Source organism: Kribbella catacumbae DSM 19601 (assembly GCF_000372465.1).
GTDB classification, from domain to species: Bacteria; Actinomycetota; Actinomycetes; order Propionibacteriales; family Kribbellaceae; genus Kribbella; species Kribbella catacumbae.
In genome coordinates, this window is the sequence record NZ_AQUZ01000027.1 from 57,532 (window position 1) to 114,852 (window position 57,321).

The following is a 57,321-nucleotide window of genomic DNA, read 5'->3' on the forward strand; positions in this document are numbered from 1 at the left end:
TGGGGTCTACTGCGCCGGAATTCGGACTGGTCGCGGCCGAGGTGCTGCGCCGGCGTGGCCGCGTGCGGCGGCGCACCGCGATCGCTGGGCTGCGCGGCGACGAACTCTCCTCAGTGCGGCAGCCCGAAGGTTACGCCGCACACACAACGGTCTCGCGGATCGCAGCAGCCGTCGGAGCTGAGCACATCGTCGACGGGACCGGCATTCTCGGAAGCGCGCGGTACGTCAAGGGTGCAGAAGAGATCTCCCGGTTGGCCGCTAGCGTGCGCGTCGGCGAGGCTTCACTGGAAGCGATGGCGGAAACGGCACGGGAGGGCGTGGTACAGGCTGAGGTCTTCGGGCAGATGCTCCTGGCTCAAGTCCGTGCTGGTGCCGACGTACTACACATCGCCTGGGCGCCTGGGCCGTGGGGAGAGATGCGGCACAGATATGTGACCACACCGCCCGGCGTTCTCGAGCGGGGAACATATGTCGCCACGGAGCTGATGCCCGAGATCCGCGGTTACCAGGCCCAGGTCGCACAGCCTATGGTCGTCGGGCCGCCTACGGCCCGGGCACTCGAAATCTTCGAACGCAACGCAGAGGCCTTCGACGTCGCCCTGGAGGTGATGCGGCCGGGGAAGCGGTGGGGCGATGTCTTCGCCGCCGTGGAGTCGGTAGCAGGTACCGGCGACGGGCACATGCTCACCCTTCTGCACGGCCGCGGTCTGGGCAATGACGGACCGCTGCTCATTCCCAACCGCGACACTTCCCACGTCGCCGAGCTGCCGATCACCGCGAACACGACGTTCATCCTCAAGCCGTTCCTGGAGGTACCTGAGGCCCCCGTGCCATCTCCTCGCACCCACGACGTCACTTGGGGCGATACCGTCGTGGTGACCGACAGCGGCGCTGAGCGGCTGGGAACTCGCCGGCGAGAACTCCTTGTAGTCGGCGACGCGTAGCGCCGCTCCCGTGCCGATGCGCGCACCGCGAGCATCGGCACGGTTCACCCACCCACCTGTCCGCGCCACAGCAGTGCGGGCGGATCAACTGATGGTCGCGAGTACCTGCTTGATCTGGACCAGGCTGGGATTGGTCACCGTAGAGCCGTCCTGGAACTTCACCAGTGGAACCATATGGTTGCCGTTGTTGACCCGGCCGACGAACTCGGCCGCATCCGGGTCTTCTTCGATATCGACCACAGCGTAGGTGATGCCGGCGTCGTCCATCGCTGTCTTGAGACGGCGGCAGTACCCACACCAGGTTGTCGAGTACATGATCACGTCGGTTGCAGCCACGGCGGTGCGCTCCTCGTGCACGAGCTGTCTCACTTTCGGTCGACGAATCGGTTGGATGCGAACAATCGCCGCGCTCCGCGCAACGATCATGGCCCCGTCCAATATATCAACCTAGCTGATATAGGCTGTTTCGTCGACCACCGGACGCAGTTCGCCTACTGTTGTGCAGCAGCCCCTCACGAGGGGCCCGGCTACGTTGCACCGTTGACTTTGTACGAATCAACCGCGTGCAGAAGCTGCTTGAGTTCGCGACGCTGAGCCGACGTGAGCTGTACCATGAGTCGCTCGTCGGCGACTCGTACGGCCGCTTCGGCTCGCTTGAGCAAGGCCTTGCCTTTGGACGTCAGCATGGCCGGCAGACTTCTGCCTGCCGGCACCGTAGCCGGTCGCGCGATCGCGCCCATTTCCTGCAGGTCCCGCACCACCTTGTTCATCGCCTGCGGCGATACCCCTGCATGGCGGGCCAGTTCGGCGTTCGATTGGGACGGAAACATCCACAGATTGCGCAGACACACGAACTCCGGTAACCCGATGCCGAGCGGTTGGAGCTCCGCGGTCACCTGCGGACGCAGCGCCGCCATCACCTGATACAGCAGGAAGCCCAGCGGCTGATCTTCTTCGTCACCCATATCAGGTAGTTTGACACACGTGCTCGGCAGTTCCACCGTGCGGTAGGTCTACGCGTAGCCGGGCCTCGCACGCCTGGCTGGGCCCAGTGACAGCCGTGGCGACAACACCGGCGAGGGTATAGCAGTCGTTGCTGTGGACAACTAGGCGGCGGCCGGGCACCTCGGCCGGCGCGGCGGTAGCTGTCGTTGCCATCGGCTACGAGCGATGATTCCGCCCACTTTGCGCCGCGCGGTACTGCTGTAGCAGTAGTGGCGGAACGGTGAATGGGTCCGGATTGAGTAGCCGGTTGCCGTCGAGCGCAGGACGACACGTGCGGCCGCCGCTGGGACGGTTGAGTCACTTAATCCCTCTGAGATGGAGATCTCCTGTGGCAACGATATTGGCTCGGATTGGTCGGTTCGCCTTCAGGCGCCGTGGTCCGGTGGTCCTGGCATGGCTCGCGATCCTGGCCGGAGCACTCTTCGCCGGGTTGTCAGCTCCCGCAGCTCCTGCTGGCGATTTCTCCGTGCCTGGCGTGGAGTCCCAACGGGCGATGGACAAGATGCAGGAGCGGTTTCCTGGGTTGATCGTCGGCGCTGCTGACGCCAGGGTGGTGTTCGTGGCGCCAGACGGCAAAAAGGTGACTTCGGCACCCTTCAAGGCCGCTGTTGATTCGGCGGTCAAGCAACTGGCCGTTGGCGGCCAGGTGGAGAAGGTCGCCGACCCGTTCCAAGAGGGTGCCGTCAGTAAAGACGGTTCTGCCGTGTACGCGACTATGGACTTCACCGTGCCGGCAAGCGAGGTGACCGCTGAGACTCGTAAGAATATCAACACTGCTGGCGACGTCGCCAGGGACGCCGGCCTGACGGTCGAAGCCGGCGGGTCGGCGATGGAGACATCTACGGGGGGCGGCACTGCCGAGATCATTGCGATCGCGTTGGCCGCAGTGATCTTGGTGATCACCTTCGGATCCCTCGTTGGTGCGGGTCTAACCTTGCTGACCGCGGTGCTTGGCGTCGCGGTGAGCCTGATGTTGACCTTGGCGTTCAGTGAGGCCTTTGGTTTGTCGACGGCCACGGGGACGCTGGCATTGATGCTGGGCCTCGCGGTGGGGATCGATTACGCCCTGTTCGTGGTCTCGCGGTACCGCGAGGAACGGGCGCGGGGCCTGTCTGCGATCGACGCAGTACCCCTTGCAGTCGGCACGGCCGGATCTGCCGTGGCCTTCGCTGGTCTGACGGTTGTCATCGCCCTGGCGGGCCTGTGGGTGGTCGGTATTCCGCTGCTGACCAAGATGGGACTGACAGCGGTTGGCGCGGTAATCATTGCTGTTCTGGTTGCGCTGACGCTGGTGCCGGCGGTCATCGGGTTCGTACCCGACAAGGTGCTGTCTCGAACAGCTCGCCGAAACGCTCGTCAAGCAGCCGACGCCGATGCCCAGCGCGACACCGCAACCGGCGCGGAGGCCGTTGCCGGGCAGGACGAGAACCGGACCGGCAATGCCGGCGGGCGAACCCCGGGTGGTGTGCGCTGGGCACGACTTGTGCTTCGCCGCCCGATCGCAGTACTGACCCTCGGTGTGGTGGCGCTCGCGGCACTCGCGATCCCCGCCCTGTCCCTGAAGTTGGGCATGCCGGGAGAAGAATCCAAGCCGACCACGACCACCGAGCGTCGTGCCTACGACGAGCTTGCCACCGCTTTCGGTCCGGGCTTCAACGGTCCGCTCATGATCGTGGTCGATGCCAGCACCGCTACCGACCCGAAGAAGGCTGCGGCCACGATCGCCCAGAACATTGCTGGGATGGACGGTGTGGTCTCGGTGTCGCCGCCGATGTTCAACGAGGCCGGGAACACGGCACTCTTCGACGCGGTCCCATCGACCAGCCCCACCGACGAGGCGACCAAGGCCCTGGTGCGCAACCTGCGTGACTCGCGTTCCGGGTTCACCGAAGGAACCGGGGCGACGTTCCAGGTGACAGGGACCACCGCGATCAACATCGACCTGGCATCGAAGCTCTCGGGCGCCCTGCTGCCGTACCTGGCCACCGTGGTCGGGCTCGCGGTACTGCTGTTGCTGCTGGTGTTCCGTTCGATTCTGATCCCGATCAAGGCGGCCTTGGGGTTCCTGCTCTCCGTGGTGGCCGCGCTGGGTGCGATGGTCCTGGTCTTCCAGGAGGGCATCGCGGCCAGCCTGCTGGGGGTCGAGCAGACAGGCCCCATCATGAGCGCGGTACCGATCTTCATTATCGGGGTCGTGTTCGGGTTGGCAATGGATTACGAGGTGTTCCTGGTCTCACGGATGCGCGAGGCGTACGTCCACGGTGAGGCTCCGCGGCAGGCGATCGAGACCGGGTTCCGACACAGCGCCCGCGTCGTGGTCGCGGCTGCGCTCATCATGATGGCGGTCTTCGCCGGGTTCATCTTTGAAGTCGACCCCTTCATCAAGATGATCGGCTTCGGCCTCGCAGCGGCGGTCATGCTGGACGCGTTGGTGGTCCGGATGGCCATCGTCCCGGCCGTGCTCGCCCTGCTCGGCCACCGCGCCTGGTGGCTGCCTCGCTGGCTCGACAAGATCCTGCCACGGGTCGACATCGAGGGCGAGAGTCTGAGCCGGGAACCGGCGGGCAAGCATCCCGCACCTGCGAAGGAGCCCGTGTCCGCCTCCGCACCTTAACCCCTTCGAGGTCATTCCGCAGAAGGACGGTCGGCGCACGATAGAGGAGCCGGGCTCGCCTGGATCAGGCGAGCCCGGCCGGGCACGACCGCATCCACCACATCCAGAAAGGAAACCTTTACCGTGTCACGTCGCGCATACGCCCCGTTGGCCGAACTCCGGCTGACCGAACACGTCGCAAAGCTGGCCGAGGACCACCCGCCGATCCCGCTGGACTCAGTGGACTTTGGCGTCCGCCGGCCTCGGGAGTTCGAAGCGCGCTTCGGGCACGTGCTCGACTACATGGCCCGGGTCGAGCTCGAGGTGGACCGCAATGTCCTCGAGCTGATCACGATGATCCCGAACCCGCCCGAGCTCGACCGGCACTTCTACGCCGACGTCTGGCAGCCCCAGGAGATCCAGCACGGACTGATCCTCGATCGGCTGCAGGTCGAATTGGGGCGCAGGCCTGCCGAGACGGATCTCGACTCGATCGGCGCCAAGCTTCGCATCTTGGGTGCGCTGTCCCACATCGGCGCGTTCCAGGACGTCTGCCGGATGCTCTACTACCTGACCGGCATGGCAACCGAGCGGTCGGCCGTACTCGCCTACAACCTGCTCCACCGCGGCACGCTCGAGATGGGCGAGACCGCTATCGCGCACACGGTGATCGGCCAGATCAAGCGGCAGGAGCCCGGCCACTACGCCTACTACCAACTGGCCGCGCGAGCCCTATGGTCCCAACTCGCAGGGTGGCAACGCTGGCTGGTCCGGTTGATGCGCGGCATCTCGTTCGCTCCGGTGGGCGCGAACAACAACAGCCAGAAAGCTGACTTCGGTGACGTGCTTGCCAGCCTCGGGATCGCCTACGACACCAACGACTTCGCCGACCAGATCTGTCGAGTCGAGGTGGAACTGCTGTGGGCGCGTAAACGCGGTCTAAAGGCCCCCGACTACGTCACCCGCGCGCTCCGCGAGGCCGTCGACCTAGCCCGCGAGCGGGCGCACCTGCCGCATTTGCACAGGTAGCGGGCCAGGGCCGGCTACCTGAACAACCTCGGTCGAGGGAGTTGCCATGAATCTGTTCGGGAGATATTCGATGCTGTGCATCCGTGCTGCTGTGCCTGATTGGCGATCGCCCATCAGGTTCTCCCGAACTGGGAGGCAGACACGGCCTGGGGCGTGGACTGGAAGAGGAGTAGTTTGCGCGGCTCATCAAGAGACCAGACCGCTGAGCAACGAGAGTTCAGATCGCGCAGCTCGCCGGCGACCGCGATGCTCGCGGCCAAGTGGAATGTAGCGAGTGCGCACCCGTCGTGAACAGTGACATCTCGCTCGCTGACGTAGATCGCCCGGTAGACCAGGGCACCGCTGCGCAGCTGGGCAAGGTAGGACTCTTTCGAGTCACACGCGCCCGAGCCGTGGATGTACACGCACGCGTCGTCGATGAGCTCGGCGAGTTGGTCGACATCAGCCTCGAGCATCGCTCGTACTCGCCTTGCCTCGAGTGTGAGAATTGCTTCGGTAACGGCGGCTTCGGGGAGCAGCCGAGCCATCGCCTCGTTCACTTGCGATCTCCTCATGCACTAGTGGGTATGCGATGCGCCCTCTGTCAAGCAGAGTGCGTGCCGGTCATCAGGGCTGCGAGGTCCTCTGGGTGGAGGAAGGACGGTGGGGGCGGCGGTCCCCAGGAGAAGAGGCCTTGTGCGCCTTCGAGGTCTTCCGGTGTCCAGAGCTGGTCATCGACGATGCAGTCCATGTCGGAGTAGTACTCGCTGAAGTTGCCTGCGGGATCCTTCAGGTACCAGAAGAAGTTGGAGCCGCCGTAGTGACGGCCGAGCCCCCAGATGTGGCGTTCGGGGTTGTCCTCGAGCATGGCGTACGCGCCTCGACCGACGTCGTCGATGTCGTCGACCTGCCAGGAAGTGTGGTGCAGGAAGGACACCGGCGCGGAAAGTACGAGGATGTTGTGATGATCGGTAGAGCAGCGCAGGAAAGTGCCGGCGCCCTTGATGCGGTCACTGATCCTGAAGCCCAGACCCTGGACGAAGAAGGCCTCGGTGATTGCGTGATCCGTCGAGCCAAGGACGGCGTGGCCTAGCTTTCGAGGCATCACCCGATCATTGCGCAGGACTCCGGGAGCTCGCGCGCCGTTGCGCTCGTAGCGTCCAGGGCCGTTGTACGGCGTGGCGGGTTGGGTGTCCTGCGTGAACCGCGGCGCGATTTCGAGGACCGCGCGGGTGCCCGTGGCCTTCTCGATTGCGCTGATCGAACGCGGGCCCCGATTTACGGCGACGCCGATGAGCTGCAGATTGTGCGCGGCGCGACCGAGGTCGTCGTCGTCATCGACACCTACGTGGAGGTCGACCAGTCGGCGGGTTGGGGCATGGACGATGCGCAGCTGTCGTCCACCGTCGCGAGTAGTGAACCAGAGTCCGTCGTCGGATGAATCGTCGGGAACAAGCCCGAACTCCTGGTAGTAGGCGGCAACCTCGTCCACATTGGGGACGCCCATGGTGATGGAGGTCAAGCGGTGCAGGGCCATCGAGGTTCTCTCCTTCTGAGAGGTGCGGTTCAGGCGATGGGCGGGGCGGCGACGACGAAGCGGTGCCGCAGCTCGCCGATGCCCTCGATGTGACTGGTGAGCACGTCACCGTCGCCGAGCCATCGCTGCGAGTCTCGACCCAATCCGACGCCGGAGGGCGTGCCGGTGAAGATGACGTCCCCAGGCAGCAGCGGAGTGCTGGCCGAGAGGTTGGCGACGAGCGCGGACACGGAGAAGATCAGTTCGCCAGTACGGCTGCGCTGCACCGGCTCCCCGTTGATCTCACATCCCAGCTCGAGGTCATCAGGATCGGCGAACTCGTCCAGGGTCACCAGCCAAGGACCGATGGGGCCGAAACGAGGAAGTGACTTGCCCATGCTGAACTGCGGCGGTGTTGCTGCCATCTGCAGCAGTCGCTCGGAGATGTCCTGTCCCACCGAGTATCCCGCGATGTAGTCGAACGCGGACCCAGCGGGGACATGGTGGGCGTATTGGCCGATTACGGCGACGAGCTCGACCTCCCAGTCAACGTGCCCACCCTGGGGGATCTCGATGACTCCATGAGGTCCGGTGATGCAGCTGGGGAACTTCGTGAACACGGGCGGCGCCGAGGTGGGGGCATCAAAACCGGATTCGGCGGCATGCTCGCTGTAGTTCAGTCCGATCGCGAAAACTTGCCTCGGCGTGGGCGCCGGAGATCCGAGGTCCTCGGCCGAGAACTGGACCCCGTTCTCCCACTCGGCGGTGACAGCCCAACCAGTGAAGGCCGCCCAGTCTTCGTAGACACGCTGTGGGTCAGCACCGAACCGGCCATTGCTACCTTTCTCGACATCGAAGGCCAGTTCGTGTCCGGGATCGCCAGCGATGACAACGAGACGACCTTGCAGGTTGGCTACGCGCATACTGGCGACTCCGGGTTGAGGGTGTAGGTGGAGGGTCAGACGAGCGGCGTGATGTGGTCGTCGCGGTCAAGCAGTGCCTTGCCGTAGACCTCGTAACCGATCACTGGCGTCGCCACCGCATGGCGGGCCGCGACCGCGGAGTCGCGCCAAATGCGCTGCAGCGGGTTGGCGTCGGCGAAACTGCCCGCTCCGTGCGCGGAGAGCAGGATGTCGATTGCCTTGGTGATGTGCTCGACGGTCCAGCCGGTGTCGGCCCGAACGCGGGCGCGGGAGAGGTAGTCCGGGTACTCGCCGCGTGCGGCGGCCTGATCAATGTCGTCGGCCGCGCGGTAGGCGTGCAGGTGGGCGGTGTCGATCATCATGGCGGCTTCGGCCAACTGGAGCTGGAAGGCAACCGAGTCGGCCTGCACCGTGTAGAAGGTGTAGGAGATCGGCTTCCTGGCGGCGTTCTTTCGGACGATGTCCAGAGCCGCGCGGCCCAGGCCAAGCTGCGCCCCGGTCAGGACGAGGGCGAGGAGAGGCACAAACGGCGACCGGTACAAAGTCTCTTCGGAGTGCTCGGTGGCGTATGTACCCTCGATCGACTGTGGCACCGAGATCACGCGATGGTCGGGAACGAAGACGTCCTTGGCGATCAGGCAGTTGCTGCCGGTGGACTTCATGCCAGCGACGAACCATGTCTCTTCGAAGTCGAGGTCGGCACGCGGGACCAGAGCCAAGCCCTGGTCGACGACCTCGCCCACATCGTTGGTGATCGGGATGCCGAGCACCGCCCACGAGGCATGGTATGAGCCCGAGTTCCAGAACCAGCGGCCGGTGATCTGATGCCCGCCATCGACCTTGCGGGTCTCGGCCGACGGGGTGAGGACGCCCGACACCAGCGCGTCGGGGTCCTGGGCCCAAACGTCGTCCTGTGCCTGCTCGGGGAAGGTGCCGGTCAGCCATGCACACACGTTGAGTAGGGCGACAACCCAGGCAGTGCCACCGTCGGCCTCGCCGACGGCTGCCGAGACGTCGAGCATGGTGCGCATCGAGGTCTCGTAACCGCCGTACCGCTTGGGTTGCGCGACCTTGAACAGGCCGGCGTCACGGCAGGCTTGGATGCTCTCCTCGACAACCCGGCGATCCTCTTCGCCCTGCGCCGCGTTCTTGCGGATCATCGGCTGCAGTTCTGCGATGCGGGCGAGCAGCTCGCGCGAGGTGGGGCTGTCCCCAGTGCCATTTGCGCTCGGGTCGGCGGTCACAGCGGTCATGAGTTTGTCTCCTTTGCGACGTCGAGGCGTGATGCCTGATCTGGCAACGGCTGATCACGGGAATGCCTGAGTCGGGTTGTCAGCGGGTGCATGCGGCGATGAGGTCGGCGATGGCCGGACGTGGTCGCTCGGCGAAGCGAGAGTGGGTACCGAAGGTCCGGTTCGCGTAGATCAGTGGCGCCACGTCAGGGCTGCGCTTGGCGGAGCGCACCAGGCCGAGCAGCAGAAGGTGGTCGCCGGCCTCCACGGTTCGGTAGAGGTCGCACTCCACCCAGCTGGGAGCGTCGATCAGTCTCGGAAGTCCGGCCTCCAGATACCAGTCCGCAACGCCGAAGCGGTCGACGTCGCGGCGGGCGAAGACCATCGCAAGCTCGTCTTGAGCATGGCTGAGGATGTTCACCGCGAACCGCCCGGCCTGCTGGATCGGCGTGAGCAGTGAGGAAGCACGGTCCACAGCGAGGCTGACAAGTGGCGGCTCCAGTGACAACGAGGCGAACGAACTCACCGTCATCCCGAAGGGGATGTCATCGAAGATGGTCGTGACCACCGTGACCGGAGCGCACACGCCCGACATCAACTCGCGAAACTGTTGCTGGTCGATCATGGCCACCTCTCGTCTGCACGAAGCCGATATGTCAATTAAGTTGATGGTGCGGGTGGCCACCACTGGCTGTCAAGGGGTTTCCACTATATTGTTTATGTGGAATTCTGAACGCTGTGCTGCTGACGGAAGGGGATGACATGGTCGAGGACAACGGCCTCGACGTACCCGCACTTCGACCCCAGGACTGGCGTCACCCGGCATCTGATGTCAGGCCGGCTCCGCGGCTGTCTCGCGGCGAAGCCACGGCCGCCCAACTCATCGCGATCGCCGAGACGGCCCAGCCCGGCGATCGGCTGGGTTCCAAGGAGGAACTACGGGGTCGGTGCAACGTCTCGGTCGGAACTTTCAACGAGGCTGTGCGGATTGCGCAGTCACGCGGCGTGGTGACGGTGCGTCCGGGGCCTGGTGGTGGCGTCTTCGTCGCAGCTCAGTCCCCGATGGTGCGACTAGGCAACTCGGTACTCGCTTTGGACGCCGGGCAGACGCCGGTCATTGAGGCGGTCCGCATTCGCGACGCCCTCGATCCCCTGCTGATCGAGGATGCGTTGTGGCATGCCTCGCCTGCCGACATCGCCGCGATGCGCGAAATCCTGGCCGACATGGCTGCGGCAGTGGGCCAACAGGACCCAATCGGGTTCATCCGAGCGAACTGGTCTCTGCACGCGCGCATCGCCGCAGTCAGTCCGAACCCGATGCTCCGATCGCTCTACGTGAATCTGCTCGACCAGATCGAATCCCACACCCTCGCGGTACTGCCGACCAGCGAACAGCCGCTGCCCGAGTACATCGCTGCCCGGCATGCTCTCCACGTCGCCATCGTCGACGCACTGGCCGACCACGACCGAGACCGCGCCCTGCGCCTGATCGCCGAACACAACATCACCAATGCGCCCCCGAGCACACTCACCCAGTCTGCATCCCCCATCGAAGACCTCGACGACGAAGCTTTGCGTCAGCAACTCCTCGCTCCCCCGCCGGCCTGACCTGGGCAGCTACCCGACCTGAAGCTCGGTCGACAGTGGGAGGTCTGACACCGACGAGCCGGCTCGGAGGGTGAAGGTGCCGGGCTCGGTGGTCCAGGCGTTGTCCCAATGCTCGAAGGTGCGGTTGTGCAGAGGGACGGTGAGCTGGCTGGTCTCACCTGCATCCAGGCGTACGACGGCGAAGCCGGCCAGCCAGCGGACCGGCCGATCCACTGTGCTTTCGGGGCGTTCGGCGTACACCTGGACGACGTGCTTGCCGGATCGATCACCAGTGTTCTGGACGGTCACCGCGGCAGAGGTCTCGGAGGCACGGAGGTCGGACAGCGACCAGGTGGTGTAACCGAGCCCGTGCCCGAACTCGAACGCCGGTTCGGTCCCGGCGCGGAGCCAAGCGCGATAGCCGATGTGGACGCCTTCGTCGTACCGGACAGTGCCGTCCTGTGGCGTGACGTCGATGACCGGTACGTCGGCTTCCTCGCGCGGCCACGTGGTGGGGAGACGCCCACCGGGCTCGACGATGCCGAGCAGTACGTCGGCCAGTGCATGGCCGTACTCCTGGCCACCGAAGTAGGTGACCAGGAGTGCGGCTACTTCGCCACGCCAGGGCAGCTGGACGGGCGAGCCTGAGTTGACGACCACGACCGTGCGGGGATTGGCCGCGACCACAGCCCGGACCAGATCGTCCTGGCGACCGGGCAGCGCGAGCGTGGTCCGGTCGTGGCCCTCGGATTCGACCTTGGAGTTGGTGCCGACCACCACGACCGCGACCTCCGCGGCCCGCGCGGCCGCGACGGCCTCGTCGATCAGCGCCTGCGGGTTCGACCGGTCCGGCTCGACGCCGACGGTGATACTGAAGGCGTTGCCGAGACCGCCTTCCCAGGTCGGCAGTTCGAGTTCCACGCGGAAGTCGACCGGCCGGCCGGCGATCACGTCGAGCGGAGTCGAGATGGACGGCGGCGACAGCAGTGCGGCGCCGAGGTCCGAGCCGACCGGTACGGCCACGCCCTCACGCAGAAGCTTGCCGTCGGCAAAGATGCGGCCCTGGCCGACCGAGGCGAACCCGAGCAGCATTGACCCTGACTCAGCCGGCGTGTACGTCGTACGGAACTCGAAGACCGACGTGTCGGCGATCGGCGCGCTCCCGCCGAGGTACACCAGCGCGCTGGAGAAGCGGTCCTCGGCGAACAGCTCGGCGCCGTCCTCGGCCAGGAAGCGTGCCCGGGCGCCAGGCCGGCCGGTCGCCGGATTGGTCATCGTCGACAGCGGCAGCTCGGCGACACCTTCTTGGACGACCGCGCCGATCGAGTACGTCACCTCGGCATCAGGTAGAGCCGCACGCAGTCCGTCGAGCGGTGAGACCACGGACGATGGGATGACGGTCGCGCTGCCGCCGCCCTGGGTCCGCGCGTCGCGCGCGTTGTGGCCGATGACCGCGACCCGCTGGAGTGTGGTGGCGGTCCAGGGCAGCTCGTCGGCATTCCGCAACAGGACCGAGCCTTCGGCCGCCGCGGCGCGGGCGAACGCGACGGTATCGAGCTGGGGAATCTGGGCCGGCTTCTCGAACCCTTCGAGCGCGCCGACCCGGGCGGCCAGCGCGAGCAGGCGCAGTACCTTCCGGTCGATCGCCTCCTCCTTGACCTCACCCGACCGCACCGCCTCGACCAACGCGTCCCCCCAAGCCCCGATCGGGCCCGGCATCTCCAGGTCCTGCGAGTGGTTCGCGCTCTGCACGCTGCGTACGGCGGTCCAGTCGCTGACGACGACGCCGTCGAAGCCCCACTCGCTGTTCAGCGGAGTCTCGAGCAACTCGTTCTCCGACGCGGTCGCGCCGTTGATCGAGTTGTACGCACTCATCACCAGCCATGCCTTCGACTCGACGACCGCCTTCTCGAAGGCCAGCAGGTACACCTCGCGTAGCGCGCGCTCACTCACGACGACGTCGGCGGTGAAGCGGTCGGTCTCGAAGTCGTTCGCGACGTAGTGCTTGGGGGTCGCGCCGACGCCGAGTTCCTGTACGCCGGCCACGTAGGCGGCAGCGAGCTCGGCGGTCAGGACCGGGTCCTCGCTGAACGCCTCGAAGTGACGTCCGCCGAGGGGTGATCGGTGCAGGTTGATGGTCGGGCCGAGTACGACGTCGACGCCTTTGCGGCGGGCTTCGAGCGCTGACACCACGCCGTACCGGTGGGCGACGGCGAGATCCCAGGACGACGACAGCGCGGTCGCGGACGGAAGGTTGAGCGATGGATCGCGCTCGTCCCAGACCGGTCCGCGGACGCCGCTCGGGCCGTCGGACAACACCATCGACCGCAGCCCGACAGCAGGAAGCGGGTGAGTCGACCAGAAATCCTGACCGGTGAGGAGCTGAACCTTCTCCTCGAGCGTGAGGCGACCGGCCAAGGCGACGAATTCAGCAGGTGTCGGGCTCATGCGTGTCACTGTACGCGCGAAAACCAAGTGATGCTAGGTTTTGAAATATGGCAAAGAGAGGCCCGTACGCGAAGGGCGTCGCCAAGCGCGAGGAGATCCTGACCAAGGCTCTCGAAGTGATCGCCAGACAGGGCTACCGCAGGACGTCGACGCGTGAGTTGGCGAGTGCCGTCGGGCTGAGCGAGGCGGGCCTGCTGCACTACTTCGGGTCGAAGGAGAAGCTCTTCGAGGAGGTACTGCGAGCGCGCGACGAGGCCGACACGGCGCGACTGAGCGACGAGTCCGATGCGGTCGGCAAACTCGCCGCCATCGTCCGGCACAACGCGGACGTCCCGGGTCTCGTCCAGCTGTACTCGACCTTCTCGGCGGAGGCCGGCGATCCGCAGCATGGCGCGCACGAGTACTTCGTGGAGCGCTATCAGCACCTGCGCGAGGCGCTGGCCGAAGCCATTCAGGATCGGCAGACGGACGGAACGATCAGCACGGCGGCCGACCCGGAGAAGATCGCCACCTTGCTGATCGCCTTGTCCGACGGACTGCAGATCCAGTCACAGTTCCGGCTACTGGACCAGCCAGGGGACCTACTGGACCACCTGATCCAGCTACTGCGGCCCACTTCGCGCACTTGACAGCGCCTCAGCGCTACTTGGACCTGGCGCGCGCTGCTTGGACGAGGCCGTCCGCGAGGGCGAGTGCGTGGAGCCGGCCGGGGCAGGCGTGCGGGCCCGCGCCGAACGGCAACTCGGTCAGGTCGATCTCCACTGTCGCGCCGTCCGCGGCCACTCGCCGGGTCTTGAGCACCGGCGGGCCGGTGCGGTCTGCGAGGGTGTTGGCGACCAGGGCGGCGGTCGCGTCACATGCCTGGACGAGCAGGGCGATTCGGTTGGCCGTCTTCTCGTCATAGGCACCGAGGGTCCGGACAAGGCGGTCGACGGCCTGATCCGCCGCCGGAGTGATCGCGGTGTGCGGCTGGTAGGACTTCGCGATCACGGCGATGTCCTCAGCGACGGTGACGGGCAGTCCGAGCGCTTCGGCCAGCACCTCCACCGGGCCGGTACCGCGTCGGAATGCCAACGCTCGCAGGGCATCCGGGTCGATGGCAGCCAATTCGGTCACGGCGTGCGCACGTCGGCGTTCATGGGTTGCACCGTTGCTGAAGCGAGCGACGGACGCCCGCAGCCAGGCGATGCCGTCAGCGGCGTACGGCGGGGACGGGACGCGGTAGTTCGGGTCGGTCAGCACGGCAACGACAGTACGACGGGATCACTTAGACGCCGACCGAAGCGATCACCTCGAGGAGTCTCTGATCAATTCGATCTGGTGGGTTCGCGTGGCGGCCGAGAGGGTGACGATGGCGCCACCCCTGGGCGCAAGGCCGGGGGGGGCCGGACACCCGCGCATACCCGTCCCCGGCCAGCAAACGCTTCCCTCGGCGTGTCGGGGTATCGGGGCCGGGTCGTGCGTGCACAGCCATCCGCGCGGCAGGCGGCGACGCGCACGCCGTCACCCTGGACGTCACCGACTCGTCCATCGTTCAGGAGGCCGCGAAGCAGGTCGGGGAGCGCTTCGGACATCTTGACGGCCGGGCGGCAAGCACCTGCTCGGAGCCCAGCTGGGCACCCCGCCGCAGTGGCGACGCCACGGCCCAGACTGATGCACTGACCGAAGAATCCCACCATGACGGGCGCGGGTTGCGTCCCCGCGATGTGACTGAACACTGTGTCGGCGGCATGCGCACCCAGCGGATTCGCGGCCTGGCAGCTCATCCGTAGCGGCTGATCCGACGGTGCCGCCGAGTCCCCTGCGGCGACGATGCGGTCATCGTCGATGCTGGTCAACGTCTCGTCGGTGACGAGGCGGCCGAAGGCGTCGGTGCTCAGGCCGCTGCGGGTCAGAGGTCGAAGAGGTCGGCTGCGGTCGCACCCATGACGGCGTCGTGTTCGGCCGGGGTGAGGTCGGCGGCTTCGACGGCTCCCAGCGCGATCGAGGGATCGATCAAGGTTGCGTCGGTGCCGAACATGAGTCGGCCGGGGCCGACCCGGTCGAGGGTCCAGCGGATCCGGCCGGCGTCAGGGGCGGACCAGCAGGGCTCGAACCAGACGCGATCGGAGCGGTCGGCGGCTTCGGGGATCAGCCGCCAGCCGCTGGCCGCCATGTGGCCGGCTATGACGCGGGCGCCGGGGACCGCGGCGGCCACGTCGGCGAGGTCGAGGATGTTCCGGTCCCAGGTGTGTACCAGCGTGGGCAGCCCGAACTCGGTGGTCAGTTCGATGGCGGCCCGCATCGGCGGGCTGTCGATCGGCGTCCGGCTGTACTCGGTATGGATCTTGGCCCCGGTCCATCGCTCCCGTCCGTCTCCGGCCAGGAGCTCCGTCAGATCGTCGCGCGCCTCTTCCAGCCGGCGCGGATCGACCACCAGCATCCCGCGCAACCGCGGGTCCGCGTCCAGCTGCGCCAGCATCGCCCGGTTGCCGCCTGGGGCGTCGTACACGATCGCCTCGATCGCCGACACCAACTGGACGTCGATGCCGAACCGGTCCATCAGGTCGATGTTGACCTCGATGCCACCGACGTCCATCGAGAAGAACCACGGGCCCCAATGGGCATGCACGTCGACGATCATGCGGACTCCAGCAAGCTCTTCACGTTACCGCTCCCGACCAGCTCGATCTCCCCGGCGCTCAGCCTCGACGTGAGCAACCGCCGTACCACCGACCGCGCCTCGTGGAACGGCGTCCGGCACCCCAGCAGCAGCCGCTCGGCACCGACCTCCGCCGCAACGATCTCCAGCGAGTCCGGCCCGGTCAGCATCCGCGTCGACGTCCGGAACCCGGCCTCGTCGCGGGCCAGCACGATGAAGTCACCCAAGTGGTAGAAGTGCGTGTCGAGGAACACCACCTGTGCGCCGAGCCCCCGGAACGGCGTACCGAACTTCCGTACGTCGCCCTCCACGAACACCGTCAACCCCGCGGCCACTACCAGCTTCACCACATGCCCGAAGGTCGGGAACTCCGGCTCCACGCGCTGCAGACTCGGTGCCAGCCGCACCGTTCGCGGCGGTGCGGCCAGCGACAGCAAGCGCTCCAGCTCCCGCTCCGCCCCGAGTGCGTCCCGCAGGTCGAGCACCGGGCACGCCGTCCACCCGTTGCCCGCAGCAACTTCCAGGGCCTCGTCGTTCCCACTGCGTACGTCGAAATGCACGGCCCGCAGGCTGGACACCACACCACCCGACAGCCCGATCGCGGCCACGTCGTCCCGAACCGCGTCGGGCCGGGCCCACCGAGTAGTGGTCACGTCATGCCCGATCAGAACATCGCAGTCAAGCAACACCGGCCCGCTCATCCCTGCACCCCCGCCAAAACGGCGTGGACCTTGCGGACCGCCGCAACCACGTCGTCCACGTCGTCAGCGGTGTAGTTCTCGTTCCAGGGAAGGACAAGGAGCCGCCGGTTGATCAAGTCTTCCGCGGTCGGGCAGAGCCCCACCGGGTACTCAACATCTTCGAGCGGATACCCCGACCGTCCGTAGGTGACCTTGTCACGCAAGACGGGCGCGCTGTACAGGGCGCCGGTCAGGTAGCCACCGTTCGCGGGGATCCCCTCCGCCGTAAGCGCGGCGGCCCACTCCTGCAGGTCACCGGCGACATCGGGGTCAAGGATCAACGGGTACTGCCAGTAGACGTGGTCACCGACATCCGGTGGAACAGTCACACCCGCCAGATCCGACAGCGCCGCAGTAGCCCGCGCAGCCGCCGTACGGCGATCTGCAACCACCCCCGGCAGCCGCGGCAACTGGGCCCTGGCCACCGCACCGACGAGCTCGGACATCCGGTAGTTCACCGCGAGGAACAGATAGGTCCGCTCCGTAGTGTCCCGCGGCCAGCCCTTGTCAGAGAACAGGCGCATCCGGCGCGCGAGCGCAGCGTCGTCCGTGACTGCCAGACCGCCGTCGCCAGCGCTGATGTGCTTGGTCTGCTGCAGGCTGAAGCAGCCGATATGGCCGATCCGCCCAGCCACCGTGTCGCCGACCCTGGCGAGATAGGCCTGGGCACAGTCTTCGATCAGCATCAGCCCGTTGCGGTCACACAACTCCCGCAACTCCCGCACCGGCGCCGGCTTGCCGAACAGATGCACCACGATGACCGCCCGGGTCCGCGGAGTGATCGCGGCTGCCACGGTCGCCGGCGAGAGGTTGCCCGTCTCCTGGTCGACGTCGGCGAACACCGGTACGGCGTTCTGCATCAGAATCGGGATCACCGTGCCCATGTCACTGATCGGCGTGGTGATGATCTCGTCCCCCGGCTCCGGGTCGACCGCCGCCACAGCCAGGTGTAGGGCCGCCGTACCGGAGCTGCAGGCGACCGCGTGATTCGCACCGAGCAAAGCGGCGAACTCGTGCTCCAGCGCGGGCACTTCGGTCCCCCAGGTCGACGACAGCATGCCACTGCGGAGCACACCTTCGACGGCCTTCACCTCCTCGTCGCCGAAACGGCGGCCGGAGCTGTCCATCACGGACGGCAACGGGGCCGTGCGCACCGCCGCACCACCATCACGGGCAAGGCGTGCAGGATCGATGCTCATGACAACCACTCCCTCACGACAGCCAAGTGTCGAGATGCTCAGTGACGAATTCGTCGTCGGTCAGCCACGGGTAGGCCGCGGTCACGCGGTGGATCTCCTCGGCCTGCCCCGGTGACAGGTCCTCGGCCGGGTCAAGGCAGCGACGGTCGGCCACCAGGCCCTGGCGGCGCAAGACCTCCTTGATACCAGGCACGCAGCCGTGGAAGTCGTTGGCCGCATCGAAGATGGCGGCGTTGGCGTCGGTCAACTGCGCCGCCAGCATCAGCAAGGCAGGCAGGTCATCCACTGCTCCGGCGCGCGCGGCCCTGACGCGTTCCAGCAGCTGAACCGCGGGCCGCGTCCAGACCGCCCACTGACCGAGCAGCCCCCCGACCATGTGCTTGCGCACCCGCGAGCCGCCGACGCTGAACTCGAACGGCGTGAGCAGATCAACGAGGATGTTGTCGTCGTTCCCGGTGTAGACCGCGATCTCGTCGCTCCGCCCAGAGCTTCCGACCGATCGCAGTACGTCGAGAGTCGCGTACCGGTCGAACGGTGCGACCTTGATCGCGGCCAGTCTGGGGATCTCCGCGACGCGGGCCCAGTACCGGGCGGACAGCCGGCGGCCGCCCACGGCCGGCTGCAGGTAGAAACCGATCACCGGCAGCACCTCCGCCACCGCTGCGGTCCGCTCGACCAACTCGTCCTCGCTCAGGTGCGCCAGGCCGCCCGGACTCAGCAATGCGTAGTGATACCCGAGCCCGGCAGCGATCTCGGCCTCGCGTACGGCGTCCCGCGTCTCACCACACGCGCCGGCCACCATCACCACCGGCCGCCCGGACTCGTTCCGCACGGTCTCGGCGGCCAAGGCGAGGACCGGCTCCAGCAGGCCGCGATCGCGGATCGCGAACTCGGTGGTGTGGACACCCACGGCCAGCCCGCCGCTCCCCGCGGCCAGGTAGTACCTGGTCAGCGCCCGCTGGTGGCGCTCGTCGATCCGCAGGTCCTGGTCAAGCGCAAGCGGGTGCGCGGGGATCACGCAGCCTTCGCGCAGGAGTCCGGCCACCGGATCCGGTGCCGCAGCAGACGAGAGCATCGCACCGCCCTGAGGAGTCGGCAATAACGGTTAAGACCGTAATTAGCAGAATGAGTGCTGTCAACACGGCGGAGATGCCCTAATCATTCTGGAATGACCCTTGTACAAGTCGTTGACTGACCATCTATCGGCATCTACGGTCATGACCGTAACCCCCTAATCTGGAGGTGGGCGAACGTCCTGGCGGAGAACCGGAAACCTGGCCGTCGCCAGGCGTGGCTGCCCTGTCCGTACTGGCGGCATGCGGTGGCAATGGCGGATCGGTCGCCGCGCCGAAGGACGGCGAGGAGGTCAGCGGCAAGATCACGGTCCGCGCCTATCCACTGTCGAGTGGCGATGACGAGAGTGCGGACAAGAAGTTCTGGGAGTCACAGGTCGCGGCGTTCAAGACGAAGTACCCGCAGGCCGATGTCACCGTCGAGGTCAAGCCGTGGAAAGACCGCGACACCGCACTGACCACCGCGATCGCCGGCGGCACCGCGCCCGACGTGGTCTACATGATTCCCGACGAACTGGCACAGTTCCGCGCCCAGGAGGTGCTGGAACCGCTGAACGACGCGCTGAAGACCGGCGGGTACCGCAAGAGCTCGCTCGACGCGGTCACCTACGACGGGAAGATCTACGGTGCGCCGATCCTGATGTCGGTGATCCCGGGGATCTGCGACGCCAAGGTGCTCAAGGAGGTCGGCGTGGACAAGCCACCGACGACCTGGGCCGAACTGGCCGCGCTCGGCCCGAAGTTCAAGGCCAAGGGCAAGTACGTGACGCACATCATCGCGTCGACCGAGACGACCCTCAACTCCACCTTCTACCCCTGGGTGTGGCAGGCCGGCGGCTCGCCGTTCGACGATGCGGGCAAACCGACTCTGGACAGCCCGGCGATGGTGGCGGCCGCGACGTACCTCGGCGACCTCGCGGCACAGGGTTTCGTCAAGCGCGACGAGGCCGCCGTCAACCTGCTGGCGGAGCAGACCGTGGTCGGCCGCCGCCAGGTCGGGTGTGTCTACTACGCGACCGCGACCGGCATGGCCTCCGTCTGGGGCAAGGACGTCATGATCACCCCACCGTTGAAGGACAAGGCGCAGGCGACCTACGGCACGGTCGGGTCGTTCACCGTCCTCAAGGACTCCGAGAACAAGTCGCTGGCCGCGGCCTGGGTCAACTTCATCACCAGCGACGAGCAGTTGGCCGCGATCGGCAAGTTCTCGAACTATTACCCGCCGAAGGAGGGCGCACCGGCGCCGTTCGCGGCGGGCTCGCCGGAAGCCCAGGCCGAGCCCTACCTGGCGATGGTCAACGTCGGCCCGCGGGTCGCGCATTCCCGCGAGGTCCAGGCCGTGCTGGCCCCCGAACTCCAGGCCGTCGTGCTCGGCAAGAAGACCGCGGAGAAGGCGATCAGAGACGGCGCCAAGGCCGCCGAACCGGTGTTCTGGCACTCGCTGCGGGTCACGCTGGTCTACACCGTCGTCACCGTGCCGGTGCTGGTCGCGCTGGCGGTCGGGATGGCACTGCTGGTCCGGCGCTCGTTTCGCGGCATCCGATTCTTCCGGGCCGCGTTCTTCCTGCCGGTGATCACCTCGCTGGTGCTCGCCGGAGTCGTCTTCATCTGGATCTTCGGCACCGACGGCGCCGCGCCGCGGCTACTCGGCGGGCTCGGCCTGTACGACGGTTCGTGGCTCACCAACGACGTGCTGGCGATCGTCGCCATCGCCGCCGGCTATGCCTCGGCGATCGCGCTGGCGCTGTTCGTCCTGGTGCTGGTCATCACGCTGCTGCAGCGACTCGTCCTTGACCGGGAGGACTGACCGATGGCGACAGTGACTGAACCCGACCTCGACACCGCCGTACAGCCGCAACGATCGCACTCAGCAGGGCAGCAGAGCGACGGCCAGGAGGTCTTCGCAGCTCGAGGCGCGACCCGGATCCTTCGTGGCGTAGTACTGGCCGGCTGCGCGCTGCTGACGCTGTTCCCGTTCTACGCGATGGTGGTGCTGTCGCTCAAACCGAACGGCGGCCTGATCTTTCCCGGAAGCCTGGTGCCGGACCACCTCACCCTGGACAACTTCTCCCGGGTGATCCGGTCGAACCAGATCCTGCGATGGGCGCTGAACACCCTGGTGTACTCCGGAGTCAGCGTGATCCTGGTGCTGCTGCTGTCGTCGATGGCCGGGTACGCCTTCGCGAAGAAGCGGTTCCCCGGCAAGACCGCGATCTTCTGGTCGTTCCTCGGCATGCTGATGGTGCCGTACCACATCACCTTGATCCCGCTGTTCGTGATCGTCGCGAAGGCCGACGGCGTGAACACCTACTGGGGACTGATCGTCCCGACCCTCGCGAACGCCCAGGCGACGTTCCTGATGCGGCAGTTCATCCGCGGCATCCCGGACGAGCTGATCGACGCGGCGAAGGTGGACGGAGCCTCGGAGATCCGCATCTTCGCGCAGATCGTGCTGCCGCTGTGCAAGCCGATCCTGGCAACGCTCGGGCTGTTCGTCTTCCTGTGGCACTGGAACGACTTCCTCTGGCCGCTGGTGGTGGCCCAGTCGCCGGACCTGCAACTGCTGACCACCGGGATCGCGGGACTGATGCAGGACAAGGTGCCGATGAGTGTCGCGATGGCCGGCTCGGTCGTCGCGCTGGCACCGCTCTTCATCGCCTACCTGTTCGCCCAGCGGCACTTCACCGAGGGCGCCACCATGTCCGGCCTGAAAGGCTGAGAGGAACCAAGCTGTGTTCGAAGACGAAGCAGCGCTGGATGCTGCGCTGGCAACGCCGTCCTCTGGGCTGGTCGCCGACCTTGCCCGGCTGGAGGGAGACCTGGTCCTGCTGGGCGCCGGAGGCAAGATGGGACCGAGCCGGTACGTCCGGTGCGCCCGGTCGGCTGTGGCAGACCAACTCGGTCGTCGCGGGGCTGGCCGCCGCAAGCTGTCCGTCCGCGACCTCGCGCTGGAGGCGGGGAAGCGGCTCGACGTGGAACCGGAGTTGACCGGCATGGAGGCGCCGACGGCTTTGCTGAACGATGCGTCCCGGTGCCACGAGTTGTTCGGCCGGCCCGACGCCGGAATCGAGACGCTGCTGGACTGGCAGGCTCACTGGATCCTGCGCGGCGGCGTGCTGTCGGGCAAACCGACCAAGTTCCAGGTCCGCGACGGCAAGTTCTGAAGGGTCGGGGTGCGCCCCGGTCACCTCCCGATCGACCAGGAGCGCGCGGTTCCGTTGCCGTCGGCGCTTTCTTGCGCTAGCAGCGCGAGCCGCGCCGCTGCCAAGGACTCGCTGGTCGAGATCGGGGGTTCCGCTCCGCGAGCGAGGTGCTCGAACGTCAGCTCGGCCGGACGCGATCCGTTCCCGAGTTCGACGGTCGAGGTGGCCTGGTTGTTCGTCGTCAGCGTCAGCTGATGCCTGGCCCACCACAGATCCGCGACGCCTTCGGTGCCGATCAGTCGCAGGTGATAGTCGCCGTGGACTGCCGAGGCCGCAGGGGTCAGCCAATTGGCTTCGAGCAGGATCAGGTGGTCAGGAGTCCGCACCGTCGCGGCTCCGCAGAGGGCGAAATCGGATCGCTCCGGCAGCGATCCAGCCGTCGTACCGCTGATCGTGCCCGACGTCGCCTGCGTGAGCAGCAGCGCCAGATCCAGGTCGTGGGTCAGGAGATCGTTGAGAATTCCGCCGTACGCCCGTCGGTCGAAGAACCAGGCAGGACGGCTGCGAGGGTTGAGTTTGTGGGGACCCGTCGAACTGAGCTCCACCAGCGCTCCGAGGCGACCCGACCTCACGATCTCCAGCGCGGCCACCGTTTCGGGGTAGTACCGCTTCTCGAGAAGCATGGTGACTGATCGCTGATTCGCAGTACTCGCGGCCGAGATCGCCTCGAGCTCCGCGGCTGTCGTACACAGCGGCTTGTCGGCCACGACGTGGCAGCCGAGGTTCAAGGCGTCCACGATGATGCCGCCACGCGTCCCGTAGATCCCCGCCGCCACCACGACGTCAGGCTCGGTGGCCGCGAACAACTCACGGTGATCGGCGAAGACCCGGGCCCCGAACGGATCAGCGCAAGCTCGCGCGAGCTCGGTCGACGGATCGGACACACCCACCAACTCGAAGTCTCGCGACGAGCTCAGCTCACGGGTGACGTACTCGACGTGGGGATGGGCCGCCCCCGCGATCGCGACGCGTCTCATCCTCGCAGTAGATCACGCAACCGGTTGCAGGACAAGCTTCTCAGCGTCGCCGGTTGACCCGGCCGACGCTGGCCCGGACGACCAGATGGGTTCCGATGGAGACCCGCTCGTCACCGGCTGCCGGGTGCCCGTCGATCAGGCGCAGGAGCAGTTCGACGGCGGCCTCGCCGGCCGCGGCCGACCCGCCGGAAATCGTCGTGAGCGGAGGCTGCGTCGTCGCCGCGAGGATGTCGTCGCATCCGACCACGCTGAACTCGCGCGGCACGTCGATGCCGCGAGCGTCCAGGCCGGCCAGCAGCCCTTGGGCGACGACATCGTCGAACGCGATCACCGCCGTCGCGCCTGAGTCCACCAGGGCCGAGACGATATCTCTGGCCGCCTCGTGGCTGGGCCGCCCGAGTTCGAGAACAGTGACAGTCAGTCCGGCCGCGGTACCTGCCGCGACCACCGACTGACGGCGCTGCTGCTCGGACCAGGATTCTCGCGGCCCGGCCACGTAGGCGATGTCCGTGTGCCCGAGGCGTTTCAGGTGCCCGACGGCCTCCGTCACACCGCCCTTGACATCGACGAGAACACGCGCAATTCCAGCGAGATCCCGGTTGATCAGAACGACCGGCTTGGTCGCGGCAATGGCGCGGATCTGATCCTCGGTCATCCTCGAGGACGCCAGCACCAGGCCGTCGATCTGATTGCTCAGCCGAGCCACCAGAGTCGCCTCGCGGACCGCGGACTCGTCGGAGTCTCCCAAGAAGACCGCATAGTCGACAGTGTCGGCACCCGCCTCGATCTTGCGGACCAGCGGCGGAAAGAAGGGATTGCCGATATCGGGAACGATCACGGCCAGGTTCCCGAATCTGCCGGTGGACAGAGCCCTCGCGGCATGGTTCAGGGAGTACCCCATCCGGTGGGCGATCGAATGGATCCGGTCAACCGTCTCGGGCAGCAGCAGATCGGGGCGACTGAACGCTCGCGACGCTGTCGAACGCGACACCCCTGCCGCCGTGGCAACGTCCTGCAGCGTGACGATCCCCGGCTGCCCAGACCTACGACGGGCCATGGCAGGAACCCTACCGCAGGCCATCTTGACGTGCAATCGGTTGCATTCTACCGTGAAAGGCATGACCGGGCTGCCCTGGGTACGCATCTATCCCGACCGTCAGGTTCTTGGCCACGCCGCGGCTCGCGACATCGCGGCAGAACTACGACGGCTGCTGGACGGACAGGACAAGGTCCGGATCCTGTTCGCCTCGGCGCCGAGTCAGTACGAGACACTGACCGCCCTGTGCGCCGAACCTGGGATCGACTGGCGGCGCATCTCGGCGTTCCAGCTGGATGAGTATCTGGGCCTGTCACCGGACGCACCGCAACGGTTCGGACGGTGGCTGCGGCGGACACTGTTCGATCGCGTTCCGGTCGGCGAGGTGAATCTCATGGACAGCACCGACGACATCGACGGACTGCTCGCCGACTACGCCGGCAAGTTGTCCGAGGCACCGATCGACATCGCCTGCCTCGGCCTCGGGGTCAACGGGCACCTCGCGTTCAACGACCCGGCCGTCGCGGACTTTCACGACCCTCTTGCGGTGAAGGTCGTCGATCTCGACGAGGTCAGCCGTCAGCAGCAGGTCGACGACGAGTGCTTCACCACGATCGACGACGTACCGCGACAGGCGGTCACGCTGACGATTCCGACCCTGTTGACCGCGCGCAGGATCTTCTGCGTCGTCCCGGGGTCCCCGAAGGCGAGGGCGGTCCGCGCGGCACTGCTCGACGCTCTGAGCACCGAATCACCGGGAACGATTCTGCGCACGCATCCTGGCTGCGTGCTCTATCTGGACCGCGACTCCGCCCTCGAAGTCCGTCAGGAAATCGCCGGATGAGCCCTGTCGTCACCTTCACCGGAAGGGATCCGCGCACCTCGACCCCGGTCACCGTGAGCGTCCGGGACGGGCTGATCCTCTCCGTCGAAGAAGGCCGGCTGCAGACCGGCGACTGGATCGCCCCCGGTCTCGTCGACCTGCAGGTGAACGGATACGCCGGCTTCGACTTCAACGCCGAGGAGCCAAGCCCGCGAGCCGTCGTCGCCGCGACCCGGCGACTTCTCACCGACGGCGTGACGACGTTCGTACCGACTCTGGTCACCGCATCGCACGCGCGCATCGCCGACCGCCTGGTGGCCCTGGCTCAGGCGCGCACCCTCGACGCCGCGACCGCGAGAGCGATTCCGTACGTCCACCTCGAGGGACCCCACCTCTCGGACCAGGACGGTCCGCGCGGCGTCCACGAGCTGGAATGGGTCAGACCACCATCGCTGGACGAGTTCGACGACTGGCAGTCGGGATCCGGTGGACTGATCGGAATGGTCACGCTGTCGCCTCACTATGACGACTCGGCCGACTACATCGCCGCTCTCACCGCGAGGTCCGTCCAGGTCGCCATCGGGCACACCCACGCGACCGATCAGCAGATCAGGGCGGCCGTCACCGCAGGTGCGAGATTGTCCACGCACCTCGGGAACGGGGCACACACAGTGCTTCCCCGGCACCCCAACTATCTCTGGTCTCAACTCGCCGAGGACGGACTGACGGCAGGGTTCATCGCCGACGGTCACCATCTGCCCGCCGCGGCCCTCAAAGCGATGATCCGGGCCAAGGGGCTTCAGCGCTCCCTGCTTGTCTCCGACGCGGTCTCGCTGGCCGGGTGCCCGGCGGGTGAGTACCGTACGCCGGTCGGAGGACACGTCGTACTCGACGAACAGGGCAGGCTGACTCACGTCGAGTCCGGGCTGCTGGCCGGCGCCGCGCGGGGTCTGGCCTCCGGTGTCGCCTACGCTGCCACCGCCGCTGGACTCGGCCTCGCGGACGCACTCGAACTCGCCACGGTCTCCCCCGGTCGCTTCGTGGGTGGGCGCGGCCGGCTCGTACCAGGAGGGCGAGCCGACCTCATCCTGTTCGGGTGGCAACCCGGAGACACAGACCTCGCGATCTCGACGGCAGTGCAGGGTGGAGTCGAATATCCTTCCCCTACAGGGATGTAGCCACCTGCTCGAGTACCGAGATCGGCTCTAGCATGGCCTCCTCAGTCACTGGGAGTGCTCCGCTCGAGAGCATCGAGAGGAACGCGTCGACCCCGGGACGGAGATAGTCGGCGCCGAGCCGCAACTCTCTCGCGAGAACGCCGCGCCGTCCGACCACGGTGACGTGGAACGGCACCTGTGCCTCCGGTTCGGGCCGCACGAACTCCAACGTGACAGCCGTACCAGCCGCGTCGTAGTGCGCGAGAATCGTGCCCGCGGCACGACGTACCCGAACGGGGCTCGTCCGGCCTGGTGCGAGCCGCTGCGCGACGTCCGCGAGATGGATGCCGTAGAAGAAGATCCCGGCGTACTCGCTCGTCTCGTCAGCCGGCCCAGTCACCGTAACCGTCTGAATCTCGCCCACCTGGGCGGCCGCCTCGCGGACGAGCGTCTCGATCTCAGGAAGCCAGCGCAGCGCCGAGGACGACGTTACCTGCGTCTTCCCGTCGCCGGCCGCGTCGAGGATGGCCCGCGCGTCCTGGACTGTGCACGCCAGCGGCTTGTCGACCCAGACGGGCGTACCGGATTTCAGGAACGGCGTCGCCTGCTCCCGATGCAGCCGGCCGTCTCGAGACGTCACGATCACAGCGTCGACCCTGCCGAGCAGTTCCTCCGGCGTATCCACGACAGTCCCGATCGATCCCAGCTCGGCCAGGCTGTCGCCGATCGACGACAGCCCCGATGAAGTCCTCGTACTGCGCACGATGCGCGATGTCGACCGGGCTCCACCCCTCGACCAGAGGTGAGCCTGCGGCGTCGACGTCCCGATCGAGCGGGTGCCGTTCCACCAGCCGGGACTCGAAGAGTTCGAGGTGATCGTCCACCATCCCGGCCACGCCCTGGTCACCATGCACCGTGATCCGGACCGGCAACCCTGGATAGGCGGCTGTGCTCGCGAGCAGCACTCCGATGGCACCGCTGGCAAACCTGATCGTCGCCGCGGCGACATCCTCGACATCGATGCGTTCGTGGGCGATCGTCGCGGTCTGCGCCGACACCTCGACCGGCTCACCCATCATCCAGAGCAGCAGGTCGAGCGTGTGGATGCCTTGATTCATCAACGCGCCCCCACCATCGACCGACGCGGTGCCACGCCAATCCCCAGAGTCGTAGTACTCCTGCGAACGGAAGAAGACGGACTCCGCGATACCCGACGTGATCCGGCCCAGGTCGCCCCGGCGAATCGAGTGCCTGATCCCGACCGCGGGCGGCTGGAAGCGGCGCTGACTGATGACGGTTACCGTCCGCCCGCTCAGCTTCTCGGCTGCGATGATGCGATCGGCCTCGCTCAGGGTCGTGGCCAGCGGCTTCTCGATGAGAACGTCCTTGCCCGCGTTGAGAGCCTCCACCGCGGCGTCCCCGTGCCGCGCGCTCGGAGTGCACACCGCCACCGCGTCGATGTCCTCCGCGGCATAGGCGGCCACGGCGTCGGTATAGGGGTTGGCGCCGAACAGCGTCGCCAGCGATCGGGCGCGGTCGATGTCGGTATCGACAACCGCAACCAGACTCGCCGAGCCCGGCAGTGACGAGATCAGGCGCGCATGCACCGCCCCGATCGCTCCGGCGCCGATGATCGCGAACCGCACACCTTGTCCCATCTTCACCTCTCGACAGTGAGCAACCGGTTGCATGGGGCCATGGATTGCGCCCGCAGGCGCGGCATTACGGTCCTGGCTGTAATTACGGGACGTTACTCGCGGCCAGATCACGACGTCAACGGGTCGATCAGGGCGGCCAAGATCTAGACGTTACGGCCATGACCGTTATACCTTCCAGAGACCAACGCCGCAGGGAGCCCGCCCATGATTCCGCGCCGTCCGCTCAGTCCTGTCCTCCGTCTCCACGTCTTCTGCCGCGCCGCCGCGGTCCTGGCCGTCACGCTGGGTCTGCTCTGCACTGGCGGCCTGATGGCAACTGCCCGCCCAGATCCGCACGGGAGACCGCCTGGTCCCTTCCCGGCGGTGGCCGGTCCGATCACTCCGGATTCCGCTCGGGTAGCCCCCGCCGACGATCCGGTTCGCGATCTTGGCGCACCGATCAGCTCGCTCACTGTGATGGAGGGGGCGGTCGGCCGGACACCCGGCGGCCGCGACGTCGTGTACGCCGTACCCGCCGGTGAGAACGCCCGTCTCAACGTCGTCGATCTGCACAGCCGCGAGTTGCTGCACGCCATCCCGCTCCAGGGCGCCGCCGGCGCGTGGGCGATCACTGTGGCGAGCGACGGCCGGTTGTACGTCGGCACCTACCCGAACGCGCACCTGTACCGCTACGACCCGGGAACAGCCACCGTCACCGACCTGGGACAGCCGATCCCCGGCGAGTCCTACATCTTTGGCCTCACCGCGGATCAGAACGGCAACGTGTACGCCGGGACGTACCCGACCGCCCATGCGTTCAAGTACGACGCGTCGAACGGCCAGGTGACCGACTACGGCTCACTCGACCCGGTGCAGAAGTACGCACGATCAACCGTGTACGACCCAGACCACAACAAGCTGTTCGTCGGCATCTCCACCCCCAACGCCAGGCTGCTCCGCATCGACGTGGCGACCGGCCAGGTCGAGGACATCACTCCAGCCGGCACGACGGCCAAGGACTTCATCGACCTCGACTACGTCGGCGGGCGCATCTTCGCCAACGCCAGTAGTCGCCTGGTCGTGGTCGACCCCGTCACCGGTGAGCAACTCAAGTTCACCGACGCGACCACCGGCAGCTTGGTGATGGACTACCCGATCGCCGCACGCGGCGTGTCCCCGGCCGGTCCCGGTGGGGTGTACTTCACCAACAACACGCTGGCCTTCATGCACTACGACCTGGACACCAACACAGTCGGCCCGACAGGGCACCAGTTCACCCGGAGCGCCTCGATCGGGTCCGGCTGGGTCACCGAGAACGGCAGCCAGGTGCTGTACGGCCTGGCCGGCAACTACTCCGGCGGGACGTTCCGGTACGACCCGCAGGCCGGCACTCTCACGTCGTGGACCTCCCCGTTCCAGTACGTCCCGGTGGCGCTCATGCACGCTCTCGCGGACCCCTCGAACGGGAAGGTGTTCGTCAACGCCTTCCTCAACGGGTCGACCTCGGTCTACGACCCGGCGACCGCCAAGGCCACGGCCACAACCCGCCAGGGACAGGTCGAGGACTGGGCCTGGGACAACACCGGCAAGATGTATGTCGGGATCTACCCGTACGGCCGGTTGTCGCTGTGGGACCCGAAGGCCCCGGAGTCCCCAACGAACCCGAAGGAGCTCTTCGCCCTCGTCGACAGCCACCACCAGAACAGGCCCGTCTCCGTAGTACCTGCCGGCGACAAGGTCTACGTCGGCACCACACCGGCGTACGGCGAGTACGGCGGGGCTCTCACGGTGTACGACGTCCCGACCGGCGCCTTCACCGTCTACCGCGACCTGGTGGCCGACCAGACCATCTCCTCCCTGCTGCCAGTCAGCACCGGGCTGTGGGCCGGCTCGGCCATCGAAGGCGGTCAAGGTACCGAGCCCATCGCTACCGAGGCGCACCTGATCAAGGTCGACCCGTCAACCGGCGCTGTGCTCATTGACGTCGTACCCGTGCCCGGTGCAGCCAGCATCAACCAGTTGAGCATCGGACCCGACGGCAACTTGTGGGGTCTGGCGGACGGCATCGTGTTCGTCGCCAACCCGACCACCGGGGCGGTACTGCGCCAGATCCCCGTCCACAGCGGCAGGACCGGCGCCAACGACGGGGCCCTGTCGTGGCGCGACGGCTACCTGTACGGCGTCTCGTCCGGCCGGCTGTTCGTCGTGGACAGCCTCGGCGGTGTGTCGACCATGCTGCGCGACCACGGCCTCAACCGGCTCACCCAGACCCCGGACGGCACGTACTACACGCTGCTCCGACCGGACGGCTGGACGAACCCGACCAACCTGGCGTCATACAGCCCACCGGTCGACCCCTGTCCCCGGTCGGATCTCCGGACGACGGTGTGGACCGGGAACATCAACAGCCACGTCGTCAACCGGAATACGACCTACGGCTGCACGCTGACCGACGTACTGCCGGATGCCGAAGCGGACTGGCCGAGCCACAGCGCCTACGTCCGTGCGGTCGACAAGAAGGCCAAAGAACTGGAGGCCGCCGGAACGGTGGACCGCTGGGAGGCCATCCTCATCCGCCTCGCCGCCGCCCGCTCCGACGTCGGCCGGTAATCACCAGTTGCCAGTGACTGTGGTGCCTGACTTGGTGACGTAGTAGGTCAGTTTGGTGCCGCTCCAGTAGTGGAACGTGAGCGTCACCCGTGAGCTGTCGTTGATGGCGGCGAAGAAGTCCGGGGTCAGGGTGGTGGCTCCGGTCGCGTAGTTGGGGGCGAACGCGCGGTCGAACTCCTTGAAGGATGTCCAGTCGTGCGGGCCCGCGTTGGAGCCGTCGGCGTACTTGGCCTCCATCGTGGCCAGCAGGTCGCCGCGGAAGGTTGTCGGGATCGCGAAGGAACTCGTCGTCCCCGTGGCGTTGCTCAGCACCGGTGAGTCGGAGGTGATGAGGTTGATCCGCCACGGCACACCTCGGGAGAAGCGGGCCGACAGCACCGCGTTCGTGCCGTACTCCCGTGATCCGCTCAGCCTTGTCAGCGTCGGAGTGGTCAGGGTGAGCTGGTCGCCCTGGACGGTGTAGTCGGTACCACGTACCAGCTCGGTGGCGCCATGGCGCAGCCCCCTGAACGACGTCCCGTTGAGATTCAGGGTGATCGTCTTGGCGGTGATGGCACTCGACCGGGCGTTGAAGACCTGGTCCGTGGACGCCGTGCCGGAGCGGGTCGTCCAGCTCGACTTGAGCTGCGCGAAGAGCTCCGGGTCGCTCCACTGGACCGAGGTGCGGCCGAGGTGCTGGCCGTTGTCCCACAGCATCGTGGTGATCTTCTTGGCGCGCGTGTAGTGGCCGAGGTACTCGAAGAACTTCAGCTTCTCGCCTTGCTGGATGGTCCCGGTGTGCCGATCGAAACCGAGCAGGCCGTACTCACCGAGGATCACGGGGATGCCGCGGGCGACCAAAGTGTTGTAGACACGATCGAACGAGTCGGTCAGGTCCTTCTGCGCGGTGGCGTCGAAATGGGTGCCACCGGCAACGTTCACGCTGAACGGCCAGTAGCCGTAGTAGTGCACCGTCGCGACCAGGTTGGGGTCGTTGAAGCTGCGGATCGAAGTCGCCAGCGCGTCGAGCAGCACCTGGTCGGACGACGTGTGCAGGGTCGGCAGGACGAGGAGACGAGTGGCGTTGCCCGCACCGGATCGACGTACGATGTCGCGGAACGAGGTGTTCAGCTCGTTGAGCAACTCCACTTCCTGGGCCTGTCCCGAGCTACCGGTGAACTGCGGCTCGTTGACGCTCTCGAACGTCAGCTTGGGTCCGAAGGTCTTGAAGGCTTCGGCCAACTGTGTCCAGATCGCGTTGTAGCGACTGAGTACGCCGCTGCGGTCGGCCGGCATGGTGTTGATCCACTGCCACGAATCGTGATGAAGGTTGATCATCACGTACAGGCCGCGCGCCATAGCCCAGCCGACAACCTCTTTGACCCGGTTCAGGTACGCCGCCTCGATCTGGTGGCCCGGAGCCGGCGCCACATGCGCGCTCCACGTGACGGTGATGCGGATGCTCTTGAAACCCTGCGCCTTCACGTTGTCCAGCAGCGCTTCCGTGATCCGTGGGTTGCCCCACGACGTCTCGTCGCTGCCGGTCGAGTCCAGGGTATTGCCGACATTCCAGCCTGGCTGCATCGCCGCAACTCTGGCCATCGCGTTGATGCTCGTGCGGCTCTCGGCGGCGTTGGCTGGTACCGGGCCGACGCTCGCGGCCAAGGTCGCGATCGCGGCCGCAAGCACAGCGACCCGATGCCGGAACACTCGCGTTCTTGTGAACATGGAGCTCCTCGCAATCTCACAGAACAAAGGAAGGCCTCAGGCGCAGGACATGCCATTCAGGGTCGGAGCGGAGAACGGCGGGGTGCCACCGCCGTAGGTCGCGTTATAGCCGATCGTTGCGGAACCGCCGGTGGTGAGCTTGCCGTTCCAGGACTCGTTCACGACTCGCACGGTGTCGCCTGTGTCGGTCCAGGTCGCGTTCCAGCCTTGGGTCACGGTCACTCCGGGCGCTGAGAAGGTGAGGGTCCACCCGTCAACTGGCGCCCCGCGGTTCTCGATGACGATCTCGGCGGTGTAGCCGGAGTTCCAGGTGTTGACCACCCGGTGCGTCACCTTGCACGAGCCGGGCTGCGGCGTGGGCGTGGTGGGCGGGGGCGTTGTGGTGGGCGGCGGTGTCCAGTTGGCGGCGGCCGCCAGCTCGTACGCCCGCTGCGGTACGAACTGCCCCGCTCCGGCGATGCATCCGTCGGCCTCGCCCGGCGGCTTGACCCACAGGAACGCAGCGATCTGCCCGTCGCCGGTCTGGTCCGTGCTCGGGGTGCCGATGGCCCGGCCCGCCGGGTCGCACCACTCGCTGCCCAACGGCCCGTTGCCGTTGCGGCTGGTGTCGATCACGGCACGAAGCCGCGAGTCGCCCAACGCGTTCAGTACCGCCTTGGCGAAGGCAGCCTCGTCGGCGGTCGCTCGGTAGTTCGACACGTTGGTGGCGATACCGTCGGCGCTGTTCGAGATGTCGGCGCCACGCAGCCGTGCCGCGGACTCCCCTGGCGACAGCCACGCGGAATGGCCGATGTCGAAGTACACCTTCGTTTGTGCCGAACCAGACTTGAGCTTCTTCCCCGCGTAGGCCATCGACGCCTTCGTCTGGTTCTGCTGGTCTGCCGACTGACAGTTCGTCATGATCGGTAGCACGTCGGGCTCCAGTACGATCGCCGCCGGCCGGCCCGCTACACCCGCCGCCACTTGGTCGACCCAGGCCCGATACGCCTCGTGCGAAGGTGAGCCGCCGCTACTGGCACCACCGCAGTCGCGGTTGGGGATGTTGTAGACGACCATGATCGGCACCTTGCCGGCCGCCGCGGCGGCCCCGACGTAGGCGTCGACCTCGGCCCGTACCGTGCCGGTGTTTGTCGTGGTGAACCACTTGCCCTGCGGCGTGGCCGCGATCCGGTCCCGGATCATCGGCGTCCGGGAGTCGTTCGGGTTTCCCGCCACCCACTTCGCCGCGCTGGTGTTCGGGTCAACGAAGAACGGCGAGCCGGCGGCATGGGCACTTCGCCCGGCGGCAAGGGTGGCTGCAGTTGCGACGAGCGCCACCACAAGCACGGTGGCACAAGGCGCCAGGGCGGCGGTCACTCCGCCGGATGTCAGATTTCTTGATCGCATGATGGGTCCTCGCAGCGTCGGTGGGCGGCCATGACGGTTGGGAGCGCTCCCAGATCGCTTCGAACCGTAACGGACCGGAAGCCGGCGGTAAAGAGCCCACCGGAAACTTCCGCGACCCGCAGGAATCCACAGCCTGCCCGCCGGACCTGAAACGTTTAGCCCCCTTTTCACGACGCCTTCGGGCCCCCTACGCTGCCGAATCTGGGAGCGCTCCCAAAGGCCGTCCCTGCCACGCGTCCCCCTTCCCGCCCCTTCGGAGGTTCACGTGCAAAGCTGCCTGTCGCGAGCGTTGACAACCGCCATCGCCGCCTTACTCACCACCCTGATCAGCCCACTGACACCCGCCGCGTCGGCGGCGCCCGCGTTCAACTACGGCGAGGCGCTGCAGAAGGCCATCTGGTTCTACGACGCGCAGCGCTCAGGCGTCCTGCCCGCCGACAACCGCGTCAGCTGGCGCGGCAACTCGGCACTGCAAGACGGCAGCGACGCCGGGCTCAACCTCACCGGTGGCTTCTACGACGCCGGCGACCACGTGAAGTTCGGGCTGCCGTTCGCGGCCAGCCTGTCGATGCTCGCCTGGGGCGCGGTGGAGAACCGGGACGCCTACGTGGGCTCCGGCCAACTCCAGCACCTGACGGCGAACCTGCGGTGGGGCACCGACTGGATCATCAAGGCGCACCCGTCCCCGAACGTGGTCTACGGCCAGGTCGGCGCAGGCGACCCCGACCACGCCTGGTGGGGCTCGGCCGAGGTCATGGCGATGGCGCGTCCGTCGTACAAGGTCGACGCGTCGTGCCCTGGCTCGGATCTCGCCGGTGAGTACGCCGCGGCGACGGCGTCGGCCTCGATCGTGTTCAAGGAGACCGACCCGGCCTACGCGGCGACGCTGCTCACGCACGCCAAGCAGCTCTACAGTTTCGCCGACACCTACCGCGGCAAGTACAGCGACTGCATCACCGACGCCGCCAAGTTCTACAACTCCTGGAGCGGGTATCAGGACGAGCTGGTCTGGGGCGCGATCTGGCTGTACCGCGCCACGGGCGACGCGGCGTACCTGACGAAGGCCAAGACGGAGTACCTGAAGCTCTCGACCGAGCCACAGGGTTCCGAGCGGTCCTACCGGTGGACGATCGCGTGGGACGACAAGTCGTACGGCGCCTACGTGTTGCTGGCCAAGCTGACCGGTGAGCAGGTGTACGTCAGCGACGCCAACCGTTGGCTGGACTACTGGACCACCGGCTACAACGGCAACCGGATCCGCTACTCGCCCGGCGGCCAGGCAGTGCTCGACACCTGGGGTTCGCTGCGGTACGCGGCCAACACCGCCTTCGCCGCCCTGGTGTACTCCGATTGGCTCTCCACTCGGGACAGTGCACGGGCCAGGACCTATCACGACTTCGGTGCACGGCAGATCGACTACGCGCTCGGCGACAACCCGCGCAACTCCAGCTACGTCGTGGGCTTCGGCGCCAACCCGCCACGCAACCCGCATCACCGCACGGCGCACGGTTCCTGGAGCGACAGCATTCAGGAGCCCGCCATCAGCAGGCACACACTGTACGGCGCCCTGGTCGGCGGCCCCAAGAGCAATGACGATGCCTACACCGACAGCCGCAGCGACTACGTGATGAACGAGGTCGCACTGGACTACAACGCCGGCTTCACGGGTGCGCTCGCCCGGCTGTACAAGGAGTACGGCGGCGCCCCGCTGGCGAACTTCCCGGTGGCGGAGACGCCAGACGGCCCCGAGCTGACCGTGCAGGCATCGGTGAACCAGGCAGGTGCCCAGTTCACCGAGATCAAGGCCTTCGTGCTCAACAAGAGCGCCTGGCCCGCGAGGACGTTCAACGGCACGCTGCGCTACTACTTCACACTCGACGGCGCCACCTCGCCCAACCAGGTCACCGTCACCACCAACTACAACCAGTGTGGAACGGCAAGCGCGCCGATCCAGTACAGCGGTTCCATTTACTACGTGGAGATCCCGTGTACCGGCGTCGCCCCGGCCGGCCAAGCGGCGTACCGCAAGGAAGTCCAGTTCCGCATCACCAGCTCGGGGACGTGGGATCCGGCCAACGACTGGTCCTACGTGGGCCTTAGCACCGGCAACACGGTCACCCAAACCGACCGGATCGTACTCCGCCAAGACGGCCAGCTGGTCTGGGGCATCGAGCCCAACGGCACGGTCGACCGCGAGCCACCCAGCGCGCCCACGACGCTGAAGGCCTCGGCGGTGACCGGCAGCAGTGTCACCCTGAGCTGGGCCGCGTCCACCGACAACGTGGGCGTGAGCAGCTACGAAGTTCTCAACGGTACGACGGTCGTGGGCTCCACCGCAGCGACGAGCCTGCCGGTCACCGGCCTGACACCAGACACTCCCTACACGTTCTCGGTGCGGGCAAAAGATGCCTCGGGCAACGTTTCGGCCGCAGCCTCCGTCAGCGTGCGCACCTCGCCGGGAACAGCGAGCACGCTGACCGTCCAGCACAAGAACGCCTCCCCGGCGACAGCGAACCAGATCGGGGCCACCCTCCAGGCATCCAACCGGGGTACGACCAGCGTCGCGCTGACCACCGTGACGCTGCGGTACTGGTTCACCGGCGATGCTCCTTCACCCTCCTATCAGGTGTGGTGCGACTGGGCGCAGACCGGATGCGCCAACGTCACGGCACGGGTCGTCAAACTGGGCACCGCCCGCACCGGAGCGGACGCCTACCTGGAGGTCTCCTTCGCCGCGGGCGCCCTTGCACCTGGCGCGGGCACCGGTGACATCCAGCTCCGCGTGGCGAAGTCGGACTGGTCTGCGTTCAACCAGGCCGACGACCACAGCTATCGGGTGAGCAGCTCGCTCGCCGACTTCGACCGGGTCACCGGTTACTCCGACGGTGCCCTCACCTGGGGTGTCGAGCCCTGACCTTGCCGATCCCAAGCCCATGGGTCAACGGCTGACCCCAGACGGAGGAGGACGAATGAGATATCGGACGAGAGCGGGACGGTTGCGTACCAGACCGCTCGCCTTAGTAGTAGCAATGGCGACAGCGGTGGGCATCATGCCGCTCGTCGCGCCGGCGGCGCATGCCGCGCTGGCGTGCTCGGTGAACTACAACATCGTGAACGACTGGGGCAACGGTTTCGTCGCCGACGTGACCATCAAGAACGAAGGCGACCCGATCAACGGATGGACCCTCACCTGGACCTTCCCGAACGGCCAGCAGATCACGAACCTGTGGAACGGCAGGCACACGCAGTCCGGCGCCAAGGTCACCGTCACACCGCTGGACTGGAACAAGAACATCGGTACCGGCGGCACCGCGGCCGTCGGCTTCCAGGGCACGAGAGGAGCAACGAACGGCAAGCCGTCCGACTTCGCCGTCAACGGTGTGTCGTGCACCGGTGGCAACAAGGCCCCGACGGTGGCGGTGACCTCGCCGACAGCGGCTCAGTCGTTCCAGAGCGGGCAGGCGATCCCGCTGGCGGCCACCGCGTCCGACAGCGACGGCACGGTGTCGAAGGTCGAGTTCCTGGCCGACGGCGTCGTGGTCGGCACCGACCTGACCGCTCCGTACCAGGGCTCGTGGCCGGGCGCGTCCGTCGGTGACCACGCCGTCGCGGCTCGCGCGACCGACAATCTCGGCCTCGTCACCACGACGGCACCCGTGCCGATCAAGGTACTGGCCGGTGCGACGATCGTGGCCACGCCGGCGACGCTCAACGTCAGGCAGGGCAGCACAGCCCGGTACGGCGTGACGCTGGCGAGTCAGCCGTCGTCGTCGGTGACCGTGGCGGTGGCGCGCTCGTCGGGCAGCACGGATCTCACTGCGGCACCGACCTCCCTGACGTTCACCACGGCGAACTGGAACACGCCGCAGAACGTGACGGTCACCTCGGCGGCCAACGGCGGCGACCTGGTGACAGCCGTCTTCTCCGCCACCGCGACCGGTTATGCGGCGGCCACGGTGACCGCCAAGGAGATCTCGGCGACCATCCCTCCCTTCCAGGAGGCGTTCCTCACGCAGTACAACAAGATCAAGGACCCGGCCAGCGGCTACTTCCGCAAGTTCGGTGACTTGCTGGTGCCGTACCACGCCGTGGAGACGCTGATGGTCGAGGCGCCGGACCACGGGCACCAGACGACGTCGGAGGCGTTCAGCTACTACCTGTGGCTGGAGGCGAGCTACGGCAAGATCAGCGGGGACTGGGCTCCGTTCAAGTCGGCATGGGCCTCGATGGAGAAGTTCATCATCCCGGCCAAGGCCGACCAGCCGACCAACGACAAGTACAACGCGTCCAAGCCCGCGACGTACGCGCCCGAGCACCCCCGGATGGACAAGTATCCGTCCGTCCTGGACCCGGGCATCTCGGTGGGTCAGGACCCGATCGCCGCTGAACTGAAGTCCGCGTACGGCACCGACGACATCTACGGCATGCACTGGCTGCTCGACGTCGACAACACCCTTGGCTTCGGTCGATGCGGCGACGGCACCACGGCGCCGTCGTACATCAACACCTATCAGCGCGGCTCGTCGGAGTCGGTGTGGGAGACCATCCCGCAGCCATCGTGCGACACGTTCAAGCACGGCGGCCCCAACGGTTACCTGGACCTGTTCACCAAGGACAGCTCCTACGCCAAGCAGTGGAAGTACACCAACGCGCCGGACGCGGACGCTCGTGCGGTACAGGTGGCGCTGCTGGCCAATCAGTGGGCGACCGCGCAGGGCAAGCAGTCCCAGATCGCGCCGGAGCTGGAGAAGGCCGCGAAGATGGGCGACTACTTGAGGTACGCGATGTTCGACAAGTACTTCAAGAAGATCGGCAGCTGCGTCGGACCGGCCGCCTGCCCGGCGGGCACCGGCAAGGACAGCGAGCACTACCTGATGTCCTGGTACTACGCGTGGGGCGGCGCGACGGACACGTCCGCGGGCTGGGCATGGCGCATCGGTGACGGCGCCTCGCACCAGGGGTACCAGAACCCGCTGGCGGCGTACGCGCTCGCGAACGTGCCCGCGCTGAAGCCGAAGTCGGCCACCGGGCAGCAGGACTGGGCCAAGAGCATGGACCGGCAACTCGAGGTCCTGCAGTGGCTGCAGTCAGCCGACGGCGGGATCGCCGGCGGTGTCACGAACAGCTGGGAAGGCCAGTACGGCACGCCTCCCGCGGGCACCCCGACGTTCTACGGCATGTACTACGACGCGCACCCGGTCTGGCGCGACCCGCCGTCGAACCGGTGGTTCGGCTTCCAGGTGTGGCAGATGGAGCGTACGGCGTCGCTGTACCAGCTGACCGGCGACCCGAGGGCGAAGAAGATCCTGGACAAGTGGGTGCCCTGGGCAATCGCCAACACCACGGTCGGTGCGAACGGGGCGTTCCAGATCCCGTCCGACATGGCGTGGACCGGTGCCCCCGACAACTGGAACCCGGGCGCGCCGGGCGCGAACGCGAACCTGCGGGTCAGCGTGCTCAACCACAGCCAGGACGTCGGCGTCGCGGCGTCGTTCGCCAAGACCCTGCTGAACTACGCGGCCAAGTCGGGCACCGCCCCGGCGCGGACCACGGGCGAGGGTCTGTTGACGGCACTGTTGGCTCATCAGGATGCCAAGGGCATCGCCATCCCGGAGACGCGGACCGACTACAACCGGTTCGACGACAAGTACAACGCCACCACCGGGGAGGGCCCGTACGTTCCGCCGGGCTGGACGGGCAAGATGCCCAACGCTGACCTGATCGACCAGAACTCGACGTTCCTGTCGATGCGGTCGTACTTCAAGACCGACCCGGAGTGGCCGAAGGTGCAGCAGTACCTCAACGGCGGCCCGGCTCCGTCCTTCACCTATCACCGGTTCTGGGCGCAGGCCGAGATCGCCACAGCGTTCTCGCTGCACGCCGAGCTGTTCGGCTGACCCCAGGCCAGGCGCGCCCCCGGCAACCACCTGGCCGGGGGCGCCCAATCCCTGAAAGGCATCCCGTGATTAAGGCTGCCCGTCATGCCAGGCGTCAATCGTGACGTGGGGGTGCGGTGGTGCCGCCGTGGTGGAGTTTGGCGGGGACCAGGTGGGGTGGGAGGGGCTCGGCGCCTTCGAGCTGGCGGATCAGGGATTCGGTGCCGAGATGGCCCAGTTCGGGACCAGGGGTTCGCATGTGGGTGAGTTCGGGGTCGGCCAGTCGTGCCGTTTCGGTCGCCATCAGCAGGGCCAGGACCGAGATGTCCCCGGGGATGTCGCGTCCGTTCTTCTTGAGGCCTGACGCCACGCCCAGAGCGGCGTACTCGTTCACCACCAGGACCGCCGTCGTGTCGGAGTACTCGCGAACCACCTTCGCGGCGGCCTCCTGGCCGGACCGGGTCGTGTCCGCGCAGTCGAAGACGACGGTCTCTACGCCGTACTCCGCGGCGACGCGGCGATAGGCGGCCTCGGTCCGGACGTACGGCCCGTAGCTGCGGAAGCGCGGGTCGCTCAAGTCGCCCGCGATCATCAGCAGGCGCCGGTGGCCGAGTCCGTACAGGTGGCCGACCGCTTCCTCGACCGTGGTCTCGAAGTCGATGTCGACGTGCTGCAGCCCGTCCAAGCTGGTGGTTCGGCCGATCAGCGCGAACGGCATGCCGGTCGCCTGCAGGATCCCGACCCGGGGATCGTCCAGCTGGACCTCCATCAGGACGACACCGTCGACCAGGCCCTGCCCGACCAGCTCGGTGAGCTCTGCGCCGTCGTTGCCGACCGGCCACAGCACCAGGTGGTAGTCCTGCTTGCGAGCGGCATCGGCCGCGCTGGTGAAGAACTCCGCCGCCGACAACCCGAAACGGTGGTCCAATGCCGGATACGCCATCGCGATGATGTGCGTACGCCGGCTGGCCAGCGCCCGGGCGACCACATTGCGGCGGAAGCCGAGCTCGGTCATCGCCAGCTCGATCTTCGCCCGGGTCGCCGGGGTCACCGGCTTGGTGTTGTTGAGCACGAAGGACACGGTCGCGATCGAGACACCGGCGCGCTGCGCGACGTCTCGCATGGTCACCATCGGATCGACCCTCCCTGAACTCTTGACAGCGGCGTGACCCAAGGAAGATAGTCCTTGGAACCTCAGTTAAGCGGTTTACCGGCCCCACCACAAGCAGACCGCATTTCCGGCGGCCCAGCGGTTAAGCGCTTTGATCACGAGCCTCCCGCGGCCCACGCCCATCGCTCAAAGGAGTGCAATGCCATGATCAGCAACCGGATCGCCGCAACGCTGGCGGGTGCGACAGCCCTGTCGCTCGTGCTGGCCGGCTGCGGCGACGGCGGCAACGGGTCGTCCTCGTCGTCAGGCCAGAGCGTCAGCAGTCTCACGGTCCTGGACTACTACAACAACGACCCGGACAAAGCGCTGGTGCAGAAAGGCCTCGACTCCTGCGCGAGCAAGCTGGGCATCACCATCCAGCGGGAGACGGTGCCTGGTGACACCTTGATCCAGAAGGTGCTGCAGCAGGCGTCCTCGAAGACGCTGCCCGACGTACTGATGCTGGACAACCCGGACGTGCAGCAGATCGCCGCGACCGGTGCGCTGGCGCCCTTGAACGACCTGGGCCTGACTGGGGACGGAGTCATTCAGGGCATGGTCGACGCGACGTCGTACCAGGGCAAGCTCTACGGACTGGCGCCGGTGACGAACACGATCGCGTTGTTCTACAACACGCAGATGCTGCAGGAGGCCGGTATCCAGCCGCCGAAGACCTGGGACGAGCTGAAGGCCGCGGCCAAGAAGCTCACCAAGCCCGGCCGGTACGGCATCGCCTTCAACGCCAACGCGACGTACGAAGGCTCTTGGCAGTTCCTGCCGGCGATGTGGACCAACGGCGGCGACGAGACCGACCTGAAAACCCCGCAGGTCGCGGAAGCCCTGCAGTTGTGGGTGGATCTGGTGCAGTCGGGCTCGGCGTCCAAGAGCGTGATCAACTGGACCCAGGGTGACGCGAAGGACCAGTTCGTGGCCGGCAAGGCCGCGATGATGGTGAACGGTCCGTGGCAGATCCCGGCGCTGGAGAAGACCCCGAACGTCAAGTGGGACGTGGTCACGTTCCCGCTGAACAAGCCGGACCAGACGCCGGTCGCACCGCTGGGTGGTGAGGCCTGGACGGTCCCGCTGAACAAGGACCAGGCCAAGCAGCAGAAGGCCGCCGACTTCGTGAAGTGCCTGAACTCGGACGAGAACGAACTGGCCTGGGCGAAGGCCCGGTTCACCGTGCCGACCAAGACCGCGCTGCTCGATCAGTACGTCAAGGAAAAGCCGTCGATGAAGGCGTTCACCGAGCAGGTCAGGACCGCCCGCTCGCGGACCGGCAAGCTCGGCGACAAATGGCCGGAGGCCGCCAAGGTGATCTACCAGGCGATCGCGCTCGCGCTGACCGGTAAGGCCTCGGCGCAGGATGCCTTCAAGCAGGCTTCCGGCGGCTGATCGCGATGGCCAATGCGACGTTGACTCGCCATGACGCCGCGGCGTCCGGCCCGGAGCCTGCTCACAGGCGCCGCGGCCGGCGCCATCGGGGTGAGGATCTGACCAAGATCCTGTTCGTACTGCCGGCCGCGCTGGCGATGATCGCCCTGTTCGGCTACCCGGTGGTGAAGAACCTGCTGATGAGCCTGCAGGACTACGGCCTGCGGACGTTCTTCACCGGCGAGGCCCCATGGGTGGGGTTGAAGAACTACACCACCGTGGTGACCGACCAGCTGTTCTCGCAGGCGATGGTGAACACGGCGTTGTTCACCATCGGTTCGATCGCCTTCCAGTTCACCGTCGGACTGGCGCTGGCCCTGTTCTTCCGCCGGCGGTTCCCCCTCGGCAATCTGTTGCGGTCGCTGCTCCTGCTGCCCTGGCTGCTGCCGCTGATCGTGTCCAGCGCGACCTGGCGATCGATCCTCGAACAGGACAGCGGCATCCTCAACCGGACGCTGACCGGTCTGGGCATCATCGACGATCCGGTGCCGTGGCTCAACTCGCCGTCGGTGGCGCTGATCGCGGTGATCGGCGTGAACATCTGGATCGGCATCCCGTTCAACGTCACCCTGCTGTACTCCGGTCTCGCCGAGATCCCGGAGGAGCTGTACGAGGCCGGCCAGCTGGACGGCGCCACCGGCTGGCTCGCGTTCCGGTACATCACCTGGCCGAACCTGCGGGCGGTGGCGAGCGTGCTGCTGGTGCTCGGGGTGGTCTACACGATCAAGGTGCTGGACATCATCCTCGGCCTCACCGGCGGCGGACCGGCGAATGCCACCCAGACGCTGGCGACCCAGTCGTACGAGCGGTCGTTCATCGACTTCAAGTTCGGCGAGGGCGCGGCGCTGAGCAACATCCTGATCGCGATCTCGCTGGTGTTCGCGGTCCTCTACCTGCGCGCCACCCGGCGTGCCGTCGACGAATAGGAGGAGTACGACGATGTCCGACTCGACTGTTCGCCGCGGGATCTACACCGTGATCGGCGTACTGATCCTGTGCGTGATGCTGTTCCCGGTCTACTGGATGGTGAACGCCTCGCTGCAGCCGTCCGGGAACACCCTGACCGCCGGCTTCCTGCCACTGGACCCGACCTTCGCCGGCTACCGGCGGGCGCTCAGCGAGCAGGGGCAGAACCTGGTCACCAGCGTGATCATCGCGGCCGGCACCGTCGTACTGTGCCTGCTGGTCTCCGCGCCCTGCGCCTATGCGCTGTCGCAGTTCCGGTCCCGCTGGGTCGGGATCGCGTTGCTCGCGATCCTGGTCTCGCAGATGATCCCCGGCATCGTGATCGCCAACGCGCTCTATACGGCGTACGAGCGGCTCGGGTTGCTGAACTCGATCCCGGGACTGATCGTGGCCAACTGCAGCAGCGGGATCCCGTTCGCGATCCTGATCCTGCGCTCGTTCATGCTGTCGCTGCCGCCGTCGCTGGTGGAGGCCGCGCGGGTGGACGGCGCCGGACTGTTCCGGGCGTTCGTCGCGATCGTGCTGCCGATCAGCAAGAACTCGATGATCACCGCCGGACTGTTCACCTTCCTCTTCTCCTGGAGTGACTTCCTCTTCGCCCTCACGCTGACCACCAAGGGTGGCGTGCGGCCCGTCACGCTGGGGATCTACCAGTACCTCGGCACCCAGGTGCAGAACTGGAACGCGGTGATGGCCACCGCCGTTCTCTCGGCGATCCCGGCCATCGTGTTGCTGATCGCCGCCCAGAAGTACATCGCCGCCGGCGCTATCGGCGGTGCCGTCAAATGACCCTCGACAACCAAGGACGAACACTGATGACGATTCGGGTACTCGTATGGGGCGAGAACCGGCACGAACAGGTCGAGCCGCACGTCGCCGAGATCTACCCCGACGGTATGCACTCGACGATCGCCGCGGGCATCGCCGAGAATCTCGGCGACACCGCGGAGGTCAGTACGACGACACTCGACGAACCCGAGCACGGCCTGACCGAGGAGGTACTGGCCAGCACCGACGTACTGGTCTGGTGGGGTCACGCCGCGCACGGCGAGGTCGACGACAAGGTGGTCGACCGGGTGTACCAGCACGTGCTGTCGGGCATGGGCCTGCTGGTCCTGCACTCCGGCCACTGGTCGAAGATCTTCGGCAAGCTGATGGGTACTACGTGCACCCTGCGCTGGCGTAGCGAGCAGGATCGCGAGCTGGTCTGGACGGTGAACCCGACGCACCCGATCGCACGGGGTGTGCCGCACCCGATCGTCATCGAGCAGCAGGAGATGTACGGCGAGTTCTTCGACATCCCGGTGCCGGACGAGCTGGTCTTCGTCTCCACGTTCAGCGGCGGCGAAGTGTTCCGGTCCGGCTGCACGTTCCGCCGCGGGCACGGCAAGATCTTCTTCTTCTCACCCGGCGACCAGGACTACCCGGTGTACCACCACAAGGATGTTCGCAAGGTGATCGCCAATGGTGTCGAGTGGGCCACCACCGACCTGCCGGAGCGAGCCCTGCCGACCTTGCTGCGGTACGAAACCGGCGAGTTCTTCAACGGTCACGGCTATGCGGGCCCGATCGAGGAGCCTGCCGATGCCTGAACCACTGCGCCTTCTTCAGGTCGGCGCGGGCGGCATGGGTCGCGCGTGGCTGCGCACGATCGCGGCGAACCCGACCGTTGTCCTGGTCGGCCTGATCGATCTCGACGTAGAACTGGCGCGGGCGGCGGCCGACGAGCACGGGTACGGCGACGTACCGGTGGCCGCGTCTCTTGAGGAGCTGGCGTCGCGGACGGGCGCCGAGGCGGTCATCGACGTCACGGTGCCGCTCGCCCATCCCACGGTCAGCGCGGATGCCTTGCTCCGTGGGCTTCCGGTGCTCTGCGAGAAGCCGTTGGCCGAGACGGTCCGCGAAGGCCTGTCGATGGTCGCGGCGTCGGAGGTGAGCGGGAAGCTGCTGATGGTGTCGCAGTCCCGTCGCTACTTCCGGGCCGGCTCCGCCTTCGGCCGGCAGCTCGCCGAGCTCGGCCCGGTCGGGTCACTCTCGTGTGAGTTCTTCAAGGCACCGCACTTCAGCGGCTTCCGGGAGCGGATGGCCGAACCGCTGCTGGTCGACATGGCGATCCACCAGTTCGACCTGGCCCGCAAGCTGATCGGGTCCGAGCCGGTCTCGGTGTACTGCGAGTCGTACAACCCGGACTGGAGCTGGTTCGACGGCAACGCGGCGGCGTCCGCGATCTTCCGGTTCGCCGACGGAACCCGCTTCTCCTACACCGGAAGCTGGTGCGCACCCGGCCTGGAGACCTCGTGGAACGGCCGCTGGCGGGCGAGCATGTCCGGCGGTACGGCGACCTGGGACGGCGACGGCGTACCGGTGGCCGAACTCGCGTCCGGGGCAGCGCTCGAGGCCTCGCTCGGCGACGAACCGGAAGAGATCAGCGGCTCCCTGGTCGAGTTCGTGGCGGCAGTCCGCAAGTCGACGATCCCGCAGACCGAGGTGCACTCCAACGTCATCAGCATCGCCATGGTCGAAGCGGCTGTCCGGTCCGCGGCCCTCGGAACCAGAGTCACCGTCGCCGACGTGATCACCGACGCCCACGCCGAGGCGCTCGCCACTGTCCAGGACCCCACCCTGCACGCCGCACTGCAGGGTTGGCCCAACGTCTTGAAGGTGGTCGGCCTGGAATCCTGATCCCCCCGGCTCTGCAGGGTCAGGCGAGGCGGCTGACGGCTACCTTGGCCAGGGATTCCATCGTCTGGTCGGCGGGGCCCCAGGTGCCGCTGACCTGGAGGATGCCGAAGTTGGTGCCCTTGGAGAAGACGATCACGCCGCCGTCTGCCCGCTTCGAGTCGCCGGTGTACGACAGCGCCCAGGTGGCGGAGCCTTTGCCGACAGGCGAGGACTCGGTCGCACCGTAGTGGAAGTCAAAGTTCGACTTGTCCCCCTGGCACAGACCGATCGCTTCTTCGACCAGCGTCTTGGCGTAGGCCTTGGCCTCGGCCGGCGTCGGCGCCTGGGCGATCGACTCGGTCAGCCCCTGGTTGGCGTTGCGCCGGCTCGTCCAGGAGACAGTGAACGGCTTGTTGGATCCCTTCAGGACGCTGGTCCACGGGTTGCCCTCGCCGAGGCAGGAGGAGAAGTCGTCGTCGCGGTTCAGGACAACCTTGGCGGTGTCCAGTTTCACCTGGATCGCGGTGAGGTCCTCGCTCTGCAGCAACTGGCTCGATCCGATCGGGACGAAGGTGTCTCCCGGGTCGGCCTGCGCGAGGTTCGGGGCCGAGCCCGGGCCGGCCGAGGCGATAGTCGCAACCACGGCCGCAGCGGCGACCGCTGCCGCGACCGTGACGAGGGAACGGATCGGGCGGCGAGTGGTCTTCGAAGGCGTCGCGCTGGGCATCTGGAGTCCTCTCTGGTCGTGCTCCTGGTGAGCACGGCGGTTGTTGTCACCACCAGAGAGGGGTAGATCCGTGATTTTGTTGGGTACGCCTTTTCTCCGACTCAGCTCGCCGACTCAGCCGAGGCGGAGTGCAGCGGCCTTGCTCAGGGCGGCGAGCTGGTTGTACGCACCGCTTCCGGCGACGATGCAGGCGGGCTCGTCGCCCGCACTCGAGCACCAGTTGATGGTCAGTACGCCGACGTGGGTACCGCGCCGCAGTACGGCCATTCCGCCGTTGATCTTCTCGCCCTTGGGCGCCCGGCCGGTGGTGTTCAGTTCGCCGGAGACCTCTCCGAGCCAGCTGGCCGCGGTCGCCGGATCGAGCTGTTCGCTGTGGGTCGGTCCGTAGACCCAGTGCCCGGCCGCCGCCTCCTGGCAGGCTTCGAGCTTGCGCAGGACCCGCCTGGCGATCTCCGCGGCCTCGTCCTCGTCACGGGCGGCGATCGCCTGCTCGTAGGCGACGACACTCCCGGCTTCCCAGACCCGCTGGACCGGTGGCCCGCTCAAGGCGACGCTGTCCAGCGTCTCCTTCTTGTCGCAGCCCACCAGTTCCAGGCGGACCTCGGAGGGTTGCGCGGTGAGGGTCAGGCCGACTTTGCGGAAATCGGCATCGCTGAGCATGTTCGCGGCGGCCACCGGACCGCCGTCCGGGGTGCTGAGCGGCGACGATGGGGTGGGCGACAGGGATTTGCCGGTCGGTGTCGTGGTCGGCGTCTTCGTGGCGACCTGGTTGCCACCGGCACCGGTTCCGCGGTCAGGCAGAACGACGGCGCCCACCAGTGTCCCCAGCGTCGCGGCGACACCGAGCACGAGTCCCGCAGTACGGCTCCGCATCGCTAGCGCACGCCGTCCAGCCGCAGGCGCGGCTCCATGAACTTCCGGGCCTGATGGATCCGGTCCTTCACCGTGCCCAGCCGGGTCTCGGTGACCTCGGCGATCTCGTTGTAGCTCAGCTCGCCGAGGTCGCGGAGGACGAAGGACTGCACGAGTGCGGGATGCCGCTGCTCGAGCTCGTCCAGGGCATCGAGCAGGTCGAGGCGGGTCCCGGCGATGACGCTGGTGGTGCGGGGGTCGGGAGCCTCCGGAACGGCCTCCACCGCGCTGAGTGCGTCGGCTCGATCTCGGAGCGAGCGGTAGGTGGCCCGGGCCGCGTTGGAGGTGATCACGGTGACCCAGCCGAGGAACGATCCACGACCGGAGTACGAGGTGATCTTGCGGCTGATGATCAAAAGGGCTTCCTGAGCGGCATCCTCGGCGTCGGCGTGATGCGGAAGGAACCGGGTGCACCGGCGCACCACCATCGGCCGGATCCGGAGCAGCACCTCGTCGAGGGCCGCTTGGTCGCCATGCCTGGCCGACTCCACCAGGTCGGCCAGTGCACCGTCGTCATCCAGCACGCCGTCGTCCTCCTTCGATCCCCCGTCGACACTAGTGTGACCGTAGATCACTCGCGGGCCGGATGCGTCACAATGAGCACGATGAAACATATCGGCCGCTACCGACTGGACCACAGAGTCGGCTCCGGGGCGTTCGCCACCGTCTGGAAAGGCTATGACCCCGAACTCGACGCGGCCGTGGCGGTGAAGATTCTCGCCGACAACTGGGTCCTGCACGCCGACGTCCGTGAGCGCTTCCTCAGTGAGGCGCGACTCCTGCGCCGCATCGAGAGCAGGCGGGTGGTCCGCGTCCACGACGTGGGCGTGGACGACAACCGGCCGTACTTCGTCATGGACTACGTCAACGGCGGGACACTGGCCGATCGCGTGGGCCAACTCGAGCCGGATGAGGCGCTGCGACTCGCGGCCGAGGCAGCGGAGGCGGTGCAGGTACTGCACGAAGCCGGCTTCATCCACCGCGACATCAAGCCCAGCAACCTCCTGCTGGACAAGACCAGCGAGCCGGTACGAGTGTTGGTCGCCGACCTGGGTAGCGCCAAGCGGCTCGCGGACGCGACCGGCTACACCGTCAACACCGGCACCCCGGCGTACATGGCACCGGAGCAGACCGGTGGCATCGGCACGTTCGACGGCCGCGCCGACGTGTACTCCCTCGCCGTGGTCACCTGGGAACTGCTGGCCGGCGACCGCCCGGCGCCCGAACTGTCCACGTCGGGCAGCCGCGGAATAAGCTGGCGGCGACCACCCGTCGCCGAGATCGATGGCATCAACCCCCGGGTGGTCGACGTTCTCACCACCGCCCTCAACCCCGATCCCGACGTACGCCCGCGGGACGCCAGTACCTTCGCTCGTGAGTTGCTCGCGGCGAACTCAGCTACTGGTCCTCTGCAACCAACCGGCTGGCCCGCTCCCGTCGTGTGGACCATGGCACTCATCGTCTTCGCCCTCGCAATGCTCGCCGGCTGGCTGGGCCTCTGAACGACGGGTCGTTGAGCGTTGAAGTATATTCAGGTTGTTTGTTGTGGCCGGTGGGTACCTCGGGGACGTGACTTCAGCGAATCAGCAGCTAGCGCCGGCGCTCGAGATCGATGCCCGGCTGACCGAGATCGAGCGCAGTGTGGACCTGCTGCTCAACATCACGCCGGTGAATGCGGCAGAGGCCTGGGCGGACTTCGAGCGCAGTGACTTCGGGACCGCTCCCACGCTCCGGCTCAGACCGCTGGAGTTCGAGCCGGACCTGGTCCGGCGTGACCTCTACGGCCTCGAGATCGAGAACGTCGACGACCCTGCGTTGCACACACTCTTCCGGGTGAAGCGCGACGAGATAGCACGGCAGATCACAGCGCTCGAGGATCGCGACACTTCACGGTTCATGTACGGATCGCTGCAACTGTACGGCGGTGTCGCTCAGCCACTCGCGTCCGCGGCGGAGGAGCTGCTCGAGACCATCCCGGCCCAAGGCCCCAGCACCAGCAGTGTCACGGCCGGCGCGTTCGCGGAGGCGGCTCGTGAGGAGTTCGACCGCTACCGGGCCGTGTATCCGGACTTCCCGGTAAACGTCGAGGTGCGTGAGGACATCTCCGAACTGATGGTGTCGTTCGGCCGGCTACTCATCCCCGAAACCGCCAGTATCAGGACGGATCGCGTCGAGCCCCTGCTGCACCACGAGGTCGGCACCCATGTCGTCACCTACCAGAACGGCGCCAAGCAACCCCTGAAGCTGCTGACGATCGGACTGCCTGGCTACGACGAGACCCAGGAAGGCCTGGCCGTGCTCGCCGAGTACCTGACCGGCGGACTGGACCCGCGGCGCCTGCGCGTGCTCGCGGCCAGGGTTGTTGCCGTCGGCAAGTTGCTCGACGGCGCCGAGTTCCTGGACATCTTCGAATCGTTGCGGACGGAGCACAAGATACCGACCAGAACCGCCTGGTCCATCGCCATCCGCGTCGTCGTCGGGGGCGGTTCGGTGAAGGACGCGATCTACCTGCGCGGGATCACCCGCATCCTCGAAACCCTCGCGGAAGGCAGCAGCCTCGACGTCCTCTTCGTCGGCAAGCTCGCGCTGGACCACATCCCGTTGATCCAGGACCTGCTCGACCGCGAGGTGCTGGTCGCACCATGGATCCGTCCACGCTGGCTGGACGTTCCCGGCGCTCAGGAGCGCCTCGAAGGACTGCGCGCGGGCGCGACGATCACCGACCTGTACGAAGGAGCTGTGTCGTCATGAGGCTTGCCTTCTTCGTCAACGAGGTCGCCACCGAGATCGACGAGTACACGACCACGCGGCTGGCCAGGGCCGCGTCCCGGCGGGGGCACGAGGTTTGGTATGTCGGGGTCGGAGACGTCGAGCTCAGCGCAAGCGATGGGCAACTGGTGGCCCGGGCCCATGCCGCGCAGTATGGGGAGGACGACACGCTCGAGTCCTTCATGGAACGCATCAAGGAGTGCGACGCCGAACGGATCGTGATGGAAGACCTTGATGCGTTGTTCCTGCGCAACGACTCGATCGACGATCTGCAGGAGCGGCCGTGGGCCAGCCCACTGGGTGCGGTTTTCGGCCAGATGCTCAAGGCGCGTGGCGTCACCGTGGTGAACGATCCGGCGGGCCTCACCCGTGCGACGAGCAAGCTCTACCTGGAGGAGTACCCCGAGAAGATCCGGCCCCGCTCGCTGGTGACGCGCGACCCGGAAGCGATCGAACGGTTCGCCGGCGAGGTCGGCCACTGCGTCGTCAAGCCGTTGTACGGAGCCAAGGGCCGGAACGTGTTCATGATCTCCGACGACGGCGAGGCGAACCTCGCGCAGATCACGGAGGCGGTGCTGCAGGACGGCTATGCGATCGTTCAGGAGTTCGTCGACGGCGGCGAGGACGGCGATGCCCGGATCTTCCTGCTCGAGGGACAACTCCTCGAGCGCGACGGGTTGCCGGCCGCGTTCCGGCGAGTACCCACCGGCAACGACCCACGGGCCAACATCAGCAAGGGCGGACGCTCGGTCCCACTCGAGATCGGCGCCGCGGAACGCGGCATCATCGAAGCGATGAGCGAGCAACTCGTTGCTGACGGCATGTACTTCGTCGGCATCGACGTGATCGGCGACAAGGTGGTGGAGATCAACGCGGAGAGCCCGGGCGGAATGCAGAGCGTCGAAAGGCTCTACGAGATCGACGTCTGCCCAACCGTCATCGAAGCCCTGGAACACCGCGCCGGCAGGTAACTGCCTCGGAAACGAGTCCCGGTCGATTCTTAGTGACTCCTTGCGGCCCGTAAAGTACTCCTCGTGCCCGACTGGTCGCAGGGAGACCCACCGGGTTCGTCGGCCGCGCGGACGAGCTGGCGTCGATCTGTCCGACGCTCGGCCGGTCTGACGCACTCTCGTCCCGAGTCGTGCTGATCAACGGCATCGCGGGCGTCGGCAAGACGGCCTTGGCCCTGACCGCCGCACATCGTCTCCGCGCCGACTATCCGGATGGACAGCTGTACGCCGACCTCCGGGGCAGCGATGCACCGCTCCAGGGTGCTTGGCCGTTTTCTCCGCGCGCTCGGAGTCCCCAGCCGGCGGATCGGCACCGACGAATCGGAAGCGGCCGCGCTGCTCCGCAGTGAGCTCGCCGACCGGCGGATGCTGGTACTGCTCGACAACGCGCAGGAGACGGCTCAGATCCAACCGCTGTTGCCAGGAGCCGGACGCAGCGACGTGATCGTGACCAGCCGCCGGCGACTGCCGGACCTGGCCACCGCCGGCGTCGTGAACCTCGAACCGCAGCCTGCATCCTGGCGACGACTTCAGTGCCGACAGCACGGGCATCCTGCTCGGAGTACCGGCAGCCGACGCCGAGCGAGTTCTGGAAGAACTCCTCGAGGCGAACATGCTGATGCAGCAGACGAAGAACCGTTACCGGTTCCACGATCTGCTCGGCCTCTACGCCCGTCGGATTCTCGCCGAGGACGCCGAAGGGACCACCGCACGGACCCGCCTGTACTCCTGGTACGCCGAGGCGGTGACGGCCGCGATCGACTGGGCCTATCCGCAGGTCGTGCGGCTCGGCGCCCATCCCGAACCGGCCAGATTCATCGACTCGGAAGCCGCGGCACTCGACTGGCTCGACGACGAACTGCGCGCCTTGCTGGCGGTCGTGACGGACACGGCGGAGTCCGGCGACCAGTGGCTGTCCTGGCAGATCGTCGACCAACTCCGGGGATACTTCCAGATCCGCAGGCATGCCGACGGCTGGCTACCGGCAGCACAGCCCGGCGCGGCTGCCGCCATGACGGCCGGCGACGACATCGCGCGGGTCGCGATGCTGCTCAATCGCGGCCAGGCGTTGGCGGAAGCCGGCCGGGACGAGGACGCACTGTCCGACTGTCTCGCTGGCCAGGCCCTCGCGGTCGCCGTCGGCTGGACCACAGCCGCTGCCTATCTGGCCCACCAGATCGGGTGGCTTCAGCCGGAGCGGGGCACGCTCGTCGACGCCGACCTGTGGATGCGCCGCGCCCTGGAGTTGACCGAAGACGATCAGGACGGCCACGTTCGGGCCATCGCGCTCAACGGTCTCGGGATGACCCGCCTGTACCAGGGCGAGCTGCGAGAGGCCGCCGACCTGTTCGGTGCCGCGGTGCAGATCAGCGAGACCGGCCTGGCGAGCGCAGTACGGCAGCTGGGCGATGTCGACCAGGCGGCGCGCCTTCTCGGCGACGTACTGGATGCCTACCAGCGGCGATCGCACCGACGTGGCGAACTGTCCACGCTGGATGAATTGGCCCGGTTGTACAGCCAGGGTGGCGACGGAGTCACCGCCTTGGAGGTAGGGCTGCGCGCGCACGATCTCGCACTCGTCCTCCGCGACCGGAAGGCGCAGGCGCAGACCGCAGCGACCGTGGCACAGGTCCACCTCGCCCTCGACGACGCCTCCGCCGCGATCGAGTGGAGCGAAGACTGCCTCGCGATCGCGCGCGGCGCCCAGGCCGCAGCCGGCCCGCTGAGAGACCGAGAGTCTCAGTCCTGATCCCAGCAGCAGGGACTGGTTCAGGCAGCGGAGCGGGTCCAGACTACTGAGATGGACCGCGCACCAGAACCCGAAGCGGACGCCGACATCCTGCGCGAACGCATCGACGGCGCTCGTGAGTGATCAGCCGGCACGGGGGCGATGAATGGATCCTGGGGGTCTGGATACTGGGTAGCTGATGGGGCGTTGTCGACGCGCCGTCGGAGGTGAAGTTATGAGGGCTGTGCGGGCTGATCCTGAGGTGCAGCGGGCCCGGATGGTCGAACTGATCGCCGCTCGCGGTGTCACCGATCGCGCGGTACTGGCAGCGATGCGTGACGTGGCGCGGGAGCAGTTCGTACCGGAGAACCTGCGGGAGGCCGCCTATCGCGACGCTGCGCTGCCGATCGATGAGGGGCAGACGATCTCGCAGCCGTACGTCGTGGCGTTGATGACCCAGGCGCTGGAACTCCGGCCACAGGACCGGGTGCTGGAGATCGGCACCGGGTCGGGCTATGCCGCGGCGGTCCTCGGCCGGGTCGCCGCCGAGGTGTACACGGTCGAGCGGCACAGTCGATTGGCCGCCGTCGCCCGTGAGCGGCTCACCTCCCTGGACAATGTGATGGTCCGCCATGGCGACGGACGGTACGGCTGGCCCTCGCATGCGCCGTACGACGCGATCGTGGTGGCGGCCGCCGCGACGGAGGTGCCGGAACGCCTCCGGCGGCAGTTGGCGGTGGGAGGCCGGCTGGTGATTCCGGTCGGGGCACCGCACGCCATCCACGAGCTTGTGCGAGTACGGCGTACCGGGCCGGACGACTTCGAACAGGAGTCTCTTGAGCAAGTCCGGTTCGTACCGCTCCTGCCTGGGCGCAGCGGCGATCCCGGACGGCGGCCTTAGGCAGTTGCCCGGCTGGGCGCTGTGATCGCTAGATCTGAATTCGCCATGACGGACGGATGCACGAACTGAGGCAGCGTTGACTGCTGCGCCGTGGGGGCGTTGAGGTAGGTCTGCCAGCACCACGACGCCACCTCCTCCGCGTCCGGGCGGTCGGCTGGGTCCTTGGCCAGCATGCGCAAGAGGTACCGGCCGAATCCCCTGTCCAGCCGCGCAGGTCGGACCGGGATTCCCCTCAGATGCTGGCGCAGTACGCCGGTTGGCGTGTCGGCGACAAAGGGTGGATCGCCGGTGATGAGCTGGTACAGCACGCAGCCGAGGGAGTAGATGTCAGCCGGAGGGCCGGCCGGTTCGTCCCTGGCCCGCTCTGGGGCGACGTAGTAACTCGTACCGAGGATCCGCCCGTCGTGGGCCGGTTCGCCCGCTGGATCCCCTAGAAAACAAGCGATGCCGAAGTCGGCGACCTTGATCGTCCCGTCCTCGGCCATCAACAGATTGCCCGGCTTGATGTCACGGTGGATCACGCCTTGGTCATGCGCCGCGGACAATCCTTCCGCCGCCTGCGCGACGATCAGGGCGGCGTCAGGAGGGCTGAAGGGCCCGGATTCCTGCAGCACGGTAGCCAAGGTGCTGCCCACAACGAGTTCCATCACGAGATAGAAGCCGTCCCCGTACGGCCCGAAGTCATGGACCCCGACAACATGAGGACTGCTCACCACAGCAGCCGCCTGCGCCTCCCGGTGAAACCTCTCCTCCGCCTCGTGATCCGCCTTCTTGAGCAACTTGACCGCCACCGGCCGGGTAAGCACCTCATCGACAGCACGCCAGACCTCACCCATGCCACCTTCCCCGACGACACTCTCAAGCTGGTACCGACCGGCGATTCGCATCGCTACCACCTCCCGACGGGACTCACCCCCACCGGTACCCGATAATCGCGAACAGCAACATAGGGGCCAACTGCAACCGCATAGTCACTCGGGAGACGTATGAATACTTCACCTGGCGCAGCTGTCCGGATCGGTGCTCTTGTTCCGTTGAGCCGGCCTGGCTGGGTCGAGGCGGGGCAGCATTTGCTCGCTGGGCTTGAGTTGGGTGTTCGCGACGTCAATGACGACGGCGGGATTGGTGGAAGGCCGCTCGAGTTGGTGATCCGAGATACCGCAGCTGATCCGGAGCGGGCTGCGGCGGCTGTGGATGAGTTGGCCCGGCTGGGTGTGGTCGCCTTGGCTGGCGAGTATCACAGCGTCGTCGCTCGTGCGGTTGCCGCCCGGGCCGACGCGCTTGGCCTGCCGTACCTCTGCTCGTCAGCCGTTCTCGATGCACTCACCGAACAACCGACTAACTGGGTCGCACGCCTCTCCCCGCCGCAGTCAAGCGGCTGGCAGGTCTACGCGAACTTCCTCCTCAGCGCGGGTCACAGCCGAATCGCCGTAGCAACCCAGCCGAGCGTCTACTGGGCAGCCGGCACCGCCATCCTCCGGGACTACTTCACCCCACGCGGCGGCAGCGTCATCGAACTCGACGCACAGGCGCTCACCCCCGCGGCGATCTGCGACGAACTCGCCGGCAACCGCGCGACAGCCCTCCTTCTCCTGGTCGGCCACCCGGACCCGGCGGTGCCGATCGTCAAGGCCGTCCGCCACGACCAGCGCCTCACCAACCTCCTGATCGGCGCCCCAGCCGGCCAACCAGAGTTCACCGAGTGGATCACGTTGCTGGGCGCGGCCGGCACGGCGATCCCATTCCTGCGCTACCTCCCCGAACACCTCACCCCACTAGGCACCCAAGTCGAGACGGCCCTCCGCGAACACCTCAACGAATCCCCCTCCTTCGTAGCCTTCGAGGGCTACGACACCATCACCGTCCTCACCGCCGTATTACGTACCAACGGCGCCATCACCACCCCCTGGCCAAACGTCACAGCCGAAGCCACCCGAGGCCGAATCCACTTCACCCACGCCCCACCCATCAACATCTGGCAATGGCCCCAACCCCCCATCCAAGTAGTAGACCGAGACCCAGCAGCCCCCACCCACTTCCGAATCCTCCACACCAACTGATGCCCGACTACGACGCACAAGCACCCCGCACCCGGCCCACAGCGAGTGCGGCCCGCCGGTCACCGGAGCCGTCGTGAGCACGGCGCGCTGGAATTCGTGATGTTGGGCGGTAGGCCCGGACCTCCGCCACTCACAAACCTCCCGTTTCCCCGCGGGAGCACGCCTGCGCACGCCTGGCCGGGTGCGATCAGCTGAGGTTTGTGAGTGGCGGCGGTCCGGCCCAACGCGACGACCGCACGCTGAACATCACGAACTCCGGCTGGAGTACCAGTCACCTGACGCACGATTCGATGATCTTGCTCGCGGCGCGGAGCACCATGGTCGACAGCTCCGTCGGTGAGATGACTACGGCGTCCCCGGCCTGGGCGAGTACGGCGGCGCAGGCTTCGTCGGCGTTCTCGAGATCTGTCTCGACAAGGGACCAACCGTCCGTGTCCGGTACCACGGGTGCAGTCGGCCGGAACCGCCGTACTGCGTGGTCGCGCACCCGCAAGACGATCGGGTACGACGGCAGTGTGGCTCGAAACCGCTGCTGCGCCTCGGCCCAGTACTGGCTCAGGTTGAAATCGCTCGGTCTCGTGAACGCCTCGTTGGTCAAAGCTGCTGAGGTCATTCTGCTCAGGCGATAGGTGCGCAGCGCCTCGTCCGGCCGGGACGCGACCAGGTACCACGTCCGAGCCTTGGCGATGAGGCCGAGTGGTGCGACCGTGAATGGTTGCGCCGGATCTTTATAGGTGATGGCGATCCGCCGCTCCTCCCAGATCGCCTGTCGGCACAACTCCAGCCAGCGCGGAGACTCCGGGTGGTCGCCCCAGCCGGCGTGATCGATCAGGAGCCGCTGGCGGGCGACCTCGGCGTCGCGCCTGGCGCTCTCAGGCAATGCGGCGATCAGCTTGGTGATGGCTTGGTCGCTTGACGCGTCGACGCCAAGGTCGGCGAGCACGTGCGCGGTCGCGCCGACGAAGACAGACATCACCTCGGACGGCGTGAGTCCGGTGAGCCTGGTCCGGTAGCCGGGAAGCAGAGCCCAGCCACCGCCTCGACCGCGCACGGAGTACACCGGAACGCCAGCGAGGCTGAGGGCGTCGAGGTCACGCTGGACCGTTCGCGGCGAGACATCCAACTGCTGTGCGAGTTGAACCACGGTTGACTGCCCGCGAGTCTGCAGGAGCAGCAGGAGCCGGAGAAGCCGTTCGGCACGCATGGTCCGACTATGCCAGGAAAATAAGCCAACAGGTGGCGTCTTTTCTTTCTACGGTCGCCCCATGAGCGTTGTCGAACAAGCAGCTGTTGTCGTGGAAGACCTGTGCATGACCTACCGGGCACCGATCCGGGGCGCCGGGTGGAGGGAGACGCTGAGCTCGGTCTTCAATCGGCGCTATCGGGAGGTGCCCGCCGTACAGAACGTCTCTTTCGCGCTCGCTCCTGGTGAGGTCGTCGGCTTCATCGGTCCCAACGGCGCCGGCAAGACGACGACGATGAAGATCCTGTCCGGCCTGCTGCACGCCACCTCCGGCCAGGTTCAGGTGCTTGGCTACTCGCCGTGGCAGCGCCGGTCGGCCTTCCTGCGCCGGATCGCCTTCATTCGCGGCAGCCAGCCTGTCGGTGGGTCGCAGGAGCTCACCGTGCTCGACACGCTGCAGTACCAGCGCTTGCTGTACGAGGTACCGCTGGCCGAGTA

The 57,321-nt window shown here is 67.0% G+C and carries 50 protein-coding genes and 1 pseudogene (2 of these 51 cut by a window edge); 26 read left to right on the top strand and 25 right to left on the bottom strand.

Annotated features, from left to right (window positions below; genetic code table 11):
- On the top strand, positions 1-944 hold the 3' portion of the coding sequence (locus A3ES_RS0125820; RefSeq protein ID WP_020389741.1) for a M24 family metallopeptidase. 307 nt of this gene lie to the left of the window's left edge; only the last 944 of its 1,251 coding nucleotides appear in the window; its start codon lies beyond the left edge, outside the window; its stop codon occupies positions 942-944.
- 84 nt (positions 945-1,028) lie between these two features.
- On the opposite strand, the gene A3ES_RS0125825 is transcribed toward A3ES_RS0125820, so the two are convergent.
- Positions 1,029-1,370, bottom strand: coding sequence for a mycoredoxin (locus A3ES_RS0125825; protein WP_337587771.1), 342 nt, complete (start codon positions 1,368-1,370; stop codon positions 1,029-1,031).
- 101 nt (positions 1,371-1,471) lie between these two features.
- On the bottom strand, positions 1,472-1,909 hold the full coding sequence (locus tag A3ES_RS0125830) for a MarR family winged helix-turn-helix transcriptional regulator (RefSeq protein ID WP_020389743.1): 438 nt from the start codon (positions 1,907-1,909) through the stop codon (positions 1,472-1,474).
- Between the two features lie 422 nt (positions 1,910-2,331).
- Between A3ES_RS0125830 and A3ES_RS0125835 the strand changes: the two genes are divergently transcribed.
- Entirely contained in the window at positions 2,332-4,563 is a 2,232-nt protein-coding gene (locus A3ES_RS0125835) for an MMPL family transporter (protein ID WP_237745050.1), read from the top strand.
- A 123-nt stretch (positions 4,564-4,686) separates the two neighbouring features.
- Positions 4,687-5,571, top strand: a complete 885-nt coding sequence (locus A3ES_RS0125840; protein ID WP_237745051.1) for a GTP-binding protein LepA — start codon at positions 4,687-4,689, stop codon at positions 5,569-5,571.
- 113 nt (positions 5,572-5,684) lie between these two features.
- On the opposite strand, the gene A3ES_RS51560 is transcribed toward A3ES_RS0125840, so the two are convergent.
- From A3ES_RS51560 to A3ES_RS0125865, 5 genes are all read right to left on the bottom strand, one after another.
- Entirely contained in the window at positions 5,685-6,125 is a 441-nt protein-coding gene (locus A3ES_RS51560; protein ID WP_083933695.1) for a nuclear transport factor 2 family protein, read from the bottom strand.
- 29 nt (positions 6,126-6,154) lie between these two features.
- Positions 6,155-7,087 carry a VOC family protein gene (locus tag A3ES_RS0125850; RefSeq protein WP_020389747.1) on the bottom strand — a complete coding sequence of 311 codons (933 nt, stop codon included), beginning with the start codon at positions 7,085-7,087 and terminating at the stop codon, positions 6,155-6,157.
- 29 nt (positions 7,088-7,116) lie between these two features.
- Entirely contained in the window at positions 7,117-7,989 is an 873-nt protein-coding gene (locus A3ES_RS0125855) for a fumarylacetoacetate hydrolase family protein (protein WP_020389748.1), read from the bottom strand.
- Positions 7,990-8,024: 35 nt separating this feature from the next.
- Complete coding sequence (locus A3ES_RS0125860; RefSeq protein WP_020389749.1) at positions 8,025-9,242, bottom strand: acyl-CoA dehydrogenase family protein; 1,218 nt, start codon at positions 9,240-9,242, stop codon at positions 8,025-8,027.
- A gap of 79 nt (positions 9,243-9,321) precedes the next feature.
- On the bottom strand, positions 9,322-9,906 hold the full coding sequence (locus A3ES_RS0125865; RefSeq protein ID WP_202806590.1) for a flavin reductase family protein: 585 nt from the start codon (positions 9,904-9,906) through the stop codon (positions 9,322-9,324).
- 53 nt (positions 9,907-9,959) lie between these two features.
- On the opposite strand from A3ES_RS0125865, the gene A3ES_RS0125870 reads away from it, so the two are divergent.
- A complete protein-coding gene (locus A3ES_RS0125870; RefSeq protein WP_020389751.1) occupies positions 9,960-10,829 on the top strand; it encodes a FadR/GntR family transcriptional regulator in 870 nt (289 codons plus the stop codon).
- Positions 10,830-10,838: 9 nt separating this feature from the next.
- Here the strand turns inward: A3ES_RS0125870 and A3ES_RS0125875 are convergent, their stop codons facing one another.
- Positions 10,839-13,256 carry a glycoside hydrolase family 3 protein gene (locus A3ES_RS0125875; protein WP_020389752.1) on the bottom strand — a complete coding sequence of 806 codons (2,418 nt, stop codon included), beginning with the start codon at positions 13,254-13,256 and terminating at the stop codon, positions 10,839-10,841.
- Between the two features lie 47 nt (positions 13,257-13,303).
- On the opposite strand from A3ES_RS0125875, the gene A3ES_RS0125880 reads away from it, so the two are divergent.
- Positions 13,304-13,885, top strand: a complete 582-nt coding sequence (locus A3ES_RS0125880; protein ID WP_020389753.1) for a TetR/AcrR family transcriptional regulator — start codon at positions 13,304-13,306, stop codon at positions 13,883-13,885.
- 13 nt (positions 13,886-13,898) lie between these two features.
- On the opposite strand, the gene A3ES_RS0125885 is transcribed toward A3ES_RS0125880, so the two are convergent.
- The 5 genes from A3ES_RS0125885 to A3ES_RS0125905 form a co-directional block, all read right to left on the bottom strand.
- Positions 13,899-14,498 carry a hypothetical protein gene (locus A3ES_RS0125885; RefSeq protein WP_020389754.1) on the bottom strand — a complete coding sequence of 200 codons (600 nt, stop codon included), beginning with the start codon at positions 14,496-14,498 and terminating at the stop codon, positions 13,899-13,901.
- A gap of 649 nt (positions 14,499-15,147) precedes the next feature.
- Positions 15,148-15,879: an amidohydrolase family protein gene (locus tag A3ES_RS0125890; RefSeq protein ID WP_020389755.1), complete on the bottom strand. Its 732-nt coding sequence runs from the start codon at positions 15,877-15,879 to the stop codon at positions 15,148-15,150.
- On the bottom strand, positions 15,876-16,598 hold the full coding sequence (locus A3ES_RS48455) for an amidohydrolase family protein (protein ID WP_063745997.1): 723 nt from the start codon (positions 16,596-16,598) through the stop codon (positions 15,876-15,878). Before A3ES_RS48455 ends, A3ES_RS0125890 begins: the two co-directional genes overlap by 4 nt.
- Complete coding sequence (locus A3ES_RS0125900; protein ID WP_020389757.1) at positions 16,595-17,836, bottom strand: DegT/DnrJ/EryC1/StrS family aminotransferase; 1,242 nt, start codon at positions 17,834-17,836, stop codon at positions 16,595-16,597. The genes A3ES_RS48455 and A3ES_RS0125900 overlap by 4 nt, the downstream gene beginning before the upstream one ends.
- Before the next feature lie 13 nt (positions 17,837-17,849).
- Positions 17,850-18,911 carry a dihydrodipicolinate synthase family protein gene (locus A3ES_RS0125905; protein WP_040455541.1) on the bottom strand — a complete coding sequence of 354 codons (1,062 nt, stop codon included), beginning with the start codon at positions 18,909-18,911 and terminating at the stop codon, positions 17,850-17,852.
- A 167-nt stretch (positions 18,912-19,078) separates the two neighbouring features.
- On the opposite strand from A3ES_RS0125905, the gene A3ES_RS48460 reads away from it, so the two are divergent.
- From A3ES_RS48460 to A3ES_RS0125920, 3 genes are read left to right on the top strand one after another with little or no spacing between them, the layout of a single operon-like run.
- Complete coding sequence (locus A3ES_RS48460; RefSeq protein ID WP_157630754.1) at positions 19,079-20,716, top strand: extracellular solute-binding protein; 1,638 nt, start codon at positions 19,079-19,081, stop codon at positions 20,714-20,716.
- A gap of 3 nt (positions 20,717-20,719) precedes the next feature.
- Complete coding sequence (locus tag A3ES_RS0125915; RefSeq protein ID WP_020389760.1) at positions 20,720-21,628, top strand: carbohydrate ABC transporter permease; 909 nt, start codon at positions 20,720-20,722, stop codon at positions 21,626-21,628.
- A 13-nt stretch (positions 21,629-21,641) separates the two neighbouring features.
- Entirely contained in the window at positions 21,642-22,073 is a 432-nt protein-coding gene (locus tag A3ES_RS0125920; RefSeq protein WP_020389761.1) for a hypothetical protein, read from the top strand.
- 20 nt (positions 22,074-22,093) lie between these two features.
- On the opposite strand, the gene A3ES_RS48465 is transcribed toward A3ES_RS0125920, so the two are convergent.
- Together A3ES_RS48465 and A3ES_RS0125930 are read right to left on the bottom strand one after the other, a co-directional pair.
- Positions 22,094-23,089, bottom strand: a complete 996-nt coding sequence (locus A3ES_RS48465) for a Gfo/Idh/MocA family protein (RefSeq protein ID WP_020389762.1) — start codon at positions 23,087-23,089, stop codon at positions 22,094-22,096.
- A gap of 40 nt (positions 23,090-23,129) precedes the next feature.
- On the bottom strand, positions 23,130-24,146 hold the full coding sequence (locus A3ES_RS0125930; RefSeq protein WP_040455544.1) for a LacI family DNA-binding transcriptional regulator: 1,017 nt from the start codon (positions 24,144-24,146) through the stop codon (positions 23,130-23,132).
- Between the two features lie 61 nt (positions 24,147-24,207).
- Here A3ES_RS0125930 and A3ES_RS0125935 point away from each other — a divergent pair, with 61 nt between their 5' ends.
- Entirely contained in the window at positions 24,208-24,969 is a 762-nt protein-coding gene (locus A3ES_RS0125935) for a glucosamine-6-phosphate deaminase (RefSeq protein WP_020389764.1), read from the top strand.
- Positions 24,966-26,126 carry an N-acetylglucosamine-6-phosphate deacetylase gene (locus A3ES_RS0125940; protein WP_020389765.1) on the top strand — a complete coding sequence of 387 codons (1,161 nt, stop codon included), beginning with the start codon at positions 24,966-24,968 and terminating at the stop codon, positions 26,124-26,126. The genes A3ES_RS0125935 and A3ES_RS0125940 overlap by 4 nt, the downstream gene beginning before the upstream one ends.
- Here A3ES_RS0125940 and A3ES_RS56245 read toward each other — a convergent pair.
- Together A3ES_RS56245 and A3ES_RS56250 are read right to left on the bottom strand one after the other, a co-directional pair.
- Entirely contained in the window at positions 26,113-26,745 is a 633-nt protein-coding gene (locus tag A3ES_RS56245; protein ID WP_237745052.1) for a Gfo/Idh/MocA family oxidoreductase, read from the bottom strand. The genes A3ES_RS0125940 and A3ES_RS56245 overlap by 14 nt on opposite strands.
- A 250-nt stretch (positions 26,746-26,995) precedes the next feature.
- A pseudogene (locus A3ES_RS56250) lies at positions 26,996-27,796 on the bottom strand (Gfo/Idh/MocA family protein); the annotation flags it as partial.
- A 171-nt stretch (positions 27,797-27,967) separates the two neighbouring features.
- Between A3ES_RS56250 and A3ES_RS0125955 the strand changes: the two are divergent.
- Complete coding sequence (locus A3ES_RS0125955; RefSeq protein ID WP_020389768.1) at positions 27,968-30,352, top strand: DUF6923 family protein; 2,385 nt, start codon at positions 27,968-27,970, stop codon at positions 30,350-30,352.
- On the opposite strand, the gene A3ES_RS0125960 is transcribed toward A3ES_RS0125955, so the two are convergent.
- A complete protein-coding gene (locus A3ES_RS0125960; RefSeq protein WP_051084809.1) occupies positions 30,353-32,059 on the bottom strand; it encodes a cellulase family glycosylhydrolase in 1,707 nt (568 codons plus the stop codon).
- 36 nt (positions 32,060-32,095) lie between these two features.
- Positions 32,096-33,445, bottom strand: coding sequence for a glycoside hydrolase family 6 protein (locus A3ES_RS0125965; protein WP_051084810.1), 1,350 nt, complete (start codon positions 33,443-33,445; stop codon positions 32,096-32,098).
- A 289-nt stretch (positions 33,446-33,734) separates the two neighbouring features.
- Between A3ES_RS0125965 and A3ES_RS0125970 the strand changes: the two genes are divergently transcribed.
- Both A3ES_RS0125970 and A3ES_RS0125975 read left to right on the top strand, forming a co-directional pair.
- Positions 33,735-36,359, top strand: coding sequence for a glycoside hydrolase family 9 protein (locus tag A3ES_RS0125970; protein ID WP_202806591.1), 2,625 nt, complete (start codon positions 33,735-33,737; stop codon positions 36,357-36,359).
- Positions 36,360-36,474: 115 nt separating this feature from the next.
- Complete coding sequence (locus tag A3ES_RS0125975) at positions 36,475-39,342, top strand: glycoside hydrolase family 48 protein (protein WP_020389771.1); 2,868 nt, start codon at positions 36,475-36,477, stop codon at positions 39,340-39,342.
- 94 nt (positions 39,343-39,436) lie between these two features.
- On the opposite strand, the gene A3ES_RS0125980 is transcribed toward A3ES_RS0125975, so the two are convergent.
- Positions 39,437-40,453 (bottom strand): LacI family DNA-binding transcriptional regulator, encoded by a 1,017-nt coding sequence (locus A3ES_RS0125980; protein ID WP_020389772.1) that lies wholly within the window; start codon positions 40,451-40,453, stop codon positions 39,437-39,439.
- A 183-nt stretch (positions 40,454-40,636) separates the two neighbouring features.
- Between A3ES_RS0125980 and A3ES_RS0125985 the strand changes: the two genes are divergently transcribed.
- The 5 genes from A3ES_RS0125985 to A3ES_RS0126005 are packed head-to-tail and all read left to right on the top strand — an operon-like array spanning position 40,637 to position 45,553.
- Positions 40,637-41,866 (top strand): ABC transporter substrate-binding protein, encoded by a 1,230-nt coding sequence (locus tag A3ES_RS0125985; protein ID WP_020389773.1) that lies wholly within the window; start codon positions 40,637-40,639, stop codon positions 41,864-41,866.
- Between the two features lie 5 nt (positions 41,867-41,871).
- The gene (locus A3ES_RS0125990; protein ID WP_020389774.1) at positions 41,872-42,831 is read left to right on the top strand and encodes a carbohydrate ABC transporter permease; all 960 of its coding nucleotides are present in this window, start codon (positions 41,872-41,874) and stop codon (positions 42,829-42,831) included.
- A gap of 13 nt (positions 42,832-42,844) precedes the next feature.
- Positions 42,845-43,660 (top strand): carbohydrate ABC transporter permease, encoded by an 816-nt coding sequence (locus tag A3ES_RS0125995; RefSeq protein ID WP_020389775.1) that lies wholly within the window; start codon positions 42,845-42,847, stop codon positions 43,658-43,660.
- Positions 43,661-43,686: 26 nt separating this feature from the next.
- Positions 43,687-44,463 carry a ThuA domain-containing protein gene (locus tag A3ES_RS0126000; protein ID WP_020389776.1) on the top strand — a complete coding sequence of 259 codons (777 nt, stop codon included), beginning with the start codon at positions 43,687-43,689 and terminating at the stop codon, positions 44,461-44,463.
- Complete coding sequence (locus A3ES_RS0126005; protein ID WP_020389777.1) at positions 44,456-45,553, top strand: Gfo/Idh/MocA family protein; 1,098 nt, start codon at positions 44,456-44,458, stop codon at positions 45,551-45,553. Before A3ES_RS0126000 ends, A3ES_RS0126005 begins: the two co-directional genes overlap by 8 nt.
- A 19-nt stretch (positions 45,554-45,572) precedes the next feature.
- Here the strand turns inward: A3ES_RS0126005 and A3ES_RS0126010 are convergent, their stop codons facing one another.
- The 3 genes from A3ES_RS0126010 to A3ES_RS54300 all read right to left on the bottom strand — a co-directional run bounded on the left by A3ES_RS0126010 (position 45,573) and on the right by A3ES_RS54300 (position 47,695).
- Positions 45,573-46,259 (bottom strand): hypothetical protein, encoded by a 687-nt coding sequence (locus A3ES_RS0126010; RefSeq protein WP_020389778.1) that lies wholly within the window; start codon positions 46,257-46,259, stop codon positions 45,573-45,575.
- 114 nt (positions 46,260-46,373) lie between these two features.
- Positions 46,374-47,132, bottom strand: a complete 759-nt coding sequence (locus A3ES_RS0126015) for a hypothetical protein (RefSeq protein ID WP_020389779.1) — start codon at positions 47,130-47,132, stop codon at positions 46,374-46,376.
- A gap of 2 nt (positions 47,133-47,134) precedes the next feature.
- Complete coding sequence (locus A3ES_RS54300) at positions 47,135-47,695, bottom strand: RNA polymerase sigma factor (RefSeq protein ID WP_020389780.1); 561 nt, start codon at positions 47,693-47,695, stop codon at positions 47,135-47,137.
- Between the two features lie 81 nt (positions 47,696-47,776).
- Between A3ES_RS54300 and A3ES_RS54305 the strand changes: the two genes are divergently transcribed.
- From A3ES_RS54305 to A3ES_RS0126045, 6 genes are all read left to right on the top strand, one after another.
- Positions 47,777-48,673, top strand: a complete 897-nt coding sequence (locus A3ES_RS54305) for a serine/threonine-protein kinase (RefSeq protein WP_051084811.1) — start codon at positions 47,777-47,779, stop codon at positions 48,671-48,673.
- 67 nt (positions 48,674-48,740) lie between these two features.
- Positions 48,741-49,922 (top strand): peptidase MATCAP family protein, encoded by a 1,182-nt coding sequence (locus tag A3ES_RS0126030; RefSeq protein ID WP_202806592.1) that lies wholly within the window; start codon positions 48,741-48,743, stop codon positions 49,920-49,922.
- The gene (locus A3ES_RS0126035; RefSeq protein ID WP_020389783.1) at positions 49,919-50,911 is read left to right on the top strand and encodes an ATP-grasp domain-containing protein; all 993 of its coding nucleotides are present in this window, start codon (positions 49,919-49,921) and stop codon (positions 50,909-50,911) included. The genes A3ES_RS0126030 and A3ES_RS0126035 overlap by 4 nt, the downstream gene beginning before the upstream one ends.
- Positions 50,912-50,982: 71 nt before the next feature.
- A complete protein-coding gene (locus A3ES_RS57185) occupies positions 50,983-51,300 on the top strand; it encodes an AAA family ATPase (RefSeq protein WP_420323153.1) in 318 nt (105 codons plus the stop codon).
- Positions 51,301-51,569: 269 nt separating this feature from the next.
- Positions 51,570-52,700: a hypothetical protein gene (locus tag A3ES_RS0126040; protein WP_157630756.1), complete on the top strand. Its 1,131-nt coding sequence runs from the start codon at positions 51,570-51,572 to the stop codon at positions 52,698-52,700.
- A gap of 214 nt (positions 52,701-52,914) precedes the next feature.
- Positions 52,915-53,580, top strand: coding sequence for a protein-L-isoaspartate(D-aspartate) O-methyltransferase (locus A3ES_RS0126045; protein WP_026163198.1), 666 nt, complete (start codon positions 52,915-52,917; stop codon positions 53,578-53,580).
- Here the strand turns inward: A3ES_RS0126045 and A3ES_RS0126050 are convergent.
- Positions 53,577-54,467 (bottom strand): serine/threonine-protein kinase, encoded by an 891-nt coding sequence (locus A3ES_RS0126050; protein WP_020389786.1) that lies wholly within the window; start codon positions 54,465-54,467, stop codon positions 53,577-53,579. The two genes, A3ES_RS0126045 and A3ES_RS0126050, sit on opposite strands and share 4 nt — an antisense overlap.
- Before the next feature lie 99 nt (positions 54,468-54,566).
- Here A3ES_RS0126050 and A3ES_RS0126055 point away from each other — a divergent pair, with 99 nt between their 5' ends.
- Positions 54,567-55,640, top strand: coding sequence for an ABC transporter substrate-binding protein (locus A3ES_RS0126055; protein WP_026163199.1), 1,074 nt, complete (start codon positions 54,567-54,569; stop codon positions 55,638-55,640).
- Between the two features lie 271 nt (positions 55,641-55,911).
- Here A3ES_RS0126055 and A3ES_RS0126060 read toward each other — a convergent pair whose 3' ends face one another.
- Positions 55,912-56,844, bottom strand: a complete 933-nt coding sequence (locus tag A3ES_RS0126060; RefSeq protein ID WP_020389790.1) for a helix-turn-helix transcriptional regulator — start codon at positions 56,842-56,844, stop codon at positions 55,912-55,914.
- Positions 56,845-56,905: 61 nt separating this feature from the next.
- Here A3ES_RS0126060 and A3ES_RS0126065 point away from each other — a divergent pair, with 61 nt between their 5' ends.
- Positions 56,906-57,321: the beginning of an ABC transporter ATP-binding protein gene (locus A3ES_RS0126065; RefSeq protein ID WP_040455547.1), read on the top strand. It continues 580 nt past the right edge of the window; only the first 416 of its 996 coding nucleotides appear in the window; its start codon is at positions 56,906-56,908; its stop codon lies beyond the right edge, outside the window.

What these genes read in the sequence shown, in the direction of transcription:
- A3ES_RS0125825 (WP_337587771.1), bottom strand. Translation starts at nt 1,370, where the DNA reads ATGATCGTTGCGCGGAGCGCGGCGATTGTTCGCATCCAACCGATTCGT.
- A3ES_RS0125830 (WP_020389743.1), bottom strand. Translation starts at nt 1,909, where the DNA reads ATGGGTGACGAAGAAGATCAGCCGCTGGGCTTCCTGCTGTATCAGGTG.
- A3ES_RS51560 (WP_083933695.1), bottom strand. Translation starts at nt 6,125, where the DNA reads ATGAGGAGATCGCAAGTGAACGAGGCGATGGCTCGGCTGCTCCCCGAA.
- A3ES_RS0125850 (WP_020389747.1), bottom strand. Translation starts at nt 7,087, where the DNA reads ATGGCCCTGCACCGCTTGACCTCCATCACCATGGGCGTCCCCAATGTG.
- A3ES_RS0125855 (WP_020389748.1), bottom strand. Translation starts at nt 7,989, where the DNA reads ATGCGCGTAGCCAACCTGCAAGGTCGTCTCGTTGTCATCGCTGGCGAT.
- A3ES_RS0125860 (WP_020389749.1), bottom strand. Translation starts at nt 9,242, where the DNA reads ATGACCGCTGTGACCGCCGACCCGAGCGCAAATGGCACTGGGGACAGC.
- A3ES_RS0125875 (WP_020389752.1), bottom strand. Translation starts at nt 13,256, where the DNA reads ATGAGCCCGACACCTGCTGAATTCGTCGCCTTGGCCGGTCGCCTCACG.
- A3ES_RS0125880 (WP_020389753.1), top strand. Translation starts at nt 13,304, where the DNA reads ATGGCAAAGAGAGGCCCGTACGCGAAGGGCGTCGCCAAGCGCGAGGAG.
- A3ES_RS0125890 (WP_020389755.1), bottom strand. Translation starts at nt 15,879, where the DNA reads ATGATCGTCGACGTGCATGCCCATTGGGGCCCGTGGTTCTTCTCGATG.
- A3ES_RS48455 (WP_063745997.1), bottom strand. Translation starts at nt 16,598, where the DNA reads ATGAGCGGGCCGGTGTTGCTTGACTGCGATGTTCTGATCGGGCATGAC.
- A3ES_RS0125900 (WP_020389757.1), bottom strand. Translation starts at nt 17,836, where the DNA reads ATGAGCATCGATCCTGCACGCCTTGCCCGTGATGGTGGTGCGGCGGTG.
- A3ES_RS0125905 (WP_040455541.1), bottom strand. Translation starts at nt 18,911, where the DNA reads ATGCTCTCGTCTGCTGCGGCACCGGATCCGGTGGCCGGACTCCTGCGC.
- A3ES_RS0125915 (WP_020389760.1), top strand. Translation starts at nt 20,720, where the DNA reads ATGGCGACAGTGACTGAACCCGACCTCGACACCGCCGTACAGCCGCAA.
- A3ES_RS48465 (WP_020389762.1), bottom strand. Translation starts at nt 23,089, where the DNA reads ATGAGACGCGTCGCGATCGCGGGGGCGGCCCATCCCCACGTCGAGTAC.
- A3ES_RS0125930 (WP_040455544.1), bottom strand. Translation starts at nt 24,146, where the DNA reads ATGGCCCGTCGTAGGTCTGGGCAGCCGGGGATCGTCACGCTGCAGGAC.
- A3ES_RS0125935 (WP_020389764.1), top strand. Translation starts at nt 24,208, where the DNA reads ATGACCGGGCTGCCCTGGGTACGCATCTATCCCGACCGTCAGGTTCTT.
- A3ES_RS0125940 (WP_020389765.1), top strand. Translation starts at nt 24,966, where the DNA reads ATGAGCCCTGTCGTCACCTTCACCGGAAGGGATCCGCGCACCTCGACC.
- A3ES_RS0125955 (WP_020389768.1), top strand. Translation starts at nt 27,968, where the DNA reads ATGATTCCGCGCCGTCCGCTCAGTCCTGTCCTCCGTCTCCACGTCTTC.
- A3ES_RS0125960 (WP_051084809.1), bottom strand. Translation starts at nt 32,059, where the DNA reads ATGTTCACAAGAACGCGAGTGTTCCGGCATCGGGTCGCTGTGCTTGCG.
- A3ES_RS0125965 (WP_051084810.1), bottom strand. Translation starts at nt 33,445, where the DNA reads ATGCGATCAAGAAATCTGACATCCGGCGGAGTGACCGCCGCCCTGGCG.
- A3ES_RS0125975 (WP_020389771.1), top strand. Translation starts at nt 36,475, where the DNA reads ATGGCGACAGCGGTGGGCATCATGCCGCTCGTCGCGCCGGCGGCGCAT.
- A3ES_RS0125980 (WP_020389772.1), bottom strand. Translation starts at nt 40,453, where the DNA reads ATGGTGACCATGCGAGACGTCGCGCAGCGCGCCGGTGTCTCGATCGCG.
- A3ES_RS0125985 (WP_020389773.1), top strand. Translation starts at nt 40,637, where the DNA reads ATGATCAGCAACCGGATCGCCGCAACGCTGGCGGGTGCGACAGCCCTG.
- A3ES_RS0125990 (WP_020389774.1), top strand. Translation starts at nt 41,872, where the DNA reads ATGGCCAATGCGACGTTGACTCGCCATGACGCCGCGGCGTCCGGCCCG.
- A3ES_RS0125995 (WP_020389775.1), top strand. Translation starts at nt 42,845, where the DNA reads ATGTCCGACTCGACTGTTCGCCGCGGGATCTACACCGTGATCGGCGTA.
- A3ES_RS0126000 (WP_020389776.1), top strand. Translation starts at nt 43,687, where the DNA reads ATGACGATTCGGGTACTCGTATGGGGCGAGAACCGGCACGAACAGGTC.
- A3ES_RS0126005 (WP_020389777.1), top strand. Translation starts at nt 44,456, where the DNA reads ATGCCTGAACCACTGCGCCTTCTTCAGGTCGGCGCGGGCGGCATGGGT.
- A3ES_RS0126010 (WP_020389778.1), bottom strand. Translation starts at nt 46,259, where the DNA reads ATGCCCAGCGCGACGCCTTCGAAGACCACTCGCCGCCCGATCCGTTCC.
- A3ES_RS0126015 (WP_020389779.1), bottom strand. Translation starts at nt 47,132, where the DNA reads ATGCGGAGCCGTACTGCGGGACTCGTGCTCGGTGTCGCCGCGACGCTG.
- A3ES_RS54305 (WP_051084811.1), top strand. Translation starts at nt 47,777, where the DNA reads ATGAAACATATCGGCCGCTACCGACTGGACCACAGAGTCGGCTCCGGG.
- A3ES_RS0126035 (WP_020389783.1), top strand. Translation starts at nt 49,919, where the DNA reads ATGAGGCTTGCCTTCTTCGTCAACGAGGTCGCCACCGAGATCGACGAG.
- A3ES_RS0126040 (WP_157630756.1), top strand. Translation starts at nt 51,570, where the DNA reads ATGCAGCAGACGAAGAACCGTTACCGGTTCCACGATCTGCTCGGCCTC.
- A3ES_RS0126045 (WP_026163198.1), top strand. Translation starts at nt 52,915, where the DNA reads ATGAGGGCTGTGCGGGCTGATCCTGAGGTGCAGCGGGCCCGGATGGTC.
- A3ES_RS0126050 (WP_020389786.1), bottom strand. Translation starts at nt 54,467, where the DNA reads ATGCGAATCGCCGGTCGGTACCAGCTTGAGAGTGTCGTCGGGGAAGGT.
- A3ES_RS0126055 (WP_026163199.1), top strand. Translation starts at nt 54,567, where the DNA reads ATGAATACTTCACCTGGCGCAGCTGTCCGGATCGGTGCTCTTGTTCCG.
- A3ES_RS0126060 (WP_020389790.1), bottom strand. Translation starts at nt 56,844, where the DNA reads ATGCGTGCCGAACGGCTTCTCCGGCTCCTGCTGCTCCTGCAGACTCGC.